This window comes from Ornithinimicrobium humiphilum, assembly GCF_006716885.1.
In the GTDB taxonomy this organism is placed as follows: domain Bacteria; phylum Actinomycetota; class Actinomycetes; order Actinomycetales; family Dermatophilaceae; genus Ornithinicoccus; species Ornithinicoccus humiphilus.
This window is the reverse complement of record NZ_VFPU01000001.1, coordinates 1,481,743-1,539,413: the sequence shown is the minus strand read 5'-3', so window position 1 is coordinate 1,539,413 and position 57,671 is coordinate 1,481,743. Positions and strand designations below refer to the sequence as shown.

Genomic DNA, 57,671 nt, shown 5'->3' with positions numbered 1-57,671 from the left:
TGGCGACCCGGTCGGGGTGGGCGGCGGCCAGCACCCGGGCGACGAACCCGCCCCAGTCGTGGCCGACGACGTGGGCCCGCGCGACCCCGGCCGCGTCCAGCACCGCGAGGGCGTCGGTGACCAGCTCGCGCATCCGGTAGTCGCGGGCGCGGCGCGGCCGGGCCCCCGGGGAGTAGCCCCGCTGGTGCGGGGCCAGCGTCCGCAGGCCCGCCTCGTGCAGCAGCGGCGCCACCCCGTCCCAGGCGGTGGCGTCCTGCGGGAAGCCGTGGAGCAGCAGCACCGCCTCGCCCTCCTGCGGGCCGCCCTCGAGCACGTCGAGCACGAGGTCGCCGCGGCGGCAGGAGAACGAACGCGTTTCCATGGCCCTCAACGTAGCCCCGGGGCGGCGTCGGACGAACTTCCCCGATGTAGTTCAATCGTCACTCTTGTCACATCCGCCCCGCCTCGCGCATGCTGGGCTCGGCCGTCCCGTCCCTGAGGAGTCCCACTCGTGCGCCGCTCGATCCTTGCCGTGTGCACCGCGCTCGCGGTCGCACTCTCCCCGCTCGCCGCGTACTCCGTCGACGACCCGGTGCAGACCGCCGATGCGGAGGCGTCGGCCGAGGCCGACGTGGTCGTCCCCGACCTGGAGGAGCCCGCCCTGCCGGTGGACCAGCGCTTCGGCTTCACGGCCGAGCCGCAGGCCCCGACGGAGACGGCGGCCGTGGTGCAGCCGGGGATCACCGCACTCCCCGCGCCGCAGCCGGGCGCGGAGGTCTACGACCGGCCCGCGGACGGCGTCTACCAGGTGCGCGGCGGCGGCTTCGGCCACGGCATCGGGATGTCGCAGTACGGCGCCGACGGTGCGGGAAGGGCCGGCCTGACCCACGCGCAGATCCTCGCCTTCTACTACCCGGGCACGGTCCTGGAGACCCGGACGACCGGCACCATCCGGATCGGTCTCACCGTCGACAGCGACGGCGACACCCGCGTCGCGCACCGCGCCGGCCTCGTGGTCGGCAACGCCCCCGGCGGCGCGACCTACCCGTTGCCCTCGGGCTACAGCCAGTGGCGCGTGCGCACCACGACCGCCGCCGCGACCGGCTGCACCCTGGAGGGCCTGAGTTCCTCCGGCACGTGGACCGCCGTCTGGCCGACCGGGCTGACCCGGTCCTGCCCGATCTCCTTCAGCTCCCCCACCGAGGGCACCGTCGACCTCTACCTGCCGACCGGGCAGCCGCGGATCTACCGCGGCACCCTCACCGCGACGCACCGTGGGACGACCAGCCTCCTCACCGTCAACCACCTGCCGCTGCAGCACTACCTGCGCTCGGTGACCATGGCCGAGATGCCGGTGTCGTTCCACGCCCAGGCGCTGCGTGCCCAGGCCGTCGCGGCCCGCACCTACGCGCTGCGCGGCGCCGGCGGCACCGCCTACTACGACACCTGCGACACGACCGCCTGCCAGGCCTACCGGGGCAGGGGCGTGCGCAACGCCGACGGCTCGGTGACCTCCTACGAGCACGCCAACAGCACCGCGGCCGTCGACGCGACCGACGGACAGGTGCTCACCTACGACTTCGGGACCGGCACCCGCCAGCTGGCCACGACGATGTACTCGTCCTCGACCGGCGGCCACACGACGGCGGCCGGCGCCGGGCACGGCTACCTGCGGCCCCAGCCGGACCCCTACGACGCGGTGGCCGGCAACGCGCGCCACTCGTGGACCGCGGCCCTGCCGGCCGCGCGTCTCGAGGCGCGCTACGGCATACACCGGGTGGAGCGGGTGCAGATCCTGCGCCGCGACGGCCACGGCCAGTGGGGCGGACGTGTGCTCGAGGCGCGGGTCGAGGGCTACACGGCCGGGGGCGCCTACACCTGGGCCACGGCCACCGGGGACGGGCTGCAGCTGGCCAACCCCTGGCCGGGCAACGCCAACGGTCTCTCCTCGACCTACTTCACCATCGTCGGGGGCGACGGCGGCACCGGCACCGTGGAGAGGATCGCCGGCACGGACCGCTACGCCACAGCGGCCGAGGCGAGCCGGGCGTGGGGCGCGGGCACGGGCGTGGTCTACGTCGTCAACGGCAACGACTACCCCGACGCGCTCGCGGCGGCCGCCCGCGCCGGCGTCTACGACGCCCCCGTCCTGCTCACACAGCGCGACCGGATCCCGTCCGAGACGCTGGCCGCGATGGCGCGGCTCACCCCGGCACGGGTCGTCGTCGTGGGCGGCACCGGGTCGGTCTCCGACGCGGTCGCGACCCGGCTGCGCGGCCTCACCACGACCAACGACCTGACCCGGGTCGGCGGCGTGGACCGCTACGACACCGCGGCCCAGGTGGCGTCCTACTACCCCGCCAACCAGAGCACGGTCTACCTGGCCAACGGCCAGGACTTCCCGGACGCGCTGGCCGGTGCAGCGCTGGCCGGCCACGGGCAGCTGCCGCTGCTGCTCACCCGCCCCGACCGGCTCAGCTCGGTGACGGCCACCCAGCTGCAGCGGCTGCGGCCGCGCGAGGTGGTCGTGCTCGGCGGCACCACCGCGGTCTCCGACGCCGTGGCCCGGCAGGCCGCGACCTACACGACCAGCGGGACCTTCCGCCGCCTCGCCGGAGCCAACCGCTACGAGACGATGGAGCGGGTGGCCGCGCAGTTCCCCGCCGGCCGCGGCCCGGCCTACGTCGCCTCGGCGTCCAGCTTTCCGGACGCCCTCGTCGGCGCGGCGCTGGCCGGCGGTCTGCGTGGCGTGCCGATCCTGCTCACCGCTCCGGAGCGGGTGCCGCTGCCGACCGCCACGGCGCTCGGCCGGCAGAGCCCGCAGTCGATCTACGTGCTCGGCGGGCCCGGAGCGGTGACGGACTCGACCATGGACGCCCTTCGAGCCCACCTGCGCTGAGGGGCCCTTCCCCGACGTGCGAGAAGGTGGCCGCGCTGGCGGCCACCTTCTCGGTGGGGTCTGAGGTCGCGCCCGGTCAGGGGACGAGGATGAGCTTGCCGGTGGTGCGCCCGCCCTCGAGGTCCTCGTGGGCGCGCTGCGCCTCGGCCAGCGGGTAGCGACCGCCGACCCGGATGGTCAGGCGGCCGCCCGCGACGGCCTCCAGCACCTCGCGCCCGCGCCAGAGCAGCTCCTCGCGGTCGCTCGCGTAGTGCGCGAGCGACGGACGGGTCAGGAAGAGCGAGCCACCGGCGTTGAGCCGCTGGGGGTCGACCGGCGGCACCGGGCCGCTCGCCGCGCCGAAGAGCACCATGAAGCCGCGGGGGCGCAGCACCGACAGGCCGGCGTCGAAGGTGTCGCGGCCGACGCCGTCGTAGACGACGTGCACGCCCTGGCCGTCGGTGAGCCGCCGGATCTCCTCGGCGAGGTCGACCTCGCGGTAGAGGACGGTGTCGGTCGCGCCGTTGGCACGGGCCAGCTCGGCCTTCTCCTCACTCCCGACGGTGCCGATGACCCGCACGCCCTTGTCGCGCAGCATCTGGCACAGCAGCAGGCCCACGCCACCGGCGGCGGCGGTGACCACGGCGGTCTGACCCTCGCGGGCCTCGAAGGTGGAGTTGACCAGGTAGTGGGCGGTCATGCCCTGGAGCATGGTCGCCGCCGCGGTCTCGAGGTCGACGGCGTCGGGGACGGGCACGAGGCGGGCGGCCGGGACGACGGCCTGCTCGGCATAGCCGGTGCCCACGGTCATGGCCCAGGCCACCCGGTCGCCGACCGCGACGTCGGTCACGCCCTCGCCGACGGCCGAGACGGTGCCCGCGCCCTCGTTGCCGCCGACGAACGGTAGCGGCAGGGGGTAGGCCCCGCTGCGCTGGTAGATGTCGATGAAGTTCACGCCGCCGGCGGCGAGGTCGACCACGACCTCCCCCGGACCCGGCTGCGGGGTCTCACGCTCGACGACGGTGAGGGCCTCCGGCCCTCCGGGCTGCTCCACGATGACGGCACGCATGGGGTGACCCTAACCGGCGCCCCCGGACCGTCCGCGACGGGTCAGGCCCTCGCCCCCGCGTCGCGGTCGACCACCCGCTCGCCCGCCACGTGGACCGAGCGCACCCGGCTCCGCAGGCCCGCCAGGTCGTCCCAGGCGCCGTCGAGCACGACGACGTCGGCGACCTTGCCCGGCTCCAGCGTGCCGTGGTCGGCGTCCACGCCCAGCAGCTCGGCCGCCGAGCGCGTCGTGGCCTCCCACGCGCCCTGGGCGCCCAGCCCGAGCTCGGCCATGAGGCGGACCTCCTCGAGGTTGGTGCCGTGCGCACCGACACCGGAGTCGGTGCCCATCGCCACCTTCACACCGGCCTCCACCGCGCGGCGGAAGGAGTCGTCGTGCACCTCGGCGACCATCCGGGCCTTGGCAAGCACCCGGTCGGAGATCGCCGCCCCGGCCTCGGCCTGCGCGAGCACCGCCCGCGGCGCTGACAGCGTGGGCACCAACCAGGTCCCGTGCTCGAGCATGAGGTCGATGGCCTCGTCGTCGAGGTAGATGCCGTGCTCGATCGACCGGATACCACCGCGCACCGCCGTCTTGATGCCGTCGGTGGCCTGCGCGTGCGCCATGACGTGCAGACCGGCCGCGCTCGCCTCGGTGACCAGCGCCGCGATCTCGTCGTCGCGGAAGTGGCCGTGCAGCGGGTTGCTCAGCGGCGAGAGGACGCCGCCGCTGGTCGCCACCTTGATGACGTCGGCGCCGGCGCGGATCAGCTCGCGGACCCGCTTGCGCATCTCCTCCGGGCCGTCGACGACGGAGTCGGGCACGCCCGGGTGGGTGGACATGAGCCCGAGCACCGCACCGCAGACGTGCCAGTCGTCGCCGTGGCCGCCGGTCTGGCTGAGCATGTTGATCGCGATCTGCATCCGCGGCCCGGGCGTCAGGCCGCGCCGCACCGCCTCGGCGACGCCCAGGTCGGCGCCGCCGGCGTCGCGCACCCAGGTGATGCCGGTCTCCAGCGTCGCCCGCATCCGGTGCGCCGCCTGGAAGAACGGCAGCGAGAACGGCGTCTGCAGCACGCGCATGAGGTCGGGCTGCTCGAACATGAAGTGGACGTGGCAGTCGAAGAGTCCGGGCAGCACGGTGGCGCCGGTGCAGTCGACGACCTGGTCAGCCTCGACCCCCAGGTCGGTGCCGACCTGCGCCACCCGTCCGTCCACCACGTGCACGTCACCGGTCGAGGGGGCCGCCCCGGTGCCGTCGAGGACCGTGCCGCCGCGGAAGAGGATGCTCGTCATGCCGACACGGTATGTCGTGGCGGCATCGATCCCGGGACGGACACGGTAGGCCGCGCCCGCCTGACCGACGCGGCATACAGTGGCGCGTTGTGGCCGAACCCGCACCCGCCCCCGACCGGGCCCTCCCCGAGAACCCCTGGCCCGCCCTCTGGGCGCTCGTCATCGGCTTCTTCATGATCCTGGTCGACTCGACGATCGTCTCGGTCGCGACGCCCGCCCTCATGTCGGCCTTCGGGGCGGGGGTGGACGAGGTGCTGTGGGTGACCTCGTCCTACCTGCTGGCGTATGCCGTGCCGCTGCTGGTCACCGGGCGGCTGGGCGACCGGATCGGGCCCAAGCGGGTCTACATGGTCGGTCTGACCGTCTTCACGCTGGCCTCGCTGTGGTGCGGCCTGTCCGGCGAGCTGGACCTCGGGATCGCCGGGTTGGTCGCGGCGCGTGCCGCCCAGGGCCTGGGCGCCTCGATGATGACGCCGCAGACGATGACGGTCATCACCCGCACCTTCCCCGCCGAGCGTCGCGGGCAGGCGATGGCGCTGTGGGGCGCGACCGCCGGCGTCGCGACGCTGGTCGGCCCGCTGGTCGGCGGCCTGCTGGTCGACACGCTCGGGTGGGAGTGGATCTTCTTCGTCAACATCCCCGTCGGCGTGGTCGGCCTGGTGCTCGCCGCCCGGCTCGTGCCGCGGCTGCCCACCAGCCCGCACCGCTTCGACCTCTTCGGCGTCGCGCTGAGCGCGCTCGGGCTCTTCTGCGCGGTCTTCGCGCTGCAGGAGGGGCAGGCGTTCGGGTGGGGCCGCATCTGGGGGCCGGTCAGCGTCCCCGGGCTGCTCGTCGCCGGAATCGGGCTCCTCGTCGGCTTCGTGTGGTGGCAGGCCCGCAACCCCGGGGAGCCGCTCGTGCCGCTCGACCTCTTCCGGGACCGCAACTTCTCCCTCGCCAACGGCGCGATCATGGCGATGGGCTTCACCGTGACCGCGATGGTCTTCCCGTTCTACATCTGGGCGCAGAGCGTGCGGGGCCTCTCGCCCACCATGGCGGCGCTGCTCATGGCGCCGTCGTCGGTGATGTCCTTCGTGCTCGCGCCCCTCGCGGGGCGGCTGACCGACCGCGTGCACCCGCGCCTGCTCGTCGGCTCGGGCACCACGCTGCTGGCGTTCTCGATCTGGCTCCTCTCGCGCAACGCCACGCCCGACTCCCCGCTGTGGATCGCGCTGGTCGCCGCCTTCCTCATGGGCATCTCCAACCCGCTCGTCTGGGGCCCGCTGTCCACGACGGCCACCCGCAACCTCGCCATGGACCGGGCCGGCGCCGGCTCCGGCGTCTACAACACCACCCGGCAGATGGGTGCGGTCCTGGGCAGCGCGGCGATCGCGATGCTCATGCAGTCACGGATCACGGCACGGCTGGGCGAGGGGGCCGCCGCGGCGCAGGACGGGATGGACACCTCGGGCGCATCGCTCCCTCCTGGGGTCGCCGAGGGGCTCTCCCGCGCGATGGCCGAAGCGCTCCTGCTCCCGGCCGCGGTCATCCTCGTCGGGGCCGTCCTGGCGATGTTCTTCGAGCGGCCCCGGCACCTGGTCCGGCGATGAGGGACGTGCCCGAGCCGGGACGACCCGTCGACGTGCTCGTCGTCGGGGCGGGCCAGGCCGGGCTGAGCACGGCATACCACCTGCGCCGGCGCGGCTTCGTGCCCGTGGACGGCCCCGCCTCCGCGGACGCCCCCACCTACGTCGTCCTGGACGGCGAGGACGGCCCCGGCGGCGCGTGGCGGCACCGGTGGCGCTCGCTGCGGATGGCGACGGTCAACGGCATCAGCCAGCTGCCCGGCGTCCCCACCCCCGAGGCCGACCCGTGCGAGCCCAGCGCCGACTTCGTGCCGCGCTACTTCGCCGACTACGAGCAGGAGCTCGCCCTCGCGATCCGGCGGCCGGTTCGGGTGCACCGCGTCGAGCGGGAGGACGACGACCCTCGCGGTCGGGGCTGCGCGTCTCGACCTCCGACGGGGTCTGGTCCGCGCGCGCCCTCGTCAACGCCACCGGCACGTGGAGCAAGCCGTTCTGGCCGGTCTACCCCGGGCAGGAGACCTTCCGCGGGCGCCAGCTGCACGTGGCCGACTACGTCTCCGCCGAGGAGCTGCGCGGCGAGCACGTCGCGGTCGTCGGCGGCGGCATCTCCGCGGTCCAGCTGCTCGACGAGATCTCCCAGGTCACGACCACCAGCTGGTTCACCCGCCGCGAGCCCGTCTGGCGCGACGAACCCTTCGACGCCGAGGCGGGGCGGGCGGCCGTCGCCATGGTCGAGGACCGTGTCGCCCGCGGCCTGCCCCCGCGCAGCGTCGTCTCGGTCACCGGCCTGATCTGGTCACCGTCCCTACGGGCAGCGGCCGCCCGCGGTGCGCTCGACCGGCAGCCGATGTTCACCGAGATCGTGCCGGAGGGGGTGCGGCGCGCCGACGGCGCCGTCCAGGAGGCCGACGTGATCCTCTGGGCCACCGGCTTCCGCGCCGCGCTGGACCACCTGGCACCGCTGCGGCTGCGCGGTCGCGGCGGCGGCATCGCCATGGACGGCACCCGGGTCGTCGACGAGCCCCGCGTCCACCTCGTCGGCTACGGGCCCTCGTCCTCGACCATCGGCGCCAACCGGGCGGGCCGGGCGGCGGTCGCCGAGCTGGTGCGCCTGCTCGACGACACCCCCGCCGGCTGACTGCCACACTGCGCGGTATGCAGCAGCGCGGCTACGTCGGGGTCGTCGGCCCCGGCGAGGGGGCGGGTCCGGAGCACGTGCGCCTCGCCGAGGAGGTCGGCGGCCTCCTGGCCCGCGCCGGCCTGGTCGTGGTCACCGGCGGTCTCGGCGGCGTGATGGACGCCGCCGCGCGTGGTGCGGAGCGGGCGGGCGGCACCAGCCTCGGTCTGCTTCCCGGACCCGACCGGCTGGGCGCCTCCCCGCACAGCACCCTCACGGTGCCCACCGGCCTCGGCGAACTGCGCAACGGACTGCTCGTGCGCAGCTGCGACGCCCTCGTGGCCGTCGGCTCGAGCTGGGGCACCCTCAGCGAGGTCGCCCTCGCGACCCGCACCGGGGTGCCCGTGGTCCTGCTGGCGTGGGGCTCGCTGACCGACCACCTGCCCTCTCCCCTGCCCCTGGCGGGCACGCCGCAGCAGGCCGTCGCCACCGTGCTCGGTCTTCTCGGTCTGCCGTCCGACACGCTCGGCTGAGCCGGGCGCACGGCGTCGACCGTCCGGGCAGACTGGCCCCATGTCCGACCCCGACCTGACCGCCGCGCTGACCGCCGAGCTGGACGAGATGCTGCGGGAGGCCGACGCCAAGCTGGTCGCGCGCTTCCCCGGCGACGCCCCGACCCGGCAGCCGGTCCACACCGTCTACGTGCCGGCCGACCGCTACGACGCCGACCTGGTGGCCCGCTGGGGCGAGGAGGCCCGCACCACGCTCACCGAGCACGAGGGCGCGCTCGCCGACCTGCTCGGCGGGCAGGCCGACGAGGTGCTCCCCCTCGTGGCCGACAAGCTGGCGAGCGAGCCGATCGAGGACCTGCGCGTGGACCTCGAGGACGGCTACGGCCCGCGGCCGGACGACGTCGAGGACGGGCACGTCGACGCGGCGGCCTCCGCGCTGGCCCGCACCCGCCTCGAGGGCACCGCCCCGCCCTTCTCCGGCATCCGGTTCAAGAGCCTCGAGGCACCCACGCGGGCCCGGGGCGTGCGCAGCCTCACCCGCTTCGTCGACGGGCTGGTCTCGGAGGGTGACGACCTCGACGGGGTCGTCGTCACCCTGCCCAAGGTCACCAGCCTCGACCAGGTGGCGGCGATGGTGCACGCCTGCGAGCGCCTGGAGGCCGCCCTCGGCCTCGCCCCGGGCACGCTGCGCTTCGAGATCCAGGTCGAGACGCCCCAGTCGATCCTCGGCCCGGACGGCACGGCGCTCGTCGCGCGCATGATTCATGCCGGCGCGAGCCGCGTCACCGGGCTGCACTACGGCACCTACGACTACTCCGCCTACTGCGGCGTCGCCGGGCCCTACCAGTCCCTCGAGCACCCCGTCGCCGACCACGCCAAGCTGGTCATGCAGGCGGCCGCGGCCGGCACCGGTGTGCGGCTCTCGGACGGGTCCACCAACGTGCTGCCGGTCGGGGACGCGGCCCAGGTCCGCGACGCGTGGGCGCTGCACTCCCGTCTCGTCCGCCGCTCCCTCGAGCGTGGCTACTACCAGGGCTGGGACCTGCACCCGGGCCACCTGCCGAGCCGGTTCGCCGCGACCTACGCCTTCTACCGCGAGCACCTGCCCGCCGCGGGGGCCCGCCTGCGCGCCTACCTCGGACGGACCGGCGGCGGGGTGCTCGACGAGCCGGCGACGGCGCGGGCGCTGGCCGACCTCGTGGTGCGCGCCCTGGACTGCGGCGCGGTGCGGCCCGCCGAGGCCGAGGAGGCCACCGGCGTCGCGACGGCCGAGCTGCTCGCGCTGGCCCGCCCGCGACGGGCCTGACCTGCGGCATCCTTGACGGGGCCCCACCACCTACCTAGGGTCACCGCATGGGGATCAGCCTCGGGAGCAATCGCTACGGCAAGGCCGAGAACCGCGTCGTGCGGATCTACCGGGACACCCCGCGGCACACGATCCGCGACCTCAACGTCTCCACGGCGCTGCGGGGCGACTTCGCCCGCGCGCACACCGACGGTGACCAGTCCGACGTGCTGCCGACCGACACGCAGAAGAACGTCGCCTTCGCGCTCGCCAAGGAGGTCGGCGTCCCCTCGCCGGAGGAGTATGCCGTGGCGCTGGCCCGGCACCTCGTCGGCGCCGTGCCGAGAGCGACCGGCGCGCAGGTGCGGGTCGAGGAGCAGGCGTGGGACCGCATACCCGTGGAGGGGGTGGACGGCGGTCACGACCACGGCTTCGTGCGGCGCGGCACCGAGACGCGCACCGTCGTCGTGACCGTCTCCGGCCGGGATGCCGACCAGCGCACGTGGGTCGTCTCCGGCCTGGAGGACCTCACCGTGCTCAAGTCGACCGGCTCGGAGTTTCGCGGCTTCCTCACGGACGGTTACACGACGCTCGAGGAGACCACCGACCGCGTGCTGGCGACCTCGCTCACCGCGCGCTGGCGCTGGGAGGACCCCGGGGGCGTGGCCTTCGACGAGGCCTACGACGCGGTGCGGGCCACGCTGCTGAGCACCTTCGCCACCACCTACAGCCGGGCGCTGCAGGAGACCCTCTACGCGATGGGGCGGGCCGCCCTCGAGACCGATCCGCGGCTCGCCGAGATCCGGTTCTCCGCACCCAACAAGCACCACTTCCTCTACGACCTCGCCCGCTTCGGGATCGACAACGACGGCGAGGTCTTCCACGCCGCCGACCGGCCCTACGGGCTGATCGAGGCGTCCGCCGTGCGCGACGAGGCCTCCGACCCCGGCGAGGCGTGGACCGACGTGCGGAGCTTCCTGTGAGCGGGCTGGCGTTCGACGCCCTGCCGGAGGACGAGGCGCGGGCCCTGCTCGACGGGTGCCTCGGCGTGGACCGCTGGGTTGCGGAGGTGCTGGCCGGGCGACCCTACGGCGACCGCGCGGCGCTGCTGGCCTCCGCCGACCTCGCCGCCCGGCGCCTCTCGCCCGCGGAGGTCGACCAGGCGCTGGCCGGGCACCCGAGGATCGGCGAGCGACCGTCGGCCGGGCACAACGTCCAGGCCTCCCGTCGGGAGCAGGCCGGGGTCGACCCGGCCGCGGGCGACACCGCGGCCCGGCTCGCCGCCGGCAACGCCGCCTACGAGGAGCGCTTCGGCCACGTCTTCCTCATCCGCGCGGCGGGTCGCTCGGCCGAGGAGATCCTCGCCGAGCTCGACCGCCGCCTGGCCAACAACCCGGACACCGAGCGTGCCGAGGTCGCCGACAACCTGCGGCAGATCGCGCTGCTGCGGCTCGAGCAGGCGGTCTGACCATGGCGTCGCTGTCCACCCACGTCCTCGACACCGCCCTCGGCCGACCGGCCCGCGGCGTGCGGGTCGAGCTCTCCACCCCCGACGGCGCCCCGCTGGGCGAGGGCACGACCGACGCCGACGGGCGGGTGCCCCGGATCGGGCCCGAGCTGCTGCCGCACGGCGACTACGTGCTGACCTTCGCCACCGGCGCCTACCACGCGGCCACCGGCCAGCGGGGGTTCTACCCCTCGGTCTCGGTGACCTTCACGGTCTCCTCCGACGAGCACCACCACGTGCCGCTGCTGCTCAGCCCGCACGGCTACTCGACCTACCGGGGCAGCTGACGCCGTGGCCGGAGCCGACCTGGACCTCGTCGTCCGTGCGCGCCGCGCCGTGGTCGGCGGCCGCGAGCGCCCGGCGGTCGTGGGGGTGCGGGACGGCCGCATCGTCATGGTCGGCGACGGTGACGACCTGCCCGCGGCCGCCCGGACCGTCGAGCTGGGCGAGGACGAGGTGCTGCTGCCGGGCCTGGTCGACACCCACGTGCACGTCAACGAGCCCGGGCGCACGGAGTGGGAGGGCTTCGCCAGCGCGACCCGGGCCGCCGCGGCGGGCGGGGTGACGACGATCGTCGACATGCCGCTCAACAGCCTGCCCCCGACCGTCACGGTCGACGCGCTGCGGGAGAAGCAGGCCGCCGCCCGCGACCAGGTCTGGGTCGACGTCGCCTTCTGGGGCGGCGCGGTCCCCGCCCACCTCGGCGACCTCGCGGCCCTGCACGAGGCGGGCGTGATGGGCTTCAAGTGCTTCCTCGCCGACTCGGGCGTCGAGGAGTTCCCCGCGCTCGACCCCGAGACCTTCGCGCGCGCCGCCGCGGAGACCGCCCGGCTGCGGACGCTGCTCGTCGTCCACGCCGAGGACCACGCCACGCTGGCGGCCGCGGTCGCCGACCCGCCGTCGACCGACTACGCCGGCTTCCTCGCCAGCCGCCCGCCCGAGGCCGAGCTGGTCGCGATCCGCCGCGTCGTCGAGGAGGCCCGTCGCACCGGTGGGCGGATGCACGTGCTCCACCTGTCCGCCGCCGACGCGGTGCCGGTCCTGCGCACCGCCCGGGCCGGCGGCGTCGACGTCACCGCCGAGACCTGCCCCCACTACCTGGCCGTCGCCGCCGAGGACGTGCCGGTGGGCGGCACCGAGTTCAAGTGCTGCCCGCCGATCCGCGAGCAGGACAACCAGGACCGGCTCTGGCAGGCGCTCGTCGACGGCGACATCGACCTCGTCGTCACCGACCACTCCCCCTCGACCGCCGACCTCAAGCACCTCGACACCGGCGACTTCGGCACCGCCTGGGGCGGCATCTCCTCCCTCCAGCTCGGGCTGCCCACGGTCTGGACCGAGGCCCGGCGCCGTGGCGTGCCGCTCACCTCCGTGGTGCGCTGGATGGCCACCGCGCCCGCCGACCGCGTCGGCCTGACGACCAAGGGCCGCATCCAGGTGGGCGCCGACGCCGACCTCGTCGTGCTCGCCCCCGACGAGGAGTGGGAGGTCGACGTGACCGCGCTGCACCACCGCAACCCGGTCTGCGCCTACGCCGGCCGCCGCCTGAGCGGGCGGGTCCGCCGGACCTGGCTGCACGGCATACCCGTGGACCCGGAGGGACCGGCGCGGGGACGACTGCTGGAGAGAGGACGCGCATGAGCAGCTATGCCACCCCACCCGGTGGGTTGCCGCCGCAGACGCGGCTCACCACCGACCGGGCGCGCTTCACCCAGGCGTATGCCGTGCTCCCGCGCGGCACGATGCGCGACATCGTCACCAGCCTGCTGCCGGGCTGGCGCGACACCCGGCTGTGGGTGCTGGCCCGGCCGCTATCCGGCTTCGCCGAGACCTTCTCCCAGTACGTCGTCGAGGTCTCCTCCGGTGGCGGCTCGGACCGGCCGGAGGACGACCCGCGGGCCGAGGCGGTGCTCTTCGTCGTGGGCGGCACGGTGGTGCTGACGCTGGACGGGCAGGAGCACGCGCTGGGGTCCGGGGGCTACGCCTACCTGCCGCCGGGGGCGGACTGGACCCTGCGCAACGACGGCGCCGAGGTCGCGACCTTCCACTGGATCCGCAAGGCCTACCAGCCGATCGACGGGGTCGACGTGCCGCAGGCCTTCGTCACGCACGAGTCGCAGGTCGAGGCGGTGGCGATGCCCGACACCGACGGGGCGTGGTGCACGCAGCGGTTCGTCGACCCGGGCGACGTCCGGCACGACATGCACGTCAACATCGTCACCTTCGAGCCCGGCGGGGCTATCCCGTTCCCCGAGACGCACGTCATGGAGCACGGGCTCTACATCCTCGAGGGCAAGGCGGTCTACCTCCTCAACGAGGACTGGGTCGAGGTCGAGGCCGGCGACTTCCTGTGGCTGCGGGCGTTCTGCCCCCAGGCCTGCTACGCCGGCGGGCCGGGGCGCTTCCGCTACCTGCTCTACAAGGACGTCAACCGCCACGCGCGGCTGGCGTTCTGACCCCGGCCCGACGCGTCAGACGTCGAAGGTGACGCCCTGGGCCAGCGGCAGCTCGCCGGAGAAGTTGATCGTGTTGGTCGCGCGGCGCATGTAGGCGCGCCAGGCGTCCGAGCCGGACTCGCGCCCGCCGCCGGTCTCCTTCTCGCCACCGAACGCCCCGCCGATCTCGGCCCCGGAGGTGCCGATGTTGACGTTGACGATGCCGCAGTCCGAGCCCTCCGGGGAGCAGAACAGCTCGGCCTCGGCCTGGTCCTGGGTGAAGATGCTCGACGACAGGCCCTGGGGCACCGCGTTGTTGAGCTCGATCGCCTCGGCGAGGTCGTCGTAGGAGACGACGTAGAGGATCGGGGCGAAGGTCTCGCTGTGCATGACCTCGCTCTGCGACGGCATCCGGATCACGGTCGGCCGCACGTAGTAGGCGTCCTCGGCCTCGTCGGCGAGCTCGCGCCCGCCGCCCGCGACGACCTCGCCACCGGCGGCCTGCGCCTTCGCGATCGCGTCGGTGAAGGCCTCGTAGGAGCGGCGGTCGAGCAGCGGGCCCACGAGGGTGCCCTCGGCGGTCGGGTCGCCGACGGGCAGCTGGCGGTAGGCGGCCGCCACCCGCTCGGTGACCTCGTCGACCACCGAGGTGTGCGCGATGACCCGGCGCATGGTCGTGCAGCGCTGGCCGGCGGTGCCCGCCGCGGCGAAGACGATCCCGCGGGTGGTCAGGTCGAGGTCGGCCGAGGGCGCGACGACCGCGGCGTTGTTGCCGCCGAGCTCGAGCAGGCTGCGGCCGAAGCGCTCGGCCACGACCGGGCCGACCTGGCGACCCATCCGCGTCGAGCCGGTGGCGCTGAGCAGGGCGATGCCGGCGTCGGCGACCAGCGCCTCACCCACCTCGGGGCCGCCCAGGAGCACCTGGGAGAGGGCCGCGTCATGGCCGGCCTCGGTGAGAGCCCGCAGCAGGAGCGCGTTGGCGGCGAGGGCGCACAGCGGGGTCTTCTCCGACGGCTTCCACACCACCGGGTCGCCGCAGACGAGGGCGACGGCGGTGTTCCAGGACCAGACGGCGACCGGGAAGTTGAAGGCCGACACCACACCGACGACGCCGAGCGGGTGCCAGGTCTCCATGAGGCGGTGGCCGGGGCGCTCGGAGGGCATCGTGCGGCCGTAGAGCTGGCGCGACAGGCCGACGGCGAAGTCGCAGATGTCGATCATCTCCTGCACCTCGCCCCGCGCCTCGGAGGTGATCTTGCCCGCCTCGAGGCTCACGAGGGTCGCGAGGTCGTCCTTGTGCTCGGCGAGCAGCTCGCCGAAGCGCTTGACGACGGCACCGCGCGCCGGGGCGGGGACGCTGCGCCAGGTGCGGAAGGCCTCCTGGGCCCGGGCGACGGCCTCGCGCACGTCGGCCGCCTCGCTCCACGCCAGCGTCGAGATCGTCGCGCCGTTGACCGGCGAGCGACCCTCGCGCTCGCCCCGGTGGGCGTCCAGGTCGACCCCGCAGGCGCGGGCGGCCCGCTCGGCGCGGGCGGCGAGGTCCTCGGCCGACGGCAGGACGGCAGGGCGGGGCTGGGTGCTCACGGTGCTCCTTCGCAGGTGGTGCTCAGACGATGTGCTTCTCGGGCACGAGGCTACGTGCGTCGGCGAAGCGGTCGACCGACAGGGCGGCCACGTCGGTCTCGGGCGGCCGGCCGAGGACGAGGTCGGCGACCGTCTCGCCCACGGCGGGGCCCAGCAGGAAGCCGTGCCCGGAGAAGCCGGTGGCGTAGACGACGCCCGGCACCGTGCGGGAGCGGCCGACGAGTCCGTTGTGGTCGGGCGTCATCTCGTAGAGGCCCGCCCAGCCGGAGCGCAGCTCGACCTCGCTCAACGCGGGAGCGCGTCGCTCGATCGCGGCGGCGAGGCCGGGCAGCCACGCGTCGTCCCGGTCCAGCCGGAAGCCCGGCTGCTCGTGCGGGTCGGACATGCCGACGAGCAGACCCGGGCCCTCGTCGTGGAAGTAGAACGACGTGGAGAAGTCGATCGTGAAGGGGGTGCGCTCGCCCCGTCCGGGGACCGGCCCGGTCGTCAGGACCTGGCGGCGCAGCGGGTGGACCGGCAGGTCGACGCCGAACCACGAGCCGACCTCCGCCGACCAGGCGCCGGTGGCGACCACGACCTGCTCGGTGCGGATCGTGCCGGCCTCGGTCTCGACGGCCCGCACCCGGCCGTCCACGACCTGGCCGCCGGTGGCGGCGCAGCCCGTGACGACGGTCGCCCCGGCCCGCCTGGCGGCCCGGGCGTAGCCCTGGACGACCGACTCCGGCGTGCAGTGGCCGTCGCGCGGGTGGAAGGCGGCCGCCAGCAGCCCGTCGGTGCGGATCAGCGGCGACATCCGACCCGCCTCGTCCGGGTCGAGCATCCGGGTGGTCACGCCGAGGGAGTTCTGCAGCGCCACGGCGCGCTCGAAGGCGGCGACGTCGGCCGGGTCGTCGAGCAGGAAGAGGTAGCCCACCTGGTGCAGGTCGATCGGTTGGTCGAAGAGCTCCTCGAAGCGCTCGTAGACCTCGAGCGAGCGCCTGGCCAGGTGGATGTTGACCTCGTCGCTGAACTGCGCCCGGACCCCGCCGGCGGCCTTGCAGGTCGACCCCGACCCCAGCGCGTCGCGCTCCACCAGCACGACGTCGACACCGGCCCGGGCCAGCTGGTAGGCCGTGCTCAGGCCGATGACGCCGCCGCCGAGCACGACGACCTCGGCGTGCTCGGGGAGCTGCGGGGACGCCCCGCGACCCACCTGCCGCGCCACGGTCAGACGACGAGGACGCGGTGGCCCACGCCCAGCAGACCCTCGGACCAGAACATGTCCATCGCGGCGACGGAGATGCGCGCGCAACCGTGCGACGCCGGCACCGGCGGGATGGAGTTGGAGCCGTGCACGGCGTAGTTGCCGTAGTAGAACATCGGCCGGTAGAGCTCGCCGAGCTCGCCCTCGCGCCAGCCGGAGCCGTCGGTGAAACCGACCCGGAAGTCACCCGTGGGCGTGGTGGCGAGGTATTCGTGCTTCTCGTACTCGTAGGGCTCGCCGTTGCCCGTCGACGTGTTGAGCGTCATGAGGGTGGAGCCGCCGCGCACGACGAGCAGCAGCTGGGTCGCCAGGTGGATCTCGACGTGGTCGCCGCCGGCGACGGGCGCCGGGCGGTAGCCGGTGGCCAGTGCCTGCTGGGTCTGCGGGCCGGCGACGCCGTCGCGCCAGAGGCCGTGGGCCTTCTGGACCGCCCAGACCGCCTGCTGCGTGAGGTGGCCGAAGCCACCGTCGGGGGTGCCGCACCAGTAGCCGGCGGCGTTGAGCTGCTGCTGCAGCGCCAGGACGCCCTCGCCGGAGTCGCCGCGCTGGAAGGCTGCGGGGAGCTGGGGCTCGGGCTCCGGCTCGACGGGTGCTGGCTCGACGGGTGCCGGCTCCACGGGCTCCGGCTCGGGCTCGGGCTCGGGGACGCGGAAACGGTCGTAGTCGTCGGCGAGGCCGCCCACGACGGCCCCGGTCACCAGCCCCAGCCCACCCTTGAGCAGGTCGCGCCGGCGCACGGCGAGGCGCACGAGGGACACGGATGGTCCCGGACGGCGTCGGATGATCACGCTGCTCCCCTTCGAGCCGGACGGTTGTGCTCAGTAGACGGGGCGGAGTCCGGCCACGATTGCCCCACGCCGACAGTATGTCGAATCGTGACCTTCTCCTTCACGCCTCGCGGACGAGATCCGGGTCACACGCGGCGGCCCGTGAAGGCCATCAGCCGCTGCCCCTCGTCGGCGCCCTCGGGGGCCGGCTGAGGGGGGCCGAACTGCCCGCTGCCGCGCAGCACCTCCTCGGGCATCGACTCCATGCCCTCGCGCAGCTCCCTGGCCATCTCCGGGTCGAGCGTCTCGTCCTGACCGGTGGCCCGCGCCAGGTCCCAGGTGTGCATGAAGACGTCCGCCGTGAAGAACTGGTGGACCGCCCGACCGAGCGGCATCACCCCGAGCATCGGGCTGTCATAGGTGCGGTCCGCGGTGGCCGGGTCGTGCAGCAGCGCCAAGAGCTGGCGGTCCAGCTCCTCCCACGCCCCGACGGGGTCGACCTCGGGGTCGGGGCCGGGCTCGAGCCGGACGTCGCTGCCGTGCTCGAGGAAGCTGCGGATCCAGTCCAGGTGGGCGACGACGTCGCGGGCGCGCCACCCCTCGACCGGTGCGGGGGCGTCCCAGCCGTCCTCGACCACGCCGTGCACCCGCGCGGTGAAGGTGGCGGCATGCCGGTCGTAGGCGTCCGCGTGGTCCTGGAGGGCCTGGTCGGTCATGGCGTGCTCCTGCATCTCGTCGTCGAGGGTCCGTCCGGCACGCTACCGCCGGGTGGCGACAACGCGCGGTGCCGAAAACCTCCGCACGCCCGGGCGGTCTGCTGGTTAGTGTGCGCTGGTGGAGACCTACCTGCGTTATCCCCACCTGCACGGGGACCTCATCACCTTCGTCGCCGCGGACGACGTGTGGATCGCTCCGGTCCAGGGGGGCCGGGCCTGGCGGCTCACGCACGACTCCGTCCCGGTGGCCCTGCCCCGCTTCTCGCCCGACGGCACGCACGTCGCCTTCGTCTCGCACCGCGACGGCCACCCGGAGGCCTACGTGGTGCCCGTCGAGGGCGACGGCGGGCCGCGCCGCCTGACGTGGTGGGGCGCCAAGAACACCCGTGTCCTCGGCTGGGACGGCCCCGACCGGGTGCTCGTCGCCTCGCACGCCGGGCAGCAGAACCTGCGGCACCTGACCGTCCGCTCGGTGGGGCTGGACGGCACCGTCACGACGCCGCCCTACGGCCCGGCCTGGGGCGTCGCCGTCCACGACGACGGATTCGTGGCCCTGGCGACACCGGGCAGCCGTCCGCCGGCGCACTGGAAGCGCTACCGCGGCGGCACCGCCCCGCGCCTGTGGGTGGGCCGTCCCGCCCCGGAAGGTATGGCGTGGACCCGCCTGCTGCGCGAGGACACCGCCGGCCTCGTCGACCCGATGTGGGTGGACGGCCGGCTCCTGGTCGTCTCCGACCGGGCCGCCGTGCTCCCCGGCACCGCGGAGGAGGCCGACCGGCAGGCGAACCTGTGGGCCTTCGCACCGGGCGACGTCGACCCCGGGAGCGAGCCGGAGCAGCTGACCTTCCAGGGTCCCGACCTGGGCTACGTGCGCGACGCCGCGACCGACGGCCGACGCGTGACGTGGCACAGCCGCGGCCGGATCTGGGTGCTCGACGAGCTGGGCGGCACCCCGCGCGAGATGCGGGTGAGCCTCCCCGGGGCGGCGGCCACGGCATACACGCTGCCTCCGACCGACCAGCTGGGCCCGGTCCGTCCGGACCACGGCGGCGACGCGAGTCTCGTGAGCTGGCACGGCGCCGTCTACTGGCTGGCGCACCGCGAGGGACCGGCCCGCGCGCTGGTCTGCGACGACGCCGTCCGCGCGCGGGAGCCGCACTTCCTGGGGCGCACGGGTCGTGCCGTCATGGTCAGCGATGCCGGTGGCGAGGACCGGTTGGAGGTCCACGAGCTCGCGGGCGGCGACGCACGTGTCGTCGCGGCGGGGCGGCTGGGCCGGGTGCTGCACCTGGCGAGCGATCCCGCCGGCGAGCGCGTCGCGACCATCTCCCACGACGGTGCCGTGCGCCTGGTCGACGTCCGCCCCGAGGCCGGCGAGGACGGCGCGGTGCGCGAGGTCGCCCGGTCCGAGCAGGGCGAGCCCCTCTCCCCCGGGTTCTCCCCAGACGGCCGCTACCTCGTGTGGTCGCAGCCGACCACCGGCGAGTCCGAGATGCACCAGCTCATGGTGGTCGACACCCGCGACCCGGACGCGATGGCGCAGGCCCTCACGTCCGGCACCTTCCACGACCACGACCCGGCCTTCACCCGCGACGGGCGGCACGTGGTCTTCCTGTCCGAGCGCACCTTCGACCCCGACTACGACGTCCACGAGTTCGCACTGTCCTTCTCCGGCTCGACGCGGCCGTGGCTGCTGCCGCTCGCGGCCGACCAGACGCCGCCCTTCGGGCCGACGGCCCAGGGCTGGCGGCTCAGCGAGGACGACGCGGAGGCCAAGGACACCGGCGACGGCAAGGAGGGCGGCGAGGACGCCCCGCCGTCCTCGCCCGACCTCGACGTCGAGGGGGCCGAGCAGCGCGTCGTGCCGTTCCCCGTGCCGAGCGGGCGCTACCGGAGCCTGCGAACCGTCAAGGACGGGGTGGTGTGGGTCTGCGAGTCCGGCGAGACGGGCGTGCTGGGCAGCCGCCGCGCGGGCGTGACCGGCGAGCCGGGGTGCGACACCGTCGAGCTGTGGTCGTTCCCGCGTCGGACCGTGGAGGTCGTCGTCGACAAGGCCGACGAGATGGAGGTCTCCGGCGACGGCGAGCGGCTCGTCGTGCAGCACAAGGACACGGTCACCGTGACCCCGGCGGGCCACAAGCCCGAGGAGGACGACCCGTCGGTCGTCCGGGTGGACCTCGACCGGCTGCGCCGCGAGGTCGACCCGCGGGCGCTGTGGCGGCAGATGTTCGAGGAGAACGGCCGCATCATGCGCGACCACTACTGGCGCGCCGACATGGACGGCGTGGACTGGCAGGCCGTGCTCGACCGGTGGCGCCCGGTCGTCGACGCCGTCGCCACCCACGACGACCTCGTGGACGTGCTCTGGGAGACCGTCGGCGAGCTCAACACCTCGCACGCCTACGTGACGCCGCCGGAGGAGCCCGGGGCCGTCGCGTCCGAGCGCAGGCTCGGGCTGCTCGGGGCAGACCTGTCCCGCACCGACGAGGGCTGGCGGATCGACCGCATCCTGCCGGGAGAGTCCAGCGAGCCGGAGGCCCGCTCGCCGCTGGCGGCAGCCGGCGTCGACGCCCGTCCCGGCGACGTGGTGGTGGCCGTCGACGGCGCCCCCATGGACCCGGCGTTCGGTCCGGCGACGCGGCTGATGGGCGCGGCGGGCAAGCCGGTCGAGCTCACCCTGCGGCGGGACGGCGAGGACCGGCGGGTCGTCGTGGTGCCGCTGGCCGACGAGGAGGTGCTGCGCTACCAGGACTGGGTGCGGTCACGGCGGGACTACGTGCGGGAGCGCTCGGGCGGGCGGCTCGGCTACGTCCACGTGCCCGACATGACCAGCTACGGCTGGGCGCAGCTGCACCGCGACCTGCGCCACGCGGTCCAGAAGGAGGGACTGGTCGTGGACGTGCGCTACAACCGCGGCGGCCACACCAGCCAGCTGGTGCTCTCGCGCCTGCTGGCGCGGGCCGTGGGCTGGGCGCCGGGCCGGCACTACGCCGTCGCCTCGCGCTATCCCTCCACAGCGCCCCGGGGGCCGGTCGTCCTCGTCGCCAACGAGAACTCCGGCTCGGACGGCGACATCGTCAACGCCGCGGCACGCGCCATGGGCATCGGGCCCGTCGTGGGCGTGCGGACGTGGGGCGGCGTGGTCGGCATCGACGGGCGCTTCGACCTGGTCGACGGGACCTCGGTGACCCAGCCGCGCTACGCCTTCTGGCTGCAGGGGCCGGGCTGGGGCGTGGAGAACCACGGCGTCGACCCGGACATCGAGGTCGAGCACACGCCGGCCGACTTCTTCGGGCCCGACGACCCGCAGCTCGACCGGGCGATGGCCGAGGCCGTGCGTCTGCTCGAGGAGCAGCCGGCCGCGAGCGAGCCGCCGCTGCCGGGGCCGCGGGTCCGGCGCTGAGCCGGCCGGCTGCTTCGGCGGTGAGAGCCGACCGGCCGGTCACCCCGGGTGGGTGACCGGCCGGCGCACGGCATACGGCATACCCGAGGGTCAGCGGAGGTAGCTGGCCCCGTTGAAGTCCACGACCGCGCCGGAGGCCCACTCGGCGCCCGGCTCGGCGAGGGTGACGAGCGCCGCAGCGACCTCCTCCGGGGTCGCGACCCGCCCGTAGGGGCTCTGGCCGCGGATGGCGTCGCCGGTGGGGCCGTCGAGGAGCGTGGCCGCCATGTCGGTGGCGATGAAGCCGGGGGCGATCGAGACCACGGAGATCCCGTGCGGCGCGAGCGCGACGGCCATCGACTGGCCGAAGGCGTGCAGGCCGGCCTTGCTGGCGCCGTAGGCGGGCACGTCCGGCTCGCCGCGGTAGGCGCCGCGGGAGCCGACGTTGACCACGCGCCCGACGGGCATCCCCTCGGCGGGGGCGACCTCCATCATGTGGCGCGCGATGCAGAAGGTGAGGTTGGCGGGACCGAGGAGGTTGGTCGCCAGGGTGGTCTGCCAGGCGGAGACCCAGCTGTCGTAGTCGACATCGGTGATCCGGTGGTCGCCGCGGCGGCTGCCGCCGCCCGCGGGGTCGAGGAAGAGCGCGGCGTTGTTGACCAGCACGTCGATGCGACCGAGGGCCTCGGCGGCCTGCTCGGCCAGGCGGCGGGTCTCCTCGGGGTCGGACAGGTCCGCCTGCAGCATGGCGTGCCCCTCGCCGGGGAGGGAGCCGAGCACCTCGCGGGCGCGGTCCTCCGCGCCGCGGTAGTGGACGACCACGCGGTCGCCCCGCTCCGCGAACGCCCGGGCGGTCGCCGCCCCCACGCCGCGCGAGCCACCGGTCACCAGCACACCACGTCCAGAGGTCGTCATGGGCGTCACTCTACGAACGCCTCGCGCGCCGCTCGTCGGTAGGGTGACCTGCGTGAACACCGATGCCAGCAGCTCCACCCGGATCGCCGTGCTCATCGACTGCGACAACGTCTCCGCCAAGCACATCGGCGCGGTGCTCGAGGAGCTCGCGAGCTATGGCGTGCCGACGGTCAAGCGGGCCTACGGCGACTGGACCACGACGCAACTGACCAGCTGGAAGCACGAGCTCCTCCGCAACGCGATCCAGCCGATCCAGCAGTTCGCCAACACGGTGGGCAAGAACTCCACCGACTCGGCCCTGATCATCGACGCGATGGACCTGCTCTGGCAGGGCAACGTCGAGGCGTTCGCGATCGTCTCCTCCGACTCCGACTTCACCCGTCTCGCGACGCGGCTGCGCGAGTCGGGCAAGCGGGTCTTCGGCCTGGGGCGGCGCAGCACGCCGGAGTCGCTGCGGCGCGCGGTCGACCAGTTCATCTTCCTCGAGGTGCTGCAGGAGCAGGACCGGCGCGAGTCGGGCTCGCAGTCCGAGGATGCTGCTGCCTCCACCGAGGGCGGCGAGGAGGCACCGGCCGGGCCGGTGATCAACCTCCAGAGCGCGCTCACCCGGGCCGTCAACGCCACCTCGGGCGACGACGGCTGGGCCTCGCTCAGCCAGGTCGGGCAGCACCTGAGCCGGGCGCACGCCGACTTCGACCCGCGCGACTTCGGGCACCAGAAGCTCTTCTCGCTCGTCGACGAGCAGCCCTACCTCGAGACGCGCACGGAGGGCACCGGGGTGCAGGTGCGGCTGCGGCACAAGCGCGCGACCAAGCGGGCGACGGCGGCGCCGACGAGGAAGAAGGCCACGACGACCAAGGCTGCCGCGGCGAAGGCGGACGGTGCGAAGGGCGAGGGCGCGAAGTCCGAGGGTCCGCAGGAGGATCCTGGCAAGGCCGACGAGACGAAGCCGGCCGAGAAGGCGCCGCAGGAGCCTCCGAAGGCCGCGAAGACGGCCAGGGCCACCCGGTCGGCCGGTGCGAGGAAGACCGCGAAGGCGGCCGAGCAGCCGCGTCAGGACGACGCGGGCGCGACGTCCGCCCCCGAGCCCGAGCAGGCTTCCGAGCGGCCGGCGGAGACCCGCAGCCGCCGCGCCACCCGGGACGTGACCACGCCCGCCTGACGCACGGCATACCCCGCTCGTCGCAGTCCGTCCTGGCCGTCCATCGGGGTGCGCCAGATCCGGCACGGACAGGTCTGTCGGTGCTCGGTGCTTGTCTTGAGGTATGGCGTACCGAGGCGCACCGAGCCACCCGCAGGGGGACTCCCTGCAGCTCGGTCGGGGTGACCACGTTCCCGATCCGGGCGACTACGTGCCCGACCCGGTGACTCCCGAGGAGGTCGCCGAGGCCCAGCGGCTGGCCGAGGAGATGCTGGCCCAGATGGGCCCCGAGGACGACCCGGACAGCCCGGAGTACTGGCAACGCTTCGAGGACATGCTCGCCACCATGCGGAGCGAGCCCACCGACCTGCCCGCACGCGACCTGGCGAGCGGCCTGACGGGGGCGGAGCACTCCGTCGAGCACGCCACGCTCTCCCCCGACCGGCTCGTCCAGGTCCTCGACGACGACCTCGCGGCCGGGCTGGAGGCCGTCGGGCGTGTCCGTGCCGGTCTCGACGCCCTGGCCGTCGGGCTGGCCTGCGAGGCCTCCGCCCGCGGGCTGCACACCCAGGCGGGGCTGTCGTTGCGCGACTGGGTGCTGGTCCGGTGCCCGTGGCTGACCGGTGCGGACGCCTCTGCACTCGTCGCGGTGGTCGCCGCCGCGCAGGCCCCGTGGGGCGCCCGGCTCGGGGAGGCCGCGCGCGCGGGCGAGGTCACCCTGCACCGGGCGGCCCGGATCTCCCGGACCCTGACCCGTCTGACGAGCTCGCTGGCCCCCGACCAGCAGGAGGCCTACGCGAGCATCGCGACAGGAGCGGCCGCGGACGCCAGGATCAGCGATCGCGACCTCGACGTCGTGTGCCACAAGCTGCTGGTCGACCTGCTCGACGAGGCACCCGCCCGGGAGGCCCGTCGCACCGCGCACGAGCAGCGCTGCGTCGTCCGGCGGCCGCTGGGCCAGGGCATGGTCCGCTACGTCCTCGACGCCCCGGAGCGCGACGCTGTCCTCCTCGACGGCATCCTCACCGGTCCGCTCGCGAAGCCCCAGCCCGCCGAGGACGGCGCGCGCGACGAGCGGTCGGCCGGGCAGCGGGGCTACGACGCGTTCCTGACGGTGATGGGGCGGGGGCTGGGCCATCCCGGCGCTCCCCCGTCGTCGTCGCGAGGATCCGTGGTGCTCACGGTCGCGGTCGACCCCGCCACCGGCCGTCCGACCGGTCCCGCGACGACCAGCACCGGGCAGGTCCTCGACCCGCAGGCCGTCGGCCGGTTCGCCTGCCTGGGCGACGTGACCCCCGTCGTGCTCGGACCCCTCGGGGAGCCGCTCGATCTCGGTCGCACCCGGCGGCTCGCGACGCCGGGACAGGTGAAGGCCCTCTATGTCCGCGACGGCACCTGCACCTATCCCGGGTGCAGCGTGCCCGGCACGTGGTGCGACGCCCACCACCTGGTCTGGTGGTCGCGCGGTGGGGGCACCGACCTGACCAACCTGGCCCTGCTCTGCTCCCGTCACCACACCCTCGTCCACGACGAGGACCTGATGGCGACGGTGACCGGCGGGGTCGTCACCTGGCACGTCTGAGGACCGCGCCCCGCAGCCCGGCCGTCCGCGACCGGGCGCCGAGGCATGCCCGCCCGCAGGAGGTGGCGGCGCGAGCAGGACGGGGGCGCGAGCCGGGACAGGATCGCGGGCAGGGAGGAGGAGTGCGAGCCGGGAGGAGTGCGAGCGCGGACGACAGCGGCGTATGGCCCGGCCCGCCGATCAGCCCTCGAGCAGCCGGATCTCCTCGTCCACGTAGGTGTCCTTCTCCCCCAGCGCGTCCAGCTCCTCCCGGAGCGCACGCTGGATCCCCAGGGCCTCCTCGGTCCGCCCCAGGTTCCGCAGTGCCCAGGCGACCATCCACCGGGCGATGCGGATCGTCACCGGGTCCCCGATCCGCTCCCGGGCAGCGAGCGCGTCCTCGAAGATCGGCAGCGCCTGCTCGAAGTCGCCGTCGTCGGCGTGGACCATCCCGAGGTTGTTGAGCAGGGAGGCGTCCCAGTCCCGAGCACGCGGATCGTGCGCGGCCCGGGCGAAGGCGAGCGCCTCCTCGATCGCGGTGATCCGCTGCTCGCGGGGCACGACGAGGGCGCGCATGTGCAGCGCGTCGACGTGAAGCTCCTCCAGGCCGGAGGCCCGCGCCCGGTCCGCCGCCCGCTCGAAGAGGGGTCGCGCGGCGTCGTCGTCCCCTGCCGAGCGCAGCAGCCGCCCTCGCTCGAGGTCGCGTCTCACCTCGACCTCCGGGTCGTCCGCCTCGAGCGCGTCCAGCACGGCGTGCCCCTCGTCGAAGCGCTCCTGCAGTCCGAGCGCACGGGCCACCTGGGTCAGCACACGCTCGCGTGCGAGCGCGTCCTCCGCCTGCTCCGCGGCAGCGCGAAACCGTCGTTCGCTCCCCGCCGCGTCGTCGAAGTCCCAGAGATCTCGCAGGTCGACGCCGGTCGACATGCGGGCGACGCTACTCCGAGGCCCCCGGGTGCGCAGCCCCGTCACGCAGCGGCGAGCTCGTGGTCGACGGGCCAGCACGATCGCGGTCGACAGGGTGGGCGTCAGGTCGGCAGCACGAGACGACCGACGGGGCCCGGGTTCCACGCGACCTCCCAGCGGAACCCCTCGGGATCGGCGAAGTAGCCGGTGCGGCCGCCCCACGACCGCTCCTGCGCCGGGACCACCTCGCTCGCGCCGGCCGCCCGGGCCGTGGCGAGGACGACGTCCACCTCCTCGGGCGTGGCGACGTTGTGGGCGAGCGTCAGCGGCGCCACTCCCGGCCCCTGCCGGACCGGGCCCACCTCGGCCTCGAACTCCGCCTCGGCCCACAGCGAGAGGACGACCTGCTGGCCCACCCGGATCATGAGCACCTCCCCCGGCACGTCCACCTCGGGCGACCACCCGAGGCCGTCCACGTAGAAGGCCCGAGCGGCGTCGAGGTCGCGCACCGCCAGCGTCACGAAGCTGAGGCGAGGGTCCATCGCCCCACCGTGGCACGACCGTGCGGGGCCGCGCACCCGGTCGCCAGCCGGCACGGGGGTCGCCCATCGGCCCCGAAGACCGGCGCCACGACCCCCGCGGACGGCAATGGCGCACCGGTCGGACAGGATGGGCCGCATGACCGCCGAGCTGGACCATCTCGTCCTGGCCGTCCCGGACCTGGAGGCGGCGATCGCCGATCTCGCCGCCCGTACCGGCGTGGAGCCGGTCGCCGGCGGGAGCCACCCGGGCCGTGGCACCCACAACGCGCTCGTCGGGCTCCGCTGGCGAGGCGGTGCGCGGTGCTACCTCGAGCTGCTCGCGCCCGACCCCGCCCAGCAGGACGTCCCGGACGACGCCTGGATGCTCGACGTCGGCTCGCTCGGGCACGACTTCGCGCCGCGTCTGCACACCTGGGCCGTACGCCCGGACGATCTCGACGCCCGGGTCGCGGCCGCCACCCGCGAAGGCATCGAGGCGGGACGTCCCGTCGCCGCCTCGCGGCGGACCATCTCGGGCGAGCAGCTCTCCTGGCGGCTCGCCGTCCCCCGGCCCCTCGGCCTCGGTGGAGTCCAGCCCTTCCTCATCGACTGGGGCGGTGGGCCCCACCCGGCCGACACGCTGGCGCCGCAGCTGGAGCTCGTCGAGCTCGAGCTCTCCTATCCGGACCCGACCGAGGCGCAGGCACGCCTTTCCGCGCTGGGCGTGGACCTTCCCGTCTTCGCGGCGGAGCAGCCGGGGCTGCGCGCGACGCTCGCAACACCGCGTGGCACCGTGGTGCTCGCCTGAAACACCTTTACACCCCTGCCACCACGGGGTCATAGTGCAGATGTGGTCGAGAGGACTGCTGTCAGGGCGCTGGAAGCGCTCACGGACGTGGTCGTCGGCGTCGCCGGCGCCGCGGACGGCCCGGACGCAGGACTGGGTGCCGCTGCCGGGGCGCTGATGCGCGCCGTCCGCGCAAGCGCCGCCCTCCTCGTCCACGGCGGGGCGGACGGGCTGGACGTACGGGCCATCGGGCCGTGGTCCCCTCCTAACACCGGCGCCGCCGCCTCCCGGGTCCTCGTCGGCGAGCTCCCGCTGATCGACCAGATGCAGGCGGGGTCGACGGACGTAACGACCTCGGCCCGGCTCTCGGGCCCCGCGACCTGGCGCGCGGACCCCGGACGGCGGGCCGCGCTCGAGGACTGGGGCGTCGACCAGATCGTCGCGCTCCCGCTCCAGACCGGCGAGGACATCGTGGCCGTGCTGCTCGGCCGCCGCGGCGACGACTTCCGGCCGTCCGACCTGCGCGTCCTCGCCCACCTGCGGCCCGCCATGACCGCGCTGGCCGGGCGCCTCCTGCGACCGGACCTGCTCCCGGAGCCCGACAAGGTGGTGCTGCGGCTCACGAGCAGGGAGAGCACGATCCTGTCGCTGCTCGCCCACGGGCACACCGCGGTCCGCATCGCGCACCTGGCCGGCTGCTCCCCACGGACGGTGCACCACCACCTGGCCAACATCTACGCCAAGCTCGGCGTCCGCGACCGTCTGTCCGCGGTCAACCGGGCCCGTGAGCTGGGGCTGGTCCCGCCCGAGCTGGCGCCCGCCGCGGGAGGACCCCGCTAGCCCGGCCCCAGGAGGCCCAGACGGTTCCCGGCGCGGCGGAGTGATGCGTCGCGAGGTCCGGACGCCTCCGGGCGGACCGCCGGCGACCGGCCGGCCGCCGCCCCGGGTCCACCGGGGCGGCGCGGGCCTCAGACGTTGCGGCGGTACTGCCCGCCCACCTCGAAGAACGCCTCGGTCACCTGCTGGAGGGTGCAGACGCGGGCCGCGTCCATGAGGACGGCGAAGACGTTCTCTCCGGCGAGCGCCGCCTCCTTGAGACGCTGCAGCGACTCCTGCGCCTCGGCGGCGTGCTCGCGCTGGAAGTCGGCGACCCGGCGCAGCTGGGACTGCTTCTCCTCCTCCGTGGCGCGGGCGAGCTCGACGGTCCGCTCCTCCTCCGCCTCGGTCTCGGGGCGGCGGAAGGTGTTGACGCCGATGATCGGCAGCGACCCGTCGTGCTTGCGGTGCTCGTAGAGCAGCGACTCGTCCTGGATGCGCCCACGCTGGTAGCCGGTCTCCATGGCGCCGAGGACACCGCCCCGCTCGGAGATGCGGTCGAACTCCGCGAGCACGGCCTCCTCGACCAGGTCGGTGAGCTCGTCGATGATGAACGACCCCTGGTTGGGGTTCTCGTTCATCGCCAGGCCCCACTCCTTGTTGATGATGAGCTGGATCGCCAGCGCCCGGCGCACCGACTCGGTGGTCGGGGTGGTGACGGCCTCGTCGTAGGCGTTGGTGTGGAGGCTGTTGGCGTTGTCGTAGATCGCGATGAGCGCCTGCAGCGTCGTGCGGATGTCGTTGAAGTCCATCTCCTGGGCGTGCAACGACCGGCCGGACGTCTGCACGTGGTACTTCAGCTTCTGGCTGCGCTCGTTGGCGCCGTACCTCTCGCGCATCGCGACCGCCCAGATGCGGCGAGCGACCCGGCCGATCACGGAGTACTCCGGGTCCATGCCGTTGGAGAAGAAGAAGGAGAGGTTCGGCGCGAAGTCGTTCACGTCCATACCCCGGGCCAGGTAGGACTCCACGTAGGTGAAGCCGTTGGCCAGGGTGAACGCGAGCTGGCTCAGGGGGTTCGCCCCGGCCTCGGCGATGTGGTAGCCCGAGATCGAGACGGAGTAGAAGTTGCGCACGCCGTTCTCGATGAACCACTCCTGGATGTCGCCCATCATCCGGAGCGAGAACTCGGTGGTGAACAGGCAGGTGTTTTGGCCCTGGTCCTCCTTGAGGATGTCCGCCTGGACGGTGCCGCGGACGTTGGCGAGGGCGTAGGCGCGCAGCTCCTCCGCCTCGGCGCCGGACGGCTCGCGGCCCTCCTTCTCGCGGAAGCGCTCGAGCTGCTGGTCGATGGCGGTGTTGAGGAAGAAGGCCAGCACCGTCGGCGCCGGGCCGTTGATCGTCATCGACACCGAGGTGGTCGGCGAGAGCAGGTCGAAGCCGTCGTAGAGCGCCTTCATGTCGTCCAGCGTCGCGACCGAGACGCCCGAGGTGCCGATCTTGCCGTAGATGTCCGGGCGCTCGTCGGGGTCGCGCCCGTAGAGCGTGACGGAGTCGAAGGCCGTGGACAGGCGCGTCGCCGGCTGGTCCTCGGAGAGCAGCTTGAAGCGGCGGTTGGTGCGGAACGGGTCGCCCTCGCCGGCGAACATGCGGGCCGGGTCCTCGTTGTCGCGCTTGAACGGGAAGACGCCCGCCGTGAACGGGAAGTAGCCGGGCAGGTTCTCCCGGCGCCAGAAGCGCACCATGTCGCCGGCGTCGCGATAGCGCGGCAGCGCCACCCGCGGCACCTTGGTGCCGGAGAGCGACTCCTTGGTCAGCCTGGTGGTGATCTGCTTGTCGCGGACCGTCACCGTGTGCTCGTCGCCCGAGTAGGCCTCGACGGTCGAGGGCCAGCGCTCCTGCAGCTCCTTGACCTCGACGGGGAGCTGGGCGCGGGCCTCGTCGAGCAGCTCGTCGACCGCGTGGTCGGTGGTGCCGCGGCTCGCGAGCTCGTCGTCGACCATCTCCAGGCGCTGCACGCGGCTCGCGGCCTCGGCCCAGCGCTCGGTGTCGGCGTGGTAGCGGCGCACCGTGTCGGCGATCTCGGAGAGGTAGCGCACCCGCGACGGCGGGACGATCTGGCGCAGCGTGGAGGAGTGGCGGACGTCGGTGCGCGGCAGGACGCCCTCCTGCGTCTCCAGCCCCTTGCCCCGCAGCAGCTCGAGCAGCTCCTGGTAGAGCGCGGTCACCCCGTCGTCGTTGAAGGTGGCCGCCGACGTGCCGAAGACGGGCATGTCCTCGGGCCGCTTGCCGAAGGCCTCGCGGTTGCGGACCATCTGGCGGCCCACGTCCCGCAGCGCGTCCATGGCGCCGCGGCGCTCGAACTTGTTGATGGCCACGACGTCGGCGAAGTCGAGCATGTCGATCTTCTCCAGCTGGCTGGCGGCGCCGAACTCCGGCGTCATGACGTAGAGCGAGCAGTCGACGAAGGGCACGATGCCGGCGTCGCCCTGCCCGATGCCGGGGGTCTCGACGACGACCAGGTCGAAGCCGGCGGCCTTGAGGACGTCCAGCGCCACCGGGAGGGCGTCGGGCACCTCGCGCTCGCCGCGGGTCGCCATGGAGCGGAAGAACGGGCGGACCTCCTCGCCCTTGTCGCTGCCGCTGATGACCTGGCTGATGGAGTTCATGCGGATGCGGTCGCCCAGCAACGCCCCGCCGCCCTTGCGGCGGGTGGGGTCGATCGCCATTACGGCGATCTTGAGACGGTCGCCCTGGTCCACGCGGAAGCGCCGGATCAGCTCGTCGGTCAGCGACGACTTGCCCGAGCCGCCCGTGCCGGTGATGCCCAGGACCGGCACGCTGCCGGCCCGCGCGGCCGCGGCCTCGGCGTAGCGCCGGCGGTCCTCCTCCGGCAGGGCGCCGGTCTCGGCGCCGGTGATCGTCCGGGCGAGGGCGGCACGGTCGCCCGCGAGCACGGCGTCGACGTCGGCCGAGCCGGCCACCTCCCACAGGTCGACGTCCGACTCGGCGAGGACCTGGTTGACCATGCCGGGCAGACCAAGGCGCTGGCCGTCCTCCGGCGAGAAGATCGTGACCCCGGACTCCCGCAGGCGGGCGATCTCCTCGGGCACGATCACGCCGCCGCCACCGCCGACGACGTTGACGTGCGGCACGCCGTGCGCGGCCAGCTGCTGCACGAGGTACTCGAAGTACTCGACGTGCCCGCCCTGGTAGGAGGAGATCGCCACCGCGTTGGCGTCCTCGTCCACGACCGCCTCGACGACCTCCTGGACCGAGCGGTTGTGCCCCAGGTGGATCACCTCCGCGCCCTGGCTCTGCATGATGCGGCGCATGATGTTGATGGAGGCGTCGTGACCGTCGAACAGGCTCGCGGCCGTGACGATCCGGACCGGGTGGCGAAGGGTGTGCAGGGTGCGCTCGGCCATGAGGGTTCCTCGGGGGGTTCGCGGGGGTCTTCCGGTAGATACTAGGACATCCAACTATCTGCTCGGGACAGGTGCCGGCTGCACGTGGTCACCGGCCTCGGCACGCAGCGCAGCGAGCAGCGCGGTCAGCTGGGCCACCTGCGCAGGAGACAGCCCGGGCCGCTCGAAGACCTCGCGGTTCAGGCCCGCGGTGGCCTCCTCCACGACCGCCTTCCCGGCCTCGGTCAACGAGGTGAGCACCACCCGCCGGTCGGTCTCGCTGCGGACGCGCACGACATACCCCTGGCGCACCAGGCGCTCCACCGCGCTGGTGACGCTCGTGGGGTGCACCTGCAGCAGCGACCCGAGTCGCGCCATGGCCATCTCCCCACCGGTCTCGGCGACGAAGGCCAGCAGGCGCAGCACCTCGTAGCGGGCGAAGGTCAGCCCCAGGGGCCGCAGCACGGCGTCGATGCGCTCGGAGAGCAGCTGGTTGACCCTCGTCAGGGAGGTGACCATCGCCATACCGTCGGCCGCGTCCTTCCAGCCGTGCCGCACCCACTGCTGGTGGGCGAGGCGGATGGGGTCTCGTTCGGCGCTCACACGGCCCAGGCTACGGGCTCGCCGTGGCGGGCGGCAGGGACCACGGCGCGCCCGGGCGCGACGTGCGACGCACCGGGGCTCGACGCGCGCGCGTCGGGGCGATCACCTAGCGTGCGGCGTATGACGCGCACCATCGTCGACGACCTGGGCACCCCCGTCGAGCTGCCCGCCGGACCCGTCGAGCGGGTGGTCTCGCTCGTGCCGTCGCTCACCGAGGCCGTGGCCGCCACCCGCCGCGAGGCACTCGTCGGGGCGACCGACTGGTGCACCCACCCCGCCGACCTCGAGGTGACCCGGGTGCGCGGCACCAAGAACCCCGACCGCGCCGCCGTGGAGCAGCTCGCGCCGCAGGTCGTGCTGTGCGTGCAGGAGGAGAACCGCGAGCTCGACGTCCGCCGGCTGCGTAAGGCAGGGATGCCGGTGTGGGTGGGCGTCGTCGAGTCGGTGCCCCAGGCGCTGTCCGTGCTGCACCGGCTCTTCACCGAGGTGCTGCTCTGGGACGTCCCCGACTGGCTGGACGAGGTGCAGGAGGCGTGGGGCGGGCCCGGCGGCGCGGAGGGCGCCGCGCACGGCTCGGTGGAGTCTCCGGACGACGTCCTCCCACCGGTCCGCGCCCGGGTCGCCGTGCCGGTATGGCGTGACCCGTGGATGGTGGTCGGCTCCCGGACGTTCACGGGCGACCTGCTCCGCCGGGCGGGTCTGGAGAACGTCTTCGGCGAGCATCCGGACCGCTATCCCGCGGTCGAGCTCGACGAGCTGGACGGCGCGGGCGCCGACGTGGTGCTGCTTCCCGACGAGCCCTACGTCTTCACGCCGCAGGACGGCCCGGAGGCGTTCCGGCGGACGCCGACGCAGCTGGTGAGCGGTCGGCTGCTCACGTGGTACGGCCCGTCGATGGTCGCGGCGTCGGACCTGCTGGCAGGTATCCCTGCCCGCCCCTGAGCGCGAGCTCGCACGATGAGGGCGAGCTCGCCGACGACCACCGGCGGGAGACCGCGCCGAGGGGCGTCAGCCCTGGAGACGCTCGCGCGGCACGGGCGGAGCCTCGACCTCGCCCGGCTTGCGGATGGCCAGGGTGGCCAGCGCCACGGCGCCGAGCAGGTAGGCGACGCCGACCGCGATGTGCGGGGCGCGCAGACCCATCTCACCCATCGCGACCTGGGCCAGGGCGACCACGGCCATACCGGCGGCGTGCATGAACAGGCTCTTGTTGCCGCTGCGGCGCATCCACAGGAAGGCCACGACGGCGGCCACCAGGGCGACGACGAAGGTCAGGTTGCCGATCATGCCGTGCGAGGGCACCCAGGTGCCGGAGACGATCCGGAAGCCGAGCACGGCCTGGACCACGCCGAGCAGCGCGGAGAGGGTGGCGACGATCTGGAGGGTCAGCAGGATCGGGTGCTTCGTCATACCCGAGATTGTCCCAGACCCGCGGCTGCGGTCCAGGCAGGCCCGCCGCGTCGGGCGGGCCTGCCTGGCGTCGCGGGTCAGCCCAACCGGACGTTGATCTGCTGGATCTGGGTGAAGCCCTCGAGCATGCCCTCGAGGGAGAACTCCCGACCCTGGCCGCTGGCCTTCATGCCGCCGTAGGACTGCCCGGGCTGCTGGCCGCCGCCCTGGTTGACCTGGACCCAGCCGGACTCGATGCGGTGCGCCGTGCGCATGGCCGCGCCGAGGTCCCGCGCGAAGACGAAGGCCGCCAGGCCGTAGTGCGAGTCGTTGGCCATCCGCACCACGTCGTCCTCGTCGCGCCAGCGGAGGACCGACAGCACCGGACCGAAGATCTCCTCGCGGGCGATGCGCCAGTCGTTGGAGACCTGGGTGAGGATCATCGGCGCGTGGTAGAAGCCCGGCTCCCCCACGGTGAGCGCGGGACGGCCGTCGTAGGCGACGCCCACGCCGTCCTGGGCGAGGCCGTCCTCGATGTAGCCCTGCACCCGCTGCCACTGCCGCTCGTTGATGATGCAGCCGATGTCGCTGGACTCCTCGCGGGGGTCCCCCACCTTCAGGCGGGAGACCCGGGCGACGAGCTTGTCGAGGAAGCTGTCGTGGACGTCCTCGTGCAGGAAGAGCCGCGAGCCGGAGGTGCAGCTCTGCCCCTGCCGGGCGAAGCGGGTCGCCAGCAGCACCTGCTCGACCACCTCGTCGGTGTCGGAGTCGGGGAAGACGATGCACGGCGACTTGCCGCCGAGCTCGAGAGAGACGTGCGCCAGCCGCCGGCCCGCGAGGGAGGCCACGCCGGAGCCGGTGGCGGTGGACCCCGTGAAGGAGACCTTGTCGACGCCCTCGTGCACCACGAGCGCCTCCCCCACCTCGGCGCCGTAGCCGGTGACGACGTTGAGCACGCCCGGCGGCAGGTGGCGCTCGCACACGGCGGCCAGCTCGAGGATGGTCAGCGGCGCGTCCTCGGCGGCCTTGAGCACGACCGTGTTGCCGGACACCAGGGCGGCCGGCAGCTTGAAGGCCGCGATCATCAGGGGCGAGTTCCACGGCAGGATGCCCGCGACGACGCCCAGCGGCAGGCGGCGGGTGTAGGAGAGCGCCTCCGAGCCGGTCGGCAGCGTCACGCCCTTCACCTCGCCGGCGAGCCCCGCGAAGTAGCGGAAGGTCGAGACGAGCAGCCCCGCCTCCGGCCGCGCCTGGGTGCGGAGGGCGTTGCCGGTGTCGAGCGCCGTCAGCCGGGCCAGGTCCTCCACGAGCGGCTCGAGGTCGTCGGCGATGCGCAGGAGCGCCCGCTGGCGCTCGGCGAAGGGCAGCGCGGCCCACGCCGGGAAGGCGTCCCGGGCGGCGCGCACGGCCTTGTCGGCGTCCTCGGCTCGCCCTCGCGGGGTGCGCGCGATGACCTTGGTGCGGTCGATCGGGGTGATGACGTCGATCGTCTCGCCGCTCGCCGCCTGCACCCACTGCCCCCCGATGAACATGCCGTAGTCGCGCGGCTGCTCGTCCTCGAGGCGGGGGTAGGGCGTGCCGGCGGTCGTGGTCGTGGTCATCGGTTCTGCCTCCTGGCGGTCGGGTCAGACGTGGATGGCGGCGGGGATGCCGTCGGAGAAGGTCTCGGGCTGCTCGGGCAGGCTGCGCGCCTGCCCGGTCTTGACGCGGTGGGCCGTCCAGGCCGCCGCGCAGGCGTCGACGACGTCGTCGGTGGCGACGCCCACGGGAAGCGCGCCGGGCACCACGACGCCGTGGTCGGCGAGCACCGTGCGACGCTCCTCGGTCCCGGCGTGCGAGCGGCGGCGGCTGCCCAGCGGGGCCCCTGCCATCTCGGCGAAGGACACCTCGGGGCTGACCTCGACAACCGTGAAGGGCAGGTCCTGGCGCAGCCAGGCGTCGACCTCCACGATGCGCGGGCGCAGGGCGTAGGCCTGCTGCGCGACGCCCGCGCCGATCTTGGCCCGGTTGACCTGGTTGGCCTCGCCGAAGGTGGCCGCGTAGACGGCGTCGCGGACCGGCGTGGGCACGACCGCGGCGCCGGCCGGGCCGAGGAAGGTCCGAGCCTGGCGGTCGGCCTCGCGGCGCGACTCGTCGGGCAGCCCGATGGGCACGGGCACGGCGACCACGGCGAGGGGCCCCGCCTCGGCCACGAGCTCGGCGATGGTCGGCTTCACGAACAGGTGGGGCGTCCCGTGGCCCGAGGGGTCGAGCACGGCACCGACCCAGCCGGTGCGGCAGGTGTCCACGCCCATCACGGGGAGCGCTGGGTCGGGCGCGGTGCGGCGTCCCGGCCGTCCGGTCGGCTTGCTGACCGCCGTGCTCTTCCTGGGCGTGGCCTGCTTCGGTCCTGACTTCGCCGGCCCGGCCTTCGTCGGTCCCGCCTTGGTGGCGGGGGCGGCGCCCCGGCGGCCCGCGCCCGTGCTCGTCGTCGTCGTGGGCCGCTTCGGCGCGGCCGATCCTTCCTTGCCGGTGATCCGGCGCCACCACTCCGTGACTCCCATGCGCCCCACTCTAGGACCGGCCTCGCCCGGGCCGGCCCCGCCCCCGGAGGGTATGCCGTACGCCCTGCTCAGGCCGCGCCGTGGCGGCGAGCGAGCAGGTCGACCGCGTAGCGGTAGCCGTCCGCGCCGGCGCCGGCGATGACCGCCTCGGCCACCGGCGAGACGTAGGAGACGTGCCGGAAGGCCTCGCGGGCGTGCGGGTTGGAGATGTGGACCTCGACGGTCGGCAGCCGGGTGGCCTTGATCGCGTCGAGCAGCGCCACCGAGGTGTGGGTGTAGGCCGCCGCGTTGAGCACGACCCCCACCACGTCCCCGGCGGCAGCGGCCTCGTGGAGCGCGTCGACCAGGGCGCCCTCGGAGTTCGTCTGGACGCAGGTGGCCTGCAGCCCGTGCCGGGTCGCCTCTGCGGCGCAGAGCGCCTCGACGTCGGCGAGCGTGGTCGTCCCGTAGATCTCCGGCTCGCGGGTGCCGAGCAGGTTGAGGTTGGGGCCGTTGAGCACGAGGATCCGCCGCGTCATGGCCCCAGCGTGGCACAGCGCCCTCGACCTGCGCAGACGCGGGTGCGCGACCCACCGGGGGGTTGGTTCCGGTCCCCGTGGTTGTCCGCTACATTCGGCAGGATCGAGCCGCAGGCCCCCGCGTTCCGGCTCGGTCCACTGATCCCCAACCCCAACCTCACGGAGGAGGCTCGTCGTGGCAGAGACAACACCTGCCCGCGTCGCCCCCGAGAACCGCGAGACGTGGACCGGCAACACCGGGTTCATCCTCGCGGCGATCGGGTCGGCGGTCGGTCTGGGCAACATCTGGCGGTTCCCGGGCGTCGCCTACGAGAGCGGTGGAGGAGCCTTCCTCATCCCCTACCTCGTGGCGCTGCTGACCGCCGGTATCCCCATCCTGTTCCTGGACTACGCCATCGGCCACCGCTACCGCGGTGCCGCCCCCCTGGCCTACCGGCGCATGAAGAAGAAGGCCGAGGCTCTGGGCTGGTTCCAGATCATGCTCTCGTTCATCATCTCGGTCTACTACGCGGCCGTCATCGCCTGGGCGCTGAGCTACTTCGTCTTCGCCTTCGACCTGCGCTGGGGCGAGGACACCGCCGGCTTCTTCGTCGGCGAGTACCTGCAGGTGAGCGACCCGGGTGTGTCCACGACGATCGTCTCCTCCGTCGCCATCCCGCTGGCCGTGGTCTGGATCGCCGTGCTGGTGGTCCTCGCGCTCGGCGTCGCCAAGGGCGTCGAGAAGGTCAACGTCATCGGCATCCCGCTGCTGGGCATCGCCTTCGCGGGCCTGGTCATCCGGGCGCTGACGCTGCCCGGCGCCATGGACGGCCTGAACGCCTTCTTCACCCCCGACTGGGGCGCCCTGCTCGACCTCGACGTGTGGATCGCGGCCTACAGCCAGATCTTCTTCTCGCTGTCGATCGCCTTCGGCATCATGGTCACTTACGCGTCCTACCAGCGCCGCAAGGCCAACATGACGAGCTCCGGTCTCGTGGTCGCCTTCGCCAACTCCTCCTTCGAGCTGCTCGCGGGCATCGGCGTCTTCGCGACGCTGGGCTTCCTGGCCTTCCGCCAGAGCGTGCAGATCGACGAGCTGGAGGGGCTCACCGGCCCGATCCTGTCCTTCGTCACCTTCCCCGCGGTCATCTCCGAGATGCCGGGCGGCAACATCTTCGGCGCGGTCTTCTTCGCCTCGCTGGTGATCGCCGGCTTCACCTCGCTGATCTCGATCCTGCTGGGTGTGGCGGCGACCGTGCAGGAGAAGTTCGGCCTGTCCTGGCGGGTCAGCGCGATCTCGGTCTCGGCCGTCTGCGCGCTGATCTCGTTCTCGCTCTTCTCGACCACCTCGGGCCTGCTCGCGCTCGACACGGTCGACCAGTTCGCCAACAACGTCGGCATCGTGCTCTCGGCGATCGTGATGTCCGTCCTCGTGGTCTGGGTGTTCCGCCGGGGCCAGCTGCTCCGCAGCCACCTCAACGCGGTCTCCACCTTCCACCTGGGCAACTGGTGGCTGGCGCTCGTCGGCATCGTGGCGCCGGTCTTCCTCGTCATCATGCTGGTCCAGAAGCTCATCACCCTCGTCAGCGAGGGCTACGAGGGCCTGCCGGGCTGGTACGTCGGGATCTTCGGCTGGGGCACGCTGGCCTTCGCCCTGGTCATGTCGGCGATCCTCACGGCGCTGCCGTGGAAGGATCGTGACGATTCCGCGTTCCGTCCCTGGCCCGAGCTCGAGGAGGAGAACCGCTGATGGACCCCATCGCCATCGTCATGATGATCGTCGCCCTCGTGCTCGTCTGGGGCGGACTGATCGCCGCGATCATGTATCTGCGCAGCCGGCCGGAGGTCGTCGGCGGTCCGCACGAGGACCCCGACCTCGTCCGCGACGACGAGGAGCGCGGCAGCCAGCCGCACCCGTTCCGCGACACCTGATCGGTCGCCCGTCACGACGGAAGGGGCCCACGCCGCACGGCGTGGGCCCCTTCCACGTCCGCCCTCCCACGACGGGAGTGCACGGTGGGAGAGCCGGTGGTCAGGACTCCAGCACGGCCCGGGCGGCGTGGTAGCCGCCCAGCGCGCTGACCCCGCCACCACGGCGGGAGCCCGCGCCGGCCAGCATGACCCCCGGGTATGCCGTCTCCACGCCCCACCGGCGTGCGGGGGTGTCGAGCGGGTCGTCGTCCGCGGCCCACGGCCAGGTGAGGGGGGCGTGGAAGATGTTGCCTCCCGGCATGGCCAGCGAGGCCTCCAGGTCCCGGGTCGTGCGCGTCTCCACGCACGGCCGCCCCTGCGGGTCGCGCAGGACGACGTCGTCGATGGGCTCGGCGAGCACCGAGCTGAGCGAGTCGAGGGTGGCGCGCTCCAGGCGGACGCGCATGCCCTCGTCGGTCTCGTCGAGCAGCCGGTCGGGGGTCTGCAGCGTGAAGACCGTCAGCGTCTGGGCGCCCGAGGCCTGCAACCCCGGCGACAGGATCGAGGGGTCGGTCAGGGAGTGGCAGTAGATCTCCGCCGGCATCGGCTCCGGCACCCGCCCGGCGACGGCCGCGTCGTGCGCGACGGTGAGCTGGTCGTAGGTCTCGTTGATGTGGAAGGTGCCGCCGAAGGCCGCGACCGGGTCCACCAACGTGTCCCGCAGCCTCGGCAGCCGGGAGAGCAGCAGGTTGACCTTGACCTGGGCACCCTCGACCCGCGCGTGCGTCGCGCCCATGAGGTCGTCCAGCACGGTCGGAGCGGCGGCCCACAGCACGTGGCCGGCGGTCGCCCGGTGCTCGGTCCCCGCGTCGTCCTGCCACGTGACCGCACCCTCCTCCACGTTCGTCACGGTGGCGCCGGTGCGCAGCTCGGCCCCCGCGTCCCGGGCGGCCGCTTCCAGCTGACCGGACACCTGCCCCATACCGCCGATCGGCACGTCCCAGTCCCCCGTGCCGCCACCGACCACGTGGTAGAGGAAGCAGACGTTGTGCCGCAGGTCGGCCTCGTGCGGGTGGGCGAAGGTCGAGATGAGGCCGTCGGTGAGCACGACGCCGCGCACCAGGTCGGAGGTGAAGGTCGACTCCACGACCTCGCCCAGCGGTCGCTCCAGGAAGTCGTGGACCAGCGAGGGGTCCCCGATGCGCTCGGCGACCTCGGAGCGGCGCGGCAGAGGGTCGGTCACCGTCGGCCAGATCGCCCGCGCCAGCCGCCCGGTGCGGCGGTAGAACTCTTCCCACCGCGCCGCGTCACCGGCAGCGCCCACGGCCGCGAAGGAGCGCGCCGTCGCCGCGGCGTCCTGGTTGTCGACCAGCAGGCCGGCACCAGGGTCGCCGGGGACCGGGGTGTAGGAGGAGTAGCGACGCCGGGCCAACCGCAGCGACAGCCCCAGGTCGTCGACGATCTGCCGCGGCAGCAGGCTGACCAGATAGCTGTAGCGGGACAGCCGTGCACCCATGCCGGGGAAGGCCTCGGCGGAGACCGTCGCCCCGCCGAGGGCGTCCTGCCGCTCGAGGAGGAGCACCGAGCGGCCGGCGCGGGCCAGGTAGGCGGCCGCGGTGAGGCCGTTGTGGCCACCACCGACCACCACCACGTCGTGGGAGGTCGTCGTCGTCATGGCCGACGATCCTAGGGGGTCGCCGGCTAGATGACTCCCATCGCGAGCATCGCGTCGGCCACCGCGGTGAAGCCCGCGGCGTTGGCCCCGAACACGTAGTCACCGGGCCGGTCGTAGTCCTCGGCGGTGGTGACGACGCGTTCGTGGATGTTGCGCATGATGTCGCCCAGCCGCTCGTCGGTGTGCTCGAAGGTCCAGCTGTCGCGCGAGGCGTTCTGCTGCATCTCCAGCGCCGAGGTGGCGACGCCACCGGCGTTGACGGCCTTGCCCGGGCCGAAGAGCACGCCGGCCTCCCGGAAGGTCCGCGCCGCCCCGGGTGTGCAGGGCATGTTGGCGCCCTCGGCCACGATCGAGACCCCGTTGCGCACGAGGGTGGCCGCGGCCGTGTCGTCGAGCTCGTTCTGGGTCGCGCACGGGAGGGCGACGTCGCACGGCACGTCCCAGATGCTGCCGCCCTCGACGAAGCGGACGTTGCCGCCCTTCTCCTCGGCGTAGCGCACGATCCGCTCGCGACGGACCTCCTTGAGGTCCTTGAGCAGGTCCAGGTCGATGCCCGCCTCGTCCACGACGTATCCGGAGGAGTCGGAGGCCGCGACGACGGTGCCGCCGAACTCGGTGGCCTTCTCGATGGCGTAGATCGCCACGTTGCCCGAGCCGGAGACGACCACGCGCTGCCCGTCGAGGGAGCGGCCGGCGTGACGCACCATCTCGTTGGCGAAGTAGACGGTGCCGTAGCCGGTCGCCTCGGTGCGCGCCCGGGACCCGCCCCACGCGAGGCCCTTGCCCGTGAGGACGCCGGCCTCGTAGCGGTTGGTGATGCGCTTGTACTGGCCGAAGAGGTAGCCGATCTCCCGGCTGCCGACACCGATGTCGCCGGCGGGGACGTCGGTGTACTCCCCCAGGTGCCGGTAGAGCTCGGTCATGAACGACTGGCAGAAGCGCATGACCTCGGCGTCGGAGCGACCCTTGGGGTCGAAGTCGGAGCCGCCCTTGGCGCCGCCGATGGGCAGACCGGTCAGGGCGTTCTTGAAGATCTGCTCGAAGCCGAGGAACTTGACGGTGCCGAGGAGGACGCTGGGGTGGAAGCGCAGGCCTCCCTTGTAGGGGCCGAGCACCGAGGAGTACTCGACGCGGAAGCCGCGGTTGATCTGCACCTGACCGGCGTCGTCGGTCCACGGCACCCGGAAGATGATCTGCCGCTCCGGCTCGCAGAGCCGTTCGATGACGCTCTCGGCGAGGTAGTGCGGGTGGCGCGAGACCACGGGCCCGAGACTGCCCAGGACCTCCTCGACCGCCTGGTGGAACTCGTGCTCTCCGGGGTTGCGCCGGAGCACCTCCTGGTAGGCGCCCTGCAGGGCCGGGTCGATGATGGTCTCGGTCGCGGACGTCGTCATGCTGCCTCCGGTCATGGACGGGGCCGCGGCGGTGCCTCTCCGCCGCAGCCTGCCGTCATCTTATGCCGCACTCTGCATAGGTATGCCGTCGCCCACGGTGAACTGCGTCTCACCGGGTGAGTCGTGCCGGGCCGGACCCAGCGTCAAGCGTGGCGGGACATGGCGCATAACTATGCCAAGAGGGGGCGGTACCGGTCCGGTACCGCCCCCTCAGGGTGCGTCGTCAGCCGCGCGGGCGCCAGTCGGGGCGCGCGTCGCGGGCCGGGGCGTCGGGGTCGCGACGCGGGCGCCGCGAGGGGCCACCGCGCTGGTCGCGGTCACCGCCACGGCCGCCGTAGCCACCCCGTCCGCCACGGCCGCCGTCACGACCGTTGCGGTCGTTGTAGCGGCCCCGGCCGCCCCGCCCCTGCGGGCGCGGGGGACGCAGGATGTCGTCGAGGCGGCTCTGGGGGATCGGCTCGGCGTCGGGCACGGAGCCGCCGGCGGTCTCGATGACCGCCACGTCCTCCGGGGCGACCGGCAGCGGGTCGGTCTGCACGCCGGCGGCGTCGAGCAGGCGACCGACCTGACGCTTCTGGTGCGGGAGCGCCAGGGTCACCACGACGCCGTCCTCACCAGCGCGCGCCGTGCGGCCCGAGCGGTGCAGGTAGTCCTTGTGGTCGGCCGGCGGGTCGACCTGCAGGACCAGGGAGACCTCGTCGACGTGGATGCCGCGGGCGGCGACGTCGGTGGCGACCAGGACCGGCAGGGTGCCGCCCTTGAAGGCGTCCAGCACCCGGGTGCGCTGGGCCTGGTTGAGACCACCGTGCAGCGCGGCGGCGAAGACGCCGGAGTCGCGCAGCTGCATGGCGACGCGGTCGGCGCCGAGCTTGGTCCGGCAGAAGACCACGGTGCGGCCGGGCCGGTTGGCGATCGCCGCGGTGATCGGCTTCTTGTGGTGCGGGTGCACGAGGAAGACGTGGTGCTCCATGGTGTCCACGGAGGCCGCGACGTCGTCGGTCGAGTGCGTCACCGGGTCGGTCAGGTAGGCCTGGGCGACCTGGTCCACGCCGTGGTCGAGGGTCGCGGAGAACAGCAGCCGCTGACCATCGGTCGGGGTCAGGTCGAGGACCTGCTTGATCGCGTCGACGAAGCCCATCTCGGCCATGTGGTCGGCCTCGTCGAGGATCGTGACCTCGACCTCGGAGAGGTCGGCGGCCGAGCGCTCGATGAGGTCGATCAGGCGGCCCGGGGTGGCGACGAGCACGTCGACGCCACGCTCCAGGCCCGCGAGCTGCGGGGTGTACGACATACCGCCGGCGACGAGCAGGAAGCGCTTGTCGATGGCACGCATGAGCGGGGCCAGCGCGTCGACGATCTGCATGGCGAGCTCGCGCGTCGGGGTGAGGATGATGGCGCGCGGGCGGTGCGGCACCGCGCGGGGACGCCCGGCGAGACGGTGCAGCATCGGCAGGCCGAAGGCCATGGTCTTGCCCGAGCCGGTCTGGCCGCGGCCCAGCAGGTCCTTGCCCTCGAGCGCGTCCGGGATGGTCGCGGCCTGGATCGGGAACGGCTGGGTGATGCCGGTGCGGGCTAGGGCGGCGACCAGGTCCTCGTGCAGACCCAGCGCGGCGAAGCCGTTGTCCTCGGTGACGGTCGCGACCGTCTCCTTGGCGGCGCTGGCGGCCAGGTGCTCCTGGTAGGCCGCGTCGGCGGCCTCACGCTCCTGCTCGGCCTCGACGAAGCCGGCGTCGTCGCGCTCGGGGCGGCCGCCACGGCGGTCGTCGAAGCGGTCGCCGCGGTGACGGCGGTCCTCCCAGCCGCGGCCCTCGTGGTGGCCCCGACGGGCCTCGCGGCCGTCGCGCTCGTCACGGTGGGTGCGCCAGGTGTGCTCGTTGCGGCTGCCGGTGCGGCGCTCCTCGCGGACCTCGCGGTCGCGGCGCTCCTGGCGGTAGTCGCTGCGGTCCTCGTCGGCCCAGCGGGGGCGGGCGGGACGGTCGTCGCGACGCTGGTAGCCACCACGGTCGTCGCGGCGCTGGTAGCCACCACGGTCGTCACGACGCTCGAAGCCACCACGGTCGCTGCGACCCTGGTAACCCCCGCGGTCGCTCCGGCCCTGGTAACCGCCACGGTCGTCACGACGCTCGAAGCCACCACGGTCGCTGCGACCCTGGTAACCGCCGCGGTCGGAGCCGCTGCGGTCGTTGCGGCCCTGGTAACCGCCGCGGTCGCTCCGGCCCTGGTAACCGCCGCGGTCGTCACGACGCTCGAAGCCACCACGGTCGCTGCGACCCTGGTAACCGCCGCGGTCGGAGCCGCTGCGGTCGTTGCGGCCCTGGTAACCGCCGCGGTCGCTCCGGCCCTGGTAGCCACCACGGTCCTCACGACCCTGGTAGCCACCCCGCTCGTCGCGACGCTGGTAACCACCGCGGTCGTCACGACGGTCAGAACCGCCGCGGTCGTCGCGACGCTGGTAGCCGCCACGGTCGTCGCGGCGGTCGCTGCTCTCGCCGTAGCGGCCCTCGGGGCGGCGACGGGGGCCCTTGAGCTGCGCACGGGCCTGCTTCTCGCGGGCCTCGCGGGCGGCCTTCTTCTGGGCCGGGGTGTGACGGGACTTCTTGCCGGTGCTCCCGGCGCTGACAGATTTGGCCATGACGGCACGACTCACTTCGGGTTGTATCGAGGTGGGATCTCGCCTCGACGCCCCTCGGCGTGATCGGACCTACCTCCAGGCGCTCGACTTCAGAACGGCGCCCGCGGACCCCAGGATCGGATCGTCCTGAGGTGTGGGACCCGGCCGCATCCGGCCCGGGTGACGTACCAGTCTACCGCAGACCACCCCCCGAGCCCCAATCGCCTCCCAGGACCGGTCCGGGCACCGAACGGGAAGACGCTGGTCAGGACCGTCGGTGGAGCTCGTCGCTGTCGGCCAGGTCGTGCGGGTCCTTGATCCTCGTCGGCCGGGCGTAGAGCGCCCGGTTGAGGAACCAGGTCACCGCCCAGAGCAGGACGCCGACGCCGAGCACCCAACCGGCGATCTGGTACTGCACGACCGCCCGGCCGGTCCACGGACCCACCATGTAGGCGCAGGTGAGGACGCCGACGACCGGCACCCAGGTGGGGGCGCGGAAGTGGTCGTGGTCGACGGGGTCGCGCCGCAGCACCAGCACGGCGGCGTTGACGACGGTGAAAACGGCCAGCAGGAGAAGCGCGGTGGTCCCGCCGAGCTCGCTGATGCCGCCGACGACGAGGATGAGGGCGACCGCGAAGAGGGTCGTGACCACGATGGCCATCCACGGGGTGCGGCGGCCGCGGTGCACCATACCCAGCGGTTTCGGCAGCACCCCCTGGTGCGCCATCCCGTAGAGCAGGCGGGAGGCCATGAGCATGTTGATCAGGGCGGTGTTGGCCACCGCGAACATCGCGATGAAGGGGTAGAAGGTGTCGATCGGCAGGTTCGGCGCACCTCGTTCCACCACCGTGAGCAACGGGGTCTCGCCCTCCCCCAGCTCACCGATCGGCACGAGCGCCACCGAGGTCAGCGAGACCAGCAGGTAGATGGCGATCGTGAAGCCGAGGCCGGTGAGCATGACCTTGGGGAAGATCTTCGACGGGTTCTTGACCTCCTCGGCCATGTTGACCGAGTCCTCGAAGCCGACCATGGCGAAGAACGCCAGGCTGGTGGCCGCGGTGACGGCCAGGAAGGCGTTCTTGTCGCCCGCGCTGTCGAACATCACGGCCCGGGAGAGGTCGACCTCCGCGTCGGAGAAGCCGAGGACGGCCCACAGCCCGACGAAGATGATGAGCAGCAGTCCGCTGAGCTCGACGAGGGTGAGCACCACGTTGAGCTTCACGCTCTCGGAGACCCCGCGGAAGTTGATGAGGGCGAGCACCAGCATGAAGGCGACGGCGATCCCCAGCACCTGGATGCTCTCCGGTCCCCAGTCGAGGTCCAGGCCGGCCGCGAGGTTGGAGGCGAAGGCCTTCGCCGCGGTCGAGGCGGAGGTGATGCCGGAGGCCATCACCGCGAAGGTCACGAGGAACGTGAGGAAGTGCAGGTCGAAGGCGCGGTGCACGAAGGACGCCGCTCCCCCCGCCTTGGGGTACTTGGTGACCAGCTCGAGGTAGGCGAAGGCCGTGATCACCGCGATGGCGAAGGCGACGAGGAAGGGGAGCCAGACGGCGCCACCGACCTCCTCGGCGACCCGACCGGTCAGCGCGTAGATGCCGGTGCCGAGCATGTCGCCGACGATGAAGAGAAGCAGCAGCTTGGGCCCGAGGACCCGCCTCAGCTCCGGCGCGCCGCTCTCCCCCGTCGTCCCGGTCGTGCTCTCCGTCGACGTCATTGCCACCCTCCCCGAGTGCCGACCACCGGCCACGCGGACGGTGCGTGGTCCTCACTCTGCTCCGGGGAGGCATGCCCCGCAACAGGTCGCGGCACGGGCTGCCGGGGAGGATCGCCCGAGGTCGGGCGCCGCCTCAGGCGTCGATGCGCTCCCGGTCGAGCTCGTGCGCGGACTCGATGATGAAGTCCTTGCGCGGCGCGACGCTGGAGCCCATCAGCAGGTCGAAGACGTGGTCGGCGCGGGCGGCGTCGGCCAGCGTGATCCGGCGCAGCGTGCGGTGGCGCGGGTCCATGGTGGTCTCGGCCAGCTGGTCGGCGTCCATCTCACCCAGGCCCTTGTAGCGCTGGAGGGGCTGCTTGACGGTGCGGCCCTTGCGCTGCAGCTCGGCGACGGTCTTGCGCATCTCCTGCTCGGTGTAGGTGTAGATGTACTCGCGTCCGGCCTTGCCCCGGCCCGCCGACACCTCGATGCGGTGCAGCGGCGGCATGGCGGCGTAGACACGGCCCGCCTCGACCAGCGGACGCATATAGCGGAAGAACAGGGTCAGCAGGAGCGTGCGGATGTGGGCGCCGTCGACGTCGGCGTCGGTCATGATGATGACCTTGCCGTAGCGGGCCAGGTCGACGTCGAAGCTGCGCCCCGAGCCGGCCCCGATGACCTGGATGATCGCGGCGCACTCGGCGTTGGACAGCATGTCCGAGACCGAGGCCTTCTGGACGTTGAGGATCTTGCCGCGGATCGGCAGCAGGGCCTGGTGGTCGCTGGAGCGGGCGAGCTTGGCGGTGCCGAGGGCGCTGTCGCCCTCGACGATGAACAGCTCGGTGCGGTTGACGTCGCTGCTGCGGCAGTCGGCGAGCTTGGCCGGCAGCGAGGAGGACTCCAGGGCGTTCTTGCGGCGCTGGGTCTCCTTGTGCAGCCGGGCCGAGATGCGCGACTTCATCTCGGCGACGACCTTGTCGAGCAGCAGCGTGGCCTGGGCCTTGTCGCCGCGGTGCTTGGAGGTGAGCCGCTCGGTCAGCTCCTTCTCCACCACCCGGGAGACGATCGAGCGCACCGCGCTGGTGCCCAGCACCTCCTTGGTCTGCCCCTCGAACTGCGGTTCGGCGAGGCGCACGGTGACGACGGCGGTCAGGCCGGCGGTGATGTCGTCCTTCTCCACCTTGTCGTTGCCGACCTTGAGCCGGCGGGCGTTGAGCTCGAGCTGCTTGCGGAAGACCTTGAGCAGCGCCTGCTCGAAGCCGGCGACGTGGGTGCCGCCCTTGGGGGTGGTGATGATGTTGACGAAGCTGCGCAACGTGGTGTCGTAGCCGGTCCCCCAGCGCAGGGCGACGTCGACCTCGGCCTCGCGCTCGACCTCCTTGACGACCATGTGCCCGAGCTCGTCGAGCACCGGGACGGTCTCGGTGAAGCTGCCCGAGCCCTGCAGCCGCCACACGTCGGTCACGGCCGTGTCGGGGCCGAGGTACTCGACGTACTCGGTGATGCCGCCCGAGTAGGCGAAGACCTCCTCGTGCGGGCCCGACTCCCCCGGCGTGCCGGACAGCCGGCGCTCGTCGCGGATGACCATGGTCAGCCCGGGCACGAGGAAGGCGGTCTGGCGCGCCCGCGCCACGAGCTCGTCGTAGTCGAACTGCGCCTTCTTGATGAAGATCTGCGGGTCGGCCCAGTAGCGGACCCGGGTGCCGGTCACGCCCCGCTTGGCCTTGCCGACCACCGCGAGCTCGCTCGCCTTCTCGAAGGGCCTGAAGGCCGAGTCGGGCGAGGGACCGGAGGGGCCGTCGGCGAAGGTGCCGGGCTCGCCCCGGCGGAAGCTCATGGCGTAGGTCTTGCCGGCCCGGTCGACCTCGACGTCGAGGCGGGAGGAGAGCGCGTTGACCACCGAGGCGCCGACGCCGTGCAGACCGCCGGAGGCGGCGTAGGAGGTGCCGCCGAACTTGCCGCCGGCGTGCAGCTTGGTGAAGACGACCTCGACGCCCGTGAGGCCGGTGCGCGGCTCGATGTCGACGGGGATGCCGCGCGCGCGGTCGTGCACCTCGACGGACCCGTCCTGGTGCAGCACGACGTCGATCCGGTCGCCGTGGCCTCCCAGGGCCTCGTCCACCGCGTTGTCGATGATCTCCCACAGGCAGTGCATGAGGCCGCGGCTGTCGGTGGACCCGATGTACATGCCCGGGCGCTTGCGGACCGCCTCCAGGCCCTCGAGGACCTGGAGGTGTCGTGCGGAGTAGTCGGTGCTGGTGGTCACGGGCTGCTGGCTCCACTCGTCGTGATCGGCTGCACCCGGCAGGGTAACGCCCGGCCCCGACGGGCCCGGGGAGGCGCACGGACGTCCGCGGGCTCCCGGGTGTTCCCGACTACGCGGTGAGCGAAACCACGGCCACTCCGGGCACAAAGACCGGGTACCGGCCTGTTGACGTGCTTGACTGAGACGCACCGGCCCGGGATTCCCGGGCCGTGCAGGAGAGGAGACCGCCGTGAACGCCACCTTGACCCCCGAACTGACCGCCTCCGACCGGTGCGACCGTTGCGGTGCGCAGGCCTACGTGCGGGCCCGCCTCGGCGACGGCCTGGAGCTGCACTTCTGCGCCCACCACGGCCGCGAGCACCTCGACAAGCTCCGCCACCTGCAGGACGTCGACATCCTCGACGAGACCCACCGCCTGCACGCGGAGGAGACCCCGGTCGTCTGATCCGGCCGCGCACGACCTGCAGCCCGTCCACGCCTCGGCGTGGGCGGGCTGCTTCGTCGTCGGTCTGCTCGTCGGGTTTCGGCCCGCGGGCTGGCACACTGGTCCGCCATGAGTGGGATGGAGATCGTGGTCGCGCTGCTGATGGCCGTCGGCGTGGTCGGGATCGTCGTCCCGGTGCTGCCGGGGCTGCTGCTGATCGTCGGCGGGGTGCTGCTGTGGGCCCTCGACGAGCGGTCGACGACGGGGTGGGTGCTGCTCGGTGTCGTCGTGGCCCTCTACCTCGCGGGCATGGTCCTGCAGTGGTTGGTCCCCGGGCAGCGTATGAAGCGTGCCGGCGTGAGCACGAGCACGTTGGTGGCCGGGGTGCTCGCCGCGATCGTCGGTGCCTTCGTGATCCCGGTGGTCGGGCTGTTCGTCGGCTTCCCGGTGGGGATCTTCCTGGTCTCCCTCGTGCGGACCCGCGACACCTCGGAGGCCCTGCGCGCGACCGGGCACGCGCTGCGTGCGGTCGGCACGAACATCCTCATCGAGCTGGCGACCGCCTTCACGATCATCGCCGCGTGGGCGCTGACCGTGATCGTCCTGACCTGACGGTCAGCACTTCGAGCCGACCAGGACGGTCAGCGCGGAAACCCCGACGGTCGGCTCAGAGACCCTGCTCCCGGCGCTTGTCCCACTGCTGCTCCATACGCTCCATGAAGCTCCCGCCGGAGGGACGCGGCCCACGAGGACCACGGCGGCCACCACCACCGCCGCCACCCTTGCCGTCGCCGCCGACGACGCCGAGCTTGGGACGGGCCGGGGGCTTGGCCGCCCAGGCGCCGCCGAGGACCATCAGGAGGAAGCCGATCGCGCCGACCCAGATCATCTGCGACATGACGCCGAGCACGACGAGACCGAGGCCGACCACCGCACCGAGAACACCGAGAGCGACCCGACGCCGGTCCAGCCCGTGCCCGGAGGCCGACGCGGAGCTCTTGAGCGTGGTCGCCAGACGCGGGTCCTCGGCGTAGAGGGCCTGCTCCATCTGGGCCAGTACACGCTGTTCGTGTTCGGAGAGCGGCACGGGTGACCTCCGGTGGTGAGAGGGTCGGTCACGGGCTGGCGGAGCCGACGACCAGGTTTAGATCTCAGGATATGACGGTAACGCGTGGAGCGGTAGCCGGAGTTCCCTCCCTGCGGCCCAGCAGGCTCGCCGGACGCACCGCGTCGGAGCCGAAGCGCGCCGCGGCCCGGTCCATCGCGCGCTCGGCGTCGCGCCAGCCGCGCTCGGGCTCGTCGAGACGCCCCTGGACGAGGGTCTCCTCGGCGGTCGTGATGCCCTCGACCCGGACCCCGAGCAGTCGGATGCGGGCCCGCTGCAGCCCGAGCCCGGCGTAGAGCGCGCAGGCGGTCGCGTGCACCTCGCGGGTGACGTCGGTGGGCACGGCGACGGTGCGCGAGCGGGTGATGGTCGTGAAGTCGGAGAAGCGGACCGTGAGCACGACCGTGCGCCCCATCACCCCGGCGTGCCGCATCCGGCTCGCGGTGCGCTCGGACAGGTGCAGCAGCTGGCGGCGGATGACCTCGGGGTCGTCGACGTCGTGGGAGAAGGTCTCCGAGGAGCCGACGCTGCGCTCGACCCGCGCGGGGGTGACGGGGTCGTCGTCCCGGCCCCAGGCGAGCGCGTGGAGCCGGGCCGCGCCCTGCTCGCCGAAGGCCCGCCGCAGGGTGGCCACCGGCACGTGCGCCAGCTGCCCGACCGTGTGCAGCCCGAGCCGGTGCAGCTCGCCCTCGGTCGCCTCCCCCACGCCCCAGAGCGCGGCGACCGGCATCGGGTGCAGGAAGGGGACCACCTCGGCCCGGCCCACCAGGCGCATCCCGTCGGGCTTGGCCGCGCGGGAGGCCATCTTGGCGACCGCCTTGGTCGGGGCGCCCCCGACGGAGCAGGTGATCCGCTGCTCGTCGGCGACGGTGTCGCGGATCCACTGCCCGATCGCGGCCGGGTCGCCCCACTGCCGGCCGGCGGCGGAGACGTCGAGGAAGGCCTCCTCCATCGAGACCGGCTCCACCCGCGGGGTCACCTCGGCGAAGATCGCCATCACCGCCTCGGACACCCGGGCGTAGGCGTCGTGGTCGGGCCGGACCACGACGGCCGGCGGGCACAGCCGCCGGGCGGTGGCCATCGGCATCCCGGACCGCACGCCGTAGGCCCGCGCCTCGTAGGTCGCCGAGAGCACGACGCTGCGCCAGCCACCGCCGACGACCACGGGCAGCCCCCGCAGGTCGGGGTGGTCGAGGAGGGAGACCGAGGCGTAGAAGGCGTCCATGTCGACGTGCAGGACCGTCACGTCGTCGACGCCCGGCGCCCCCGGCGCCGTCGGTGCGCCCATCGCCGGCGCGCCGGGCGCCAGCCCGGCCGGAGCCGGCCCGCCGGGAGCCGTCCCGACCAGCGTGCCCGTCACCATCCCGAGCTCCCCGGGCTGGAGTGCCACAGCTTGCTGCCGGGCGTGCGGGCGCTGTCGCCGGCCGGCTTGATGTCGGCGTAGGGCGACTGCTTGAAGCCGGAGGCGTGCACGAGCACCCGGCGACCGGCCTCCCGGCCGGCGGCCGCGGCTGCCGCTTCCGCCGCCCGGCGGGCGAGGGCCTCGCCCTCGGCGTGCAGCGCCCGCGCCTGCTCCTCGGTGGCGGCCATGAGCGCGCGGACCGCGTCTGCGCCACCCTCCTCCCAGGCCGTGGAGAGGGTGCCCAGCTCCCAGGCCCCGGTCGCGCGGACCGAGACCCCGCGCGGGCCGGTGCGGCGCACGACGCCGCGGACGAGCAGCAGCCAGGAGTGGAAGACGGTGGTGGCGAACGGCCCCTGCACGTCCTCGAAGAAGGTGGCGTCGGCCGGGCCGGTGCCGTCGTCGAGGGTGAGGAAGACCACCCGTCGCCCGGACCGGACCGGCGGGGTCTGGGTGGCGACCTTGGCCCCGGCGAGGAGCACCTCGGAGGCGTTGCGCCGCGACAGCAGCTCGCGGGCGCGGGTGACCCCGAGGTCCTCCAGCATCGGGGCGAAGCCCGCGACGACGTGGCGGCTGACGTCGAGGCCCAGCACGTCCAGCTCGGCGCGCAGCTGCTCCTGCTCGGTCATCTCGGGCAGCCCGCTGCCGGTCACCGGCGCCGGCTCGTCCCCGAGCTCGAGGGTGAGCTGGGTGCCGGCGTCCTCCTGCACGTGCCAGGTGCGTCGCCCGGCGGCCTGGGCGCGGGTGCGCGCGGCGACCTCGCCCTCGCCGAGGCCCCCGCCGAGGTCCTCGCCGAACCCCGGCAGCTGGCCGGAGCCCGGCACCTCGCCGGCGACCGGAGCGGCGACCGCGAGCGCCGGTGCCGGCACCCGCCGACCGGCCCGGCTGCGCCCCGCACCGGTCGTGGCGTGGCGGGTCCAGCGGTCGAGCTCGCGGACGTGGAGCAGCAGGTCGCGGCGGGTCAGTCCGCCCCGCACCCCGCCCCGGCCGTGCCGCCCAACCCGGTGCAGCGCGTCGAGCCCGCCGGCCAGCACCAGTCGCTCCGCCGTCGGCCGGCTGGGCCGGGACCGCTGCCAGAGGTCGGCCAGCGAGGCGTAGGGCTGCCCGCCGACGATCCGCCGCACCTCGTCGTCGCTGATCCCCTTGACGTCGGCCAGCGACAGCCGGATGCCGTAGCGACCCGCCCGGCGCTCCACCTCGGCCATGACCACGTCGACGTGGTCGGGACCCTCGGTGGTCTCCCGGACCCGCCCGATCTGGTCGGTCGGCCGCGCCCGCACCGCCCCCTGCCGCGGTGCCGCGGGCACGAGCACGTCGGGGGCGTCGTCCTGCTCGACCCGCTCCACCCGGTAGGTCTCCCCCGAGGCGTTGACGTCGAGCCCGAGGACGTGCACCCCCATGCTGCGGGCCTCGTCGAGGATGAGCCGCTTGGGGTACATCCCCGGGTCGTGGGTGAGCACCCCGGCGAGGAAGGCCGCGGTGTGGTGGGTCTTGAGCCAGGCCGACTGGTAGGTCGGCAGCGCGAAGGCGGCGGCGTGGGCCTTGCAGAAGCCGAAGGAGGCGAAGGCCGCGAGCACCTCCCAGATCCGGTCGACGTCCTCGGCGGTGTAGCCGCGGGCGGTCGCGGCGGCCCGCCACCACACCTCGACCTCCTTCTGCCCCTGCGGGCTGCCCATGGCCCGGCGCACCTCGTCGGCCTGGGCGAGGCTGACCCCGGCGGTCTCGGCGACGATCTCGAGCACCTGCTCGTGGAAGACGACGACGCCGCAGGTCTGCTCGAGGTAGGGCACCAGACTGGGGTGGAGGTACTCCGGCTCGCCCCAGCCCTGCCGCGCGTGCAGGAACGGGCGGATCATGTCCGACTTCACCGGCCCCGGACGGAACAGCGAGATGTCGATGACGAGGTCGGCGAAGCAGTCGGGGGCGAACTTGCCGACCAGCTCGCGCTGCCCGGGCGACTCGATCTGGAAGCAGCCCAGGGTGCGGGTCGACTGCACCAGCGCGTAGGTGTCGGGGTCGTCCAGGGGCACCTGCTCCCGGTCGTCGAGGTCGACCCGGACCCCGTCCACGCGCTCGACCTCGTCGACCGCGTGCGCCATCGCCGACTGCATACGGATGCCGAGCACGTCGAGCTTGAGCAGCCCCATCTCCTCGACGTCCTCCTTGTCGAACTGGCTCATCGGGAAGCCCAGCCAGCTGGCCTCCACCGGCGTGCGGTCGAGCAGGGTGGTGCTGGACAGGATCACGCCGCAGGGGTGCATGGCGATGTGCCGCGGCAGGCCGTCGAGCGACTCGACCAGCTCGAGCAGCAGCTGCATCCGGGGTGCGTCGAGCCCCTGGCTGCGCAGCTCGGGCAGGTCGCGGATGGCGGCCCGGGCGTCGCGCGCCCGGACGTGCGGGAAGGCCTTGGCCAGCACGTCGATCTCGCCCGGCGGCATGCCGAGGGCGGCGGCGACGTCGCGGATCGCGTGCCGCACCCGGTAGGTCTCGGCCATGGACACGCACGTCACCCGGTCGGAGCCGAAGCGTTCGAGGATCCGTTCGTACATCTCGGTGCGCCGCGCCGACTCCACGTCGATGTCGATGTCGGGCAGCTGCGCGCGCAGCGGCGAGCAGAAGCGCTCCATGAGCAGGCCGTGCTCCATGGGGTCGACCCCGCTGATGCCGAGCAGGTAGGTCACCAGGCTGCCCGCGCCCGAGCCCCGCGCCGCGACCCGCACGCCGTGCTCGCGGATGAGGTCGCACACCGCCGCCACGGTGAGGAAGTAGGTGGGATAGCCCAGCCCGGCGATGACGCCGAGCTCGTCGGCGAGCCGGGCCCGGACCCGGTCGAGGTATGCCGTGGACGCGCCGGGATAGCGGGTGGCCACCGCGTCGTCGCACCGCCGGGTGAGGACGGAGTGGGCCTCCCCGATCCCGCTGACGCCCAGCACCTCGGGCTCGGGCAGGTGGACCGCGCCGATGCCGAGGTCGGAGCGCTGGTCCTGACGGCACTCCTGGGCGAGGTCGAGGGTCGCACCCAGCAGGTCGGCGGCGCGGGCGTCGCTGCCGCCGGCCTCCTCCAGCCGCCGGGCCACGGCGTGCATGGTGGCGGTGTCGGCGAGGTGGCCGGCGGTGCTGACCCGGTCGAGGTGCCGCTCGTCGAGCGCGACCATCCGGCGCGCGGCGTCGAGGACGTCGACCACCCGGGCCTGCTCGGGCAGGGCGTGCCGGACGGCGGCGGTGAGCACGGCGGGGACGCCGCACTCGCGGGCCAGCGCCCACATCCGGCTGGCGTGGCCGAGGCTGGCCGGCGTGCCCTCGGGCCCGCCGTGGCAGACGACCTCGACGCGCAGCGCGCCCGCCGGGAGGACCGCCTGCCAGGCCTGGAGCAGCGCGCGGGCCTGGCCGTGGCGGCGGGCGAGCACGGCCCGGCCGACGTCGGAGCCGGGGCCGAGCAGGACCACGACGGGCGCGACCCCGTCGACGGGCGAGGCGGCGCGGGCGAGGAGGTCGCGGCGGGTGCGGGGCAGGCCGCGCTCCCCCGCCAGGTGGGTCTGGGTGACGAGGCGGCACAGGCGTGCCCAGCCCTGCCCCGGCTCCAGCCCTGCGGACTGGCCCCGGGCGAGCACCACGACCCGCGGGTGCTGGTCGTCGACGAGGGAGCCTCCCTTGACCGGCTGGGCCCGGCGCCGCCCGGACAGCCCGGCCGCCCAGGCGCTGCCGCCGTCGGTCCACGTGCTGCTCCCGGTCCAGGCGCCGGGGGCCTCGGCCGCCCGCCACCGTCCGCCGGCACGGGCGACCTCCCGGCCCGAGCCCGCCAGGGCCGCCTCCCCCGCCAGCGCCACGCGGCCGGAGGTGGCCCGGTCGGCGTCGAGGTCGAGGTCGAGGGCCAGGTCGACCCCGAGGACCGGCGCCAGCCCCGCCTCGCCGCAGGCCCGGGCGAAGCGGACGGCGCCGTAGAGCCCGTCGCGGTCGGTCAGCGCGAGAGCCGGCTGACCGTGCTCGGCGGCGCGGGCCACGAGCTCGGCGGGATGGCTCGCGCCGTAGCGCATCGACGCGCTCGAGGCGACGTGCAGGTGCACGAAGTCGGTGGGCATGGGGAGGGTCTCCGTCGGTCGGGTCGGAAGGTCGGGGGGGGGTGGGAAGGCACGGCAGGGCGGCCCGGGCTGGTCAGGCGGTCCGCGCTGGTCGGGCGGTCCGGGCCGGTCGGTCGATCGGTCCGGGCTGGTCGGGTGAGCGGGCGGCGGAAGCCTCAGCCGTGCCCGAGCGCCGCCAGCTCGGTGGCCAGCGGCGGGCCGCACGGCAGGTGCAGCGCGGCCCGGACCAGCTCGAGGAAGCGCTCGGCCGCCCGCACCAGGTCGTCGGCGTCCCGCGGCGAGACCACCTCGGCCCCGCGCTCCACGGCCAGCCGGCGCCGGCCGGAGGCGGCGAAGAAGACCGCCCACTCGCTCAGTTCCGGGGCCACGGAGGGCAGCACCTCCCACACGCTGCGCGGCCGGGCCCGCTTGCTGGGCACGCTCCGGGCCGCGAGCAGCGCCGCCCCGGCCCGCAGCGCGGCCAGGTGCGCCCGGGTGTAGCGCTCGCCCGCGGTGCTGCTGCGGCAGGCCAGCAGCAGCCCCTCCCGGGCGCGGTCCAGCAGGTCCAGCACGGTCCCCGCCGACGGCGGGGGCGGGGCGGTCACCGGGGTCTTCCTCCGGGTCAGGGTGCTCATGTCGTCCTCGTCTCTCTCGTGTGCACCGTGCCGCCGAGGCCTGTCGGTGGGTCGGTGCGTCGGTCGTCGAAATAGGGCTCGTCGTCGGTGGCGTCGCCGGCCGGCCGTCAGTCGCTGACCCGTTCGAGCAGCCAGCGCTCGCCGCTCACCAGGTCGTAGACCCCGCTGCCGTGCGCGCGGCCCGCGGTGGCCTCCACACGCCATACCTGCTGCTCGAGCGCCGCGAGGGTGGTCGTGGCGCCGTCGCCGACCCCCGCACCACCTCCGGCCCGGGCCTCCTCGCGGGCACCGCCCGCCTCGGTCCGCCACCAGGGCACCCGCTGGCTCCACTGGGCCAGCACGCCCCGGACGACGTGGACCCTGCCCTGCCAGAGGAACTGGGTGGGCACGCGGACGGCCTCCTGCAGCGGCTGGGCGCCCCGGCACCAGCCCGGCTCCAGCCGCACCCGGTGCTCGACGGGATCTCCCAGCCGGACCTCGACCGGGTCCTGGTAGCGCCTGCTCATGCCCACTCCCTTCCGTGCCGGCCCGCACCGGTGGCGTCCGGACCGAACGCCTCGGCCGACGACACCCATCGGTGTTCGAACTCATGTTCGACACGAACAAATGTACGAGCCCCCGCCGACAACCTCAACCGGGCCGTGCCGACCTGCGGACCTCTCCGGACAACCACCCCGCAGGATGCTCCCGAAGCGCCGCGACGGGGATGGCACGGCGTGCCGCGGCGAGCGGGTTAGGCTCGGTCGGGACGGATCCCGCCCCCGAGCCCCAGGAGGTCCCGTGGCGCACGCCCACCCGCTGGACGGCGTCGACCTACGCGCCCGCGTGCAGCAGGCGCTCACCGACCACCTCGACCGCCAGCGCACGGTCCTGGCCGAGCTCGGCGCCCCCATGGGACCGCTCGTCGACGCCGTCGCCGAGCTGCTCTCCGGCGGCAAGCGGCTGCGCGCCGCGTTCTTCTACTGGGGCTGGCGCGGGTTCGGCCACGAGCCGTCCCTGGACGACGCCGCGATCCGGGCCGCCAGCTCGATGGAGGTCTTCCAGGCCGCCGCCCTGCTACACGACGACGTCATGGACAACAGCGACCTGCGCCGCGGCCGGCCCACCGCCCACCGCGCCTTCGCCGCCGACCACCTGCGCCAGGGCTGGAACGGCGACCCCGCCCGCTTCGGCCACGCCGCCGCGATCCTCGCCGGCGACCTGTGCCTCAACTGGACCGACGAGCTGTTCACCGGCAGCGGGCTCCCGGCCGAGGCGCTGCAGCGGGCCCGCCCGGAGTTCGACCGGATGCGCACCCAGCTCATGGGTGGTCAGTTCCTCGACATGCTCGAGGGAGCCCGCGGCTGGGCCGACCTCCCCTACGCCGAGCGCGTCGACCGCTCCCGCACGGTGATCCGCTACAAGAGCGCGAAGTACTCCGTCGAGCAGCCGCTGCTCATCGGCGCCCGCGCGGCCGGCGCCCCGGAGGCCGCGCTGGCCTCCCTGTCCCGCTACGGCACCAGCCTCGGCGAGGCCTTCCAGCTGCGCGACGACGTGCTGGGCGTCTACGGCGACCCCGACCAGACCGGCAAGCCCGCCGGCGACGACCTGCGCGAGGGCAAGCACACCGCCCTGGTCGCCCACGCGCTCGAGCTCGCCGACCGCGACGACGCCGAGCTGCTCGCGGCGAGCCTCGGCGACCCGGACCTCGACGACGCGACCGTGGAGTCCTGCCGCCGGATCATCGAGCGGTCGGGCGCGCTCGACCGCACCGAGGAGATGATCTCCGCCGGTGCCGAGGCGGCGCGTGCCGCGCTCGCGGAGACCGAGGGGCTCTCGGACGAGGGCCGCGAGGCGCTCCTCGAGCTCGTCGCGATCTGCACCGACCGCCAGACCTGACCGACAGGACGTGAGCGGCTCACGGCGGACCTTCGCTCCGCGCGCCCGCCCTCACCGAGCCCGTCCCGACCCCGGTATGCCGCACCGCTCGCCCCGGTCGTAGCCTGTCCCCGCCCAGCCCGGCCGGCTGGCGCACGGCGAGCGAGGAGGTCGGGTGGACGGCGGCACGATGGACGGGACGGCATCCGCGGGAACCCCGCGTCGGCACCGCATCCACCCCGCGTGG

The 57,671-nt window shown here is 73.8% G+C and carries 46 protein-coding genes and 2 pseudogenes (2 of these 48 only partly in view); 22 read left to right on the top strand and 26 right to left on the bottom strand.

Annotated features, from left to right (window positions below; all coding sequences use genetic code 11):
• Window positions 1–361 carry the 5' portion of an alpha/beta fold hydrolase gene (locus tag FB476_RS07055; protein WP_141818148.1) on the bottom strand. Its footprint begins 506 nt before the window's first position, so the window shows 361 of its 867 coding nt (coding positions 1–361); its start codon is at window positions 359–361; its stop codon lies beyond the left edge, outside the window.
• A 129-nt stretch (window positions 362–490) separates the two neighbouring features.
• Here FB476_RS07055 and FB476_RS07050 point away from each other — a divergent pair, with 129 nt between their 5' ends.
• A complete protein-coding gene (locus FB476_RS07050) occupies window positions 491–2,878 on the top strand; it encodes a cell wall-binding repeat-containing protein (protein ID WP_141818147.1) in 2,388 nt (795 codons plus the stop codon).
• A gap of 76 nt (window positions 2,879–2,954) precedes the next feature.
• Here the strand turns inward: FB476_RS07050 and FB476_RS07045 are convergent, their stop codons facing one another.
• Complete coding sequence (locus FB476_RS07045; RefSeq protein ID WP_141818146.1) at window positions 2,955–3,926, bottom strand: quinone oxidoreductase family protein; 972 nt, start codon at window positions 3,924–3,926, stop codon at window positions 2,955–2,957.
• 41 nt (window positions 3,927–3,967) lie between these two features.
• Window positions 3,968–5,200, bottom strand: coding sequence for a metal-dependent hydrolase family protein (locus tag FB476_RS07040; protein WP_141818145.1), 1,233 nt, complete (start codon window positions 5,198–5,200; stop codon window positions 3,968–3,970).
• A gap of 11 nt (window positions 5,201–5,211) precedes the next feature.
• Here FB476_RS07040 and FB476_RS07035 point away from each other — a divergent pair, with 11 nt between their 5' ends.
• From FB476_RS07035 to FB476_RS06995, 9 genes and pseudogenes are all read left to right on the top strand, one after another.
• Window positions 5,212–6,789, top strand: a complete 1,578-nt coding sequence (locus tag FB476_RS07035; RefSeq protein ID WP_141818144.1) for an MDR family MFS transporter — start codon at window positions 5,212–5,214, stop codon at window positions 6,787–6,789.
• Window positions 6,786–7,903: pseudogene (locus tag FB476_RS07030) on the top strand (NAD(P)-binding domain-containing protein). Before FB476_RS07035 ends, FB476_RS07030 begins: the two are co-directional and overlap by 4 nt.
• Before the next feature lie 17 nt (window positions 7,904–7,920).
• A complete protein-coding gene (locus FB476_RS07025; protein ID WP_141818143.1) occupies window positions 7,921–8,415 on the top strand; it encodes an SLOG cluster 4 domain-containing protein in 495 nt (164 codons plus the stop codon).
• Between the two features lie 40 nt (window positions 8,416–8,455).
• The gene (locus FB476_RS07020; protein ID WP_141818142.1) at window positions 8,456–9,700 is read left to right on the top strand and encodes a DUF6986 family protein; all 1,245 of its coding nucleotides are present in this window, start codon (window positions 8,456–8,458) and stop codon (window positions 9,698–9,700) included.
• 47 nt (window positions 9,701–9,747) lie between these two features.
• Window positions 9,748–10,662, top strand: a complete 915-nt coding sequence (gene pucL / locus FB476_RS07015; protein ID WP_141818141.1) for a factor-independent urate hydroxylase — start codon at window positions 9,748–9,750, stop codon at window positions 10,660–10,662.
• Window positions 10,659–11,147, top strand: coding sequence for a 2-oxo-4-hydroxy-4-carboxy-5-ureidoimidazoline decarboxylase (gene uraD / locus FB476_RS07010; RefSeq protein WP_141818140.1), 489 nt, complete (start codon window positions 10,659–10,661; stop codon window positions 11,145–11,147). Before pucL ends, uraD begins: the two co-directional genes overlap by 4 nt.
• A gap of 2 nt (window positions 11,148–11,149) precedes the next feature.
• Window positions 11,150–11,473, top strand: coding sequence for a hydroxyisourate hydrolase (gene uraH, locus FB476_RS07005; RefSeq protein WP_141818139.1), 324 nt, complete (start codon window positions 11,150–11,152; stop codon window positions 11,471–11,473).
• Between the two features lie 4 nt (window positions 11,474–11,477).
• Window positions 11,478–12,827 carry an allantoinase AllB gene (allB, locus tag FB476_RS07000; RefSeq protein WP_202876924.1) on the top strand — a complete coding sequence of 450 codons (1,350 nt, stop codon included), beginning with the start codon at window positions 11,478–11,480 and terminating at the stop codon, window positions 12,825–12,827.
• A complete protein-coding gene (locus FB476_RS06995; protein WP_141818138.1) occupies window positions 12,824–13,642 on the top strand; it encodes a bifunctional allantoicase/(S)-ureidoglycine aminohydrolase in 819 nt (272 codons plus the stop codon). Before allB ends, FB476_RS06995 begins: the two co-directional genes overlap by 4 nt.
• A 15-nt stretch (window positions 13,643–13,657) precedes the next feature.
• Here the strand turns inward: FB476_RS06995 and amaB are convergent, their stop codons facing one another.
• The 4 genes from amaB to FB476_RS06975 form a co-directional block, all read right to left on the bottom strand.
• Window positions 13,658–15,205: an L-piperidine-6-carboxylate dehydrogenase gene (amaB, locus tag FB476_RS06990; RefSeq protein ID WP_141818137.1), complete on the bottom strand. Its 1,548-nt coding sequence runs from the start codon at window positions 15,203–15,205 to the stop codon at window positions 13,658–13,660.
• Window positions 15,206–15,227: 22 nt separating this feature from the next.
• A complete protein-coding gene (locus tag FB476_RS06985; RefSeq protein WP_238329595.1) occupies window positions 15,228–16,409 on the bottom strand; it encodes an NAD(P)/FAD-dependent oxidoreductase in 1,182 nt (393 codons plus the stop codon).
• Window positions 16,410–16,411: 2 nt separating this feature from the next.
• The gene (locus tag FB476_RS06980; RefSeq protein WP_170233560.1) at window positions 16,412–17,236 is read right to left on the bottom strand and encodes a L,D-transpeptidase family protein; all 825 of its coding nucleotides are present in this window, start codon (window positions 17,234–17,236) and stop codon (window positions 16,412–16,414) included.
• A 125-nt stretch (window positions 17,237–17,361) separates the two neighbouring features.
• Window positions 17,362–17,931, bottom strand: coding sequence for a TIGR03086 family metal-binding protein (locus FB476_RS06975; protein ID WP_141818136.1), 570 nt, complete (start codon window positions 17,929–17,931; stop codon window positions 17,362–17,364).
• Between the two features lie 118 nt (window positions 17,932–18,049).
• On the opposite strand from FB476_RS06975, the gene FB476_RS06970 reads away from it, so the two are divergent.
• Window positions 18,050–21,334, top strand: coding sequence for a S41 family peptidase (locus tag FB476_RS06970; protein WP_238329594.1), 3,285 nt, complete (start codon window positions 18,050–18,052; stop codon window positions 21,332–21,334).
• Window positions 21,335–21,424: 90 nt separating this feature from the next.
• On the opposite strand, the gene FB476_RS06965 is transcribed toward FB476_RS06970, so the two are convergent.
• Entirely contained in the window at window positions 21,425–22,228 is an 804-nt protein-coding gene (locus FB476_RS06965; protein WP_141818134.1) for an SDR family NAD(P)-dependent oxidoreductase, read from the bottom strand.
• Window positions 22,229–22,280: 52 nt separating this feature from the next.
• On the opposite strand from FB476_RS06965, the pseudogene FB476_RS06960 reads away from it, so the two are divergent.
• Together FB476_RS06960 and FB476_RS06955 are read left to right on the top strand one after the other, a co-directional pair.
• Window positions 22,281–23,054, top strand: a pseudogene (locus tag FB476_RS06960) (NYN domain-containing protein); the annotation flags it as partial.
• Between the two features lie 439 nt (window positions 23,055–23,493).
• Entirely contained in the window at window positions 23,494–24,951 is a 1,458-nt protein-coding gene (locus tag FB476_RS06955; protein ID WP_141818132.1) for an HNH endonuclease signature motif containing protein, read from the top strand.
• Window positions 24,952–25,131: 180 nt separating this feature from the next.
• Here FB476_RS06955 and FB476_RS06950 read toward each other — a convergent pair whose 3' ends face one another.
• Window positions 25,132–25,854 (bottom strand): tetratricopeptide repeat protein, encoded by a 723-nt coding sequence (locus FB476_RS06950; protein ID WP_141818131.1) that lies wholly within the window; start codon window positions 25,852–25,854, stop codon window positions 25,132–25,134.
• Between the two features lie 101 nt (window positions 25,855–25,955).
• Window positions 25,956–26,375 (bottom strand): VOC family protein, encoded by a 420-nt coding sequence (locus tag FB476_RS06945; RefSeq protein ID WP_141818130.1) that lies wholly within the window; start codon window positions 26,373–26,375, stop codon window positions 25,956–25,958.
• Window positions 26,376–26,511: 136 nt separating this feature from the next.
• Between FB476_RS06945 and FB476_RS06940 the strand changes: the two genes are divergently transcribed.
• The gene (locus FB476_RS06940; protein WP_141818129.1) at window positions 26,512–27,162 is read left to right on the top strand and encodes a VOC family protein; all 651 of its coding nucleotides are present in this window, start codon (window positions 26,512–26,514) and stop codon (window positions 27,160–27,162) included.
• Window positions 27,163–27,204: 42 nt separating this feature from the next.
• Window positions 27,205–27,981: a helix-turn-helix transcriptional regulator gene (locus tag FB476_RS16410; protein ID WP_202876923.1), complete on the top strand. Its 777-nt coding sequence runs from the start codon at window positions 27,205–27,207 to the stop codon at window positions 27,979–27,981.
• A 128-nt stretch (window positions 27,982–28,109) separates the two neighbouring features.
• Here FB476_RS16410 and icmF read toward each other — a convergent pair whose 3' ends face one another.
• Both icmF and FB476_RS06925 read right to left on the bottom strand, forming a co-directional pair.
• On the bottom strand, window positions 28,110–31,385 hold the full coding sequence (gene icmF, locus FB476_RS06930) for a fused isobutyryl-CoA mutase/GTPase IcmF (RefSeq protein WP_141818128.1): 3,276 nt from the start codon (window positions 31,383–31,385) through the stop codon (window positions 28,110–28,112).
• A 54-nt stretch (window positions 31,386–31,439) separates the two neighbouring features.
• Window positions 31,440–31,967, bottom strand: coding sequence for a MarR family winged helix-turn-helix transcriptional regulator (locus FB476_RS06925; RefSeq protein WP_238329593.1), 528 nt, complete (start codon window positions 31,965–31,967; stop codon window positions 31,440–31,442).
• 120 nt (window positions 31,968–32,087) lie between these two features.
• Here FB476_RS06925 and FB476_RS06920 point away from each other — a divergent pair, with 120 nt between their 5' ends.
• Complete coding sequence (locus FB476_RS06920; RefSeq protein ID WP_141818127.1) at window positions 32,088–32,909, top strand: helical backbone metal receptor; 822 nt, start codon at window positions 32,088–32,090, stop codon at window positions 32,907–32,909.
• 66 nt (window positions 32,910–32,975) lie between these two features.
• On the opposite strand, the gene FB476_RS06915 is transcribed toward FB476_RS06920, so the two are convergent.
• From FB476_RS06915 to aroQ, 4 genes are all read right to left on the bottom strand, one after another.
• On the bottom strand, window positions 32,976–33,377 hold the full coding sequence (locus FB476_RS06915) for a hypothetical protein (protein ID WP_141818126.1): 402 nt from the start codon (window positions 33,375–33,377) through the stop codon (window positions 32,976–32,978).
• Between the two features lie 77 nt (window positions 33,378–33,454).
• Window positions 33,455–34,957, bottom strand: coding sequence for an aldehyde dehydrogenase family protein (locus tag FB476_RS06910; RefSeq protein ID WP_141818125.1), 1,503 nt, complete (start codon window positions 34,955–34,957; stop codon window positions 33,455–33,457).
• Between the two features lie 24 nt (window positions 34,958–34,981).
• Window positions 34,982–35,899, bottom strand: a complete 918-nt coding sequence (locus tag FB476_RS06905; protein WP_141818124.1) for a DUF429 domain-containing protein — start codon at window positions 35,897–35,899, stop codon at window positions 34,982–34,984.
• Between the two features lie 68 nt (window positions 35,900–35,967).
• A complete protein-coding gene (gene aroQ / locus FB476_RS16660) occupies window positions 35,968–36,417 on the bottom strand; it encodes a type II 3-dehydroquinate dehydratase (protein ID WP_141818123.1) in 450 nt (149 codons plus the stop codon).
• Window positions 36,418–36,592: 175 nt separating this feature from the next.
• Between aroQ and FB476_RS06895 the strand changes: the two genes are divergently transcribed.
• On the top strand, window positions 36,593–38,146 hold the full coding sequence (locus FB476_RS06895; protein ID WP_141818122.1) for a sodium-dependent transporter: 1,554 nt from the start codon (window positions 36,593–36,595) through the stop codon (window positions 38,144–38,146).
• Window positions 38,146–38,328 carry a methionine/alanine import family NSS transporter small subunit gene (locus tag FB476_RS06890; RefSeq protein WP_141818121.1) on the top strand — a complete coding sequence of 61 codons (183 nt, stop codon included), beginning with the start codon at window positions 38,146–38,148 and terminating at the stop codon, window positions 38,326–38,328. Before FB476_RS06895 ends, FB476_RS06890 begins: the two co-directional genes overlap by 1 nt.
• 100 nt (window positions 38,329–38,428) lie before the next feature.
• Here FB476_RS06890 and FB476_RS06885 read toward each other — a convergent pair whose 3' ends face one another.
• The 5 genes from FB476_RS06885 to FB476_RS06865 form a co-directional block, all read right to left on the bottom strand.
• The gene (locus FB476_RS06885; protein ID WP_141818120.1) at window positions 38,429–39,982 is read right to left on the bottom strand and encodes a phytoene desaturase family protein; all 1,554 of its coding nucleotides are present in this window, start codon (window positions 39,980–39,982) and stop codon (window positions 38,429–38,431) included.
• Window positions 39,983–40,008: 26 nt separating this feature from the next.
• Window positions 40,009–41,376: an NADP-specific glutamate dehydrogenase gene (gene gdhA, locus FB476_RS06880; protein WP_141818119.1), complete on the bottom strand. Its 1,368-nt coding sequence runs from the start codon at window positions 41,374–41,376 to the stop codon at window positions 40,009–40,011.
• 223 nt (window positions 41,377–41,599) lie between these two features.
• Window positions 41,600–44,023 (bottom strand): DEAD/DEAH box helicase, encoded by a 2,424-nt coding sequence (locus FB476_RS06875; RefSeq protein ID WP_272949392.1) that lies wholly within the window; start codon window positions 44,021–44,023, stop codon window positions 41,600–41,602.
• 229 nt (window positions 44,024–44,252) lie between these two features.
• On the bottom strand, window positions 44,253–45,701 hold the full coding sequence (locus FB476_RS06870; RefSeq protein ID WP_141818118.1) for an APC family permease: 1,449 nt from the start codon (window positions 45,699–45,701) through the stop codon (window positions 44,253–44,255).
• 133 nt (window positions 45,702–45,834) lie between these two features.
• Window positions 45,835–47,946 (bottom strand): DNA gyrase/topoisomerase IV subunit B, encoded by a 2,112-nt coding sequence (locus FB476_RS06865; protein ID WP_141818117.1) that lies wholly within the window; start codon window positions 47,944–47,946, stop codon window positions 45,835–45,837.
• A gap of 229 nt (window positions 47,947–48,175) precedes the next feature.
• Here FB476_RS06865 and FB476_RS06860 point away from each other — a divergent pair, with 229 nt between their 5' ends.
• On the top strand, window positions 48,176–48,391 hold the full coding sequence (locus tag FB476_RS06860) for a DUF7455 domain-containing protein (protein ID WP_141818116.1): 216 nt from the start codon (window positions 48,176–48,178) through the stop codon (window positions 48,389–48,391).
• A gap of 108 nt (window positions 48,392–48,499) precedes the next feature.
• Window positions 48,500–48,982, top strand: coding sequence for a DUF456 domain-containing protein (locus tag FB476_RS06855; protein WP_141818115.1), 483 nt, complete (start codon window positions 48,500–48,502; stop codon window positions 48,980–48,982).
• A gap of 55 nt (window positions 48,983–49,037) precedes the next feature.
• Here the strand turns inward: FB476_RS06855 and FB476_RS06850 are convergent, their stop codons facing one another.
• The 5 genes from FB476_RS06850 to FB476_RS06830 all read right to left on the bottom strand — a co-directional run bounded on the left by FB476_RS06850 (window position 49,038) and on the right by FB476_RS06830 (window position 56,073).
• Window positions 49,038–49,457, bottom strand: coding sequence for a DUF3040 domain-containing protein (locus FB476_RS06850; protein WP_141818114.1), 420 nt, complete (start codon window positions 49,455–49,457; stop codon window positions 49,038–49,040).
• A gap of 64 nt (window positions 49,458–49,521) precedes the next feature.
• The gene (gene dinB, locus FB476_RS06845; protein ID WP_337678339.1) at window positions 49,522–50,865 is read right to left on the bottom strand and encodes a DNA polymerase IV; all 1,344 of its coding nucleotides are present in this window, start codon (window positions 50,863–50,865) and stop codon (window positions 49,522–49,524) included.
• Window positions 50,832–54,953 carry a DNA polymerase III subunit alpha gene (locus FB476_RS06840; protein ID WP_141818113.1) on the bottom strand — a complete coding sequence of 1,374 codons (4,122 nt, stop codon included), beginning with the start codon at window positions 54,951–54,953 and terminating at the stop codon, window positions 50,832–50,834. Before FB476_RS06840 ends, dinB begins: the two co-directional genes overlap by 34 nt.
• 155 nt (window positions 54,954–55,108) lie before the next feature.
• Window positions 55,109–55,567, bottom strand: a complete 459-nt coding sequence (locus FB476_RS06835) for an SAV_6107 family HEPN domain-containing protein (RefSeq protein ID WP_170233558.1) — start codon at window positions 55,565–55,567, stop codon at window positions 55,109–55,111.
• Window positions 55,568–55,674: 107 nt separating this feature from the next.
• Complete coding sequence (locus FB476_RS06830; protein ID WP_141818112.1) at window positions 55,675–56,073, bottom strand: DUF6504 family protein; 399 nt, start codon at window positions 56,071–56,073, stop codon at window positions 55,675–55,677.
• Between the two features lie 274 nt (window positions 56,074–56,347).
• On the opposite strand from FB476_RS06830, the gene FB476_RS06825 reads away from it, so the two are divergent.
• Together FB476_RS06825 and FB476_RS06820 are read left to right on the top strand one after the other, a co-directional pair.
• The gene (locus FB476_RS06825) at window positions 56,348–57,445 is read left to right on the top strand and encodes a polyprenyl synthetase family protein (RefSeq protein WP_238329591.1); all 1,098 of its coding nucleotides are present in this window, start codon (window positions 56,348–56,350) and stop codon (window positions 57,443–57,445) included.
• 154 nt (window positions 57,446–57,599) lie between these two features.
• Window positions 57,600–57,671, top strand: the 5' end (the start) of a protein-coding gene (locus FB476_RS06820) for an MFS transporter (RefSeq protein ID WP_238329590.1). It continues 1,254 nt past the right edge of the window; the window shows 72 of its 1,326 coding nt (coding positions 1–72); its start codon is at window positions 57,600–57,602; its stop codon lies beyond the right edge, outside the window.

Excerpts from the sequence above, each read along its gene's own strand:
- pucL (WP_141818141.1), top strand. The coding sequence starts at position 9,748 with ATGGGGATCAGCCTCGGGAGCAATCGCTACGGCAAGGCCGAGAACCGC.
- FB476_RS06890 (WP_141818121.1), top strand. The coding sequence starts at position 38,146 with ATGGACCCCATCGCCATCGTCATGATGATCGTCGCCCTCGTGCTCGTC.
- FB476_RS06855 (WP_141818115.1), top strand. The coding sequence starts at position 48,500 with ATGAGTGGGATGGAGATCGTGGTCGCGCTGCTGATGGCCGTCGGCGTG.
- FB476_RS06915 (WP_141818126.1), bottom strand. The coding sequence starts at position 33,377 with ATGACGAAGCACCCGATCCTGCTGACCCTCCAGATCGTCGCCACCCTC.
- FB476_RS06830 (WP_141818112.1), bottom strand. The coding sequence starts at position 56,073 with ATGAGCAGGCGCTACCAGGACCCGGTCGAGGTCCGGCTGGGAGATCCC.
- FB476_RS06940 (WP_141818129.1), top strand. The coding sequence starts at position 26,512 with ATGACCGCCGAGCTGGACCATCTCGTCCTGGCCGTCCCGGACCTGGAG.
- gdhA (WP_141818119.1), bottom strand. The coding sequence starts at position 41,376 with ATGACGACGTCCGCGACCGAGACCATCATCGACCCGGCCCTGCAGGGC.
- icmF (WP_141818128.1), bottom strand. The coding sequence starts at position 31,385 with ATGGCCGAGCGCACCCTGCACACCCTTCGCCACCCGGTCCGGATCGTC.
- FB476_RS06885 (WP_141818120.1), bottom strand. The coding sequence starts at position 39,982 with ATGACGACGACGACCTCCCACGACGTGGTGGTGGTCGGTGGTGGCCAC.
- FB476_RS07025 (WP_141818143.1), top strand. The coding sequence starts at position 7,921 with ATGCAGCAGCGCGGCTACGTCGGGGTCGTCGGCCCCGGCGAGGGGGCG.
- FB476_RS07045 (WP_141818146.1), bottom strand. The coding sequence starts at position 3,926 with ATGCGTGCCGTCATCGTGGAGCAGCCCGGAGGGCCGGAGGCCCTCACC.
- FB476_RS06975 (WP_141818136.1), bottom strand. The coding sequence starts at position 17,931 with ATGACCGACCAGGCCCTCCAGGACCACGCGGACGCCTACGACCGGCAT.
- aroQ (WP_141818123.1), bottom strand. The coding sequence starts at position 36,417 with ATGACGCGGCGGATCCTCGTGCTCAACGGCCCCAACCTCAACCTGCTC.
- FB476_RS06945 (WP_141818130.1), bottom strand. The coding sequence starts at position 26,375 with ATGGACCCTCGCCTCAGCTTCGTGACGCTGGCGGTGCGCGACCTCGAC.
- FB476_RS06965 (WP_141818134.1), bottom strand. The coding sequence starts at position 22,228 with ATGACGACCTCTGGACGTGGTGTGCTGGTGACCGGTGGCTCGCGCGGC.
- uraH (WP_141818139.1), top strand. The coding sequence starts at position 11,150 with ATGGCGTCGCTGTCCACCCACGTCCTCGACACCGCCCTCGGCCGACCG.
- FB476_RS06920 (WP_141818127.1), top strand. The coding sequence starts at position 32,088 with ATGACGCGCACCATCGTCGACGACCTGGGCACCCCCGTCGAGCTGCCC.
- FB476_RS07035 (WP_141818144.1), top strand. The coding sequence starts at position 5,212 with ATGTCGTGGCGGCATCGATCCCGGGACGGACACGGTAGGCCGCGCCCG.
- FB476_RS06840 (WP_141818113.1), bottom strand. The coding sequence starts at position 54,953 with ATGCCCACCGACTTCGTGCACCTGCACGTCGCCTCGAGCGCGTCGATG.
- FB476_RS06995 (WP_141818138.1), top strand. The coding sequence starts at position 12,824 with ATGAGCAGCTATGCCACCCCACCCGGTGGGTTGCCGCCGCAGACGCGG.
- FB476_RS06910 (WP_141818125.1), bottom strand. The coding sequence starts at position 34,957 with ATGACCACGACCACGACCGCCGGCACGCCCTACCCCCGCCTCGAGGAC.
- FB476_RS06835 (WP_170233558.1), bottom strand. The coding sequence starts at position 55,567 with ATGAGCACCCTGACCCGGAGGAAGACCCCGGTGACCGCCCCGCCCCCG.
- FB476_RS06950 (WP_141818131.1), bottom strand. The coding sequence starts at position 25,854 with ATGTCGACCGGCGTCGACCTGCGAGATCTCTGGGACTTCGACGACGCG.
- FB476_RS06870 (WP_141818118.1), bottom strand. The coding sequence starts at position 45,701 with ATGACGTCGACGGAGAGCACGACCGGGACGACGGGGGAGAGCGGCGCG.
- FB476_RS07040 (WP_141818145.1), bottom strand. The coding sequence starts at position 5,200 with ATGACGAGCATCCTCTTCCGCGGCGGCACGGTCCTCGACGGCACCGGG.
- FB476_RS07020 (WP_141818142.1), top strand. The coding sequence starts at position 8,456 with ATGTCCGACCCCGACCTGACCGCCGCGCTGACCGCCGAGCTGGACGAG.
- FB476_RS06955 (WP_141818132.1), top strand. The coding sequence starts at position 23,494 with ATGGCGTACCGAGGCGCACCGAGCCACCCGCAGGGGGACTCCCTGCAG.
- FB476_RS06905 (WP_141818124.1), bottom strand. The coding sequence starts at position 35,899 with ATGGGAGTCACGGAGTGGTGGCGCCGGATCACCGGCAAGGAAGGATCG.